General features: G+C 60.8%; 45 protein-coding genes (2 of these 45 only partly in view). 26 read left to right on the top strand and 19 right to left on the bottom strand.

The features are described from left to right. The 7 genes from D8767_RS15205 to tssF form a co-directional block, all read right to left on the bottom strand. A protein-coding gene (locus D8767_RS15205) for an RHS repeat protein (RefSeq protein WP_177412725.1) crosses the window boundary here: on the bottom strand, positions 1-1,884 show its 5' portion. Its footprint begins 1,536 nt before the window's first position; the window shows 1,884 of its 3,420 coding nt (coding positions 1-1,884); the start codon lies at positions 1,882-1,884; the stop codon falls past the left edge of the window. Then, positions 1,865-2,128 (bottom strand): PAAR domain-containing protein, encoded by a 264-nt coding sequence (locus D8767_RS15200; protein WP_029380352.1) that lies wholly within the window; start codon positions 2,126-2,128, stop codon positions 1,865-1,867. Before D8767_RS15200 ends, D8767_RS15205 begins: the two co-directional genes overlap by 20 nt. Before the next feature lie 21 nt (positions 2,129-2,149). Then, a complete protein-coding gene (locus D8767_RS15195) occupies positions 2,150-2,734 on the bottom strand; it encodes a hypothetical protein (protein WP_016715576.1) in 585 nt (194 codons plus the stop codon). Positions 2,735-2,747: 13 nt separating this feature from the next. Further along, entirely contained in the window at positions 2,748-7,346 is a 4,599-nt protein-coding gene (locus D8767_RS15190; protein ID WP_177412724.1) for an RHS repeat-associated core domain-containing protein, read from the bottom strand. Next, the gene (locus D8767_RS15185; RefSeq protein WP_122048338.1) at positions 7,339-10,074 is read right to left on the bottom strand and encodes a type VI secretion system Vgr family protein; all 2,736 of its coding nucleotides are present in this window, start codon (positions 10,072-10,074) and stop codon (positions 7,339-7,341) included. Before D8767_RS15185 ends, D8767_RS15190 begins: the two co-directional genes overlap by 8 nt. Before the next feature lie 140 nt (positions 10,075-10,214). Then, a complete protein-coding gene (icmH, locus tag D8767_RS15180; protein ID WP_121757662.1) occupies positions 10,215-11,018 on the bottom strand; it encodes a type IVB secretion system protein IcmH/DotU in 804 nt (267 codons plus the stop codon). A gap of 16 nt (positions 11,019-11,034) precedes the next feature. After that, positions 11,035-12,798 (bottom strand): type VI secretion system baseplate subunit TssF, encoded by a 1,764-nt coding sequence (gene tssF, locus D8767_RS15175; RefSeq protein WP_028699153.1) that lies wholly within the window; start codon positions 12,796-12,798, stop codon positions 11,035-11,037. 291 nt (positions 12,799-13,089) lie between these two features. Between tssF and tssM the strand changes: the two genes are divergently transcribed. Further along, the gene (gene tssM / locus D8767_RS15170) at positions 13,090-16,764 is read left to right on the top strand and encodes a type VI secretion system membrane subunit TssM (RefSeq protein ID WP_016715316.1); all 3,675 of its coding nucleotides are present in this window, start codon (positions 13,090-13,092) and stop codon (positions 16,762-16,764) included. 69 nt (positions 16,765-16,833) lie between these two features. Here tssM and tssK read toward each other — a convergent pair whose 3' ends face one another. From tssK to D8767_RS15155, 3 genes are read right to left on the bottom strand one after another with little or no spacing between them, the layout of a single operon-like run. Further along, positions 16,834-18,171: a type VI secretion system baseplate subunit TssK gene (gene tssK, locus D8767_RS15165; protein WP_016715315.1), complete on the bottom strand. Its 1,338-nt coding sequence runs from the start codon at positions 18,169-18,171 to the stop codon at positions 16,834-16,836. Between the two features lie 28 nt (positions 18,172-18,199). Continuing rightward, positions 18,200-18,949 carry a type VI secretion system lipoprotein TssJ gene (gene tssJ / locus D8767_RS15160; protein ID WP_016715314.1) on the bottom strand — a complete coding sequence of 250 codons (750 nt, stop codon included), beginning with the start codon at positions 18,947-18,949 and terminating at the stop codon, positions 18,200-18,202. Next, positions 18,946-19,509, bottom strand: coding sequence for an FHA domain-containing protein (locus D8767_RS15155; RefSeq protein WP_122048337.1), 564 nt, complete (start codon positions 19,507-19,509; stop codon positions 18,946-18,948). The genes tssJ and D8767_RS15155 overlap by 4 nt, the downstream gene beginning before the upstream one ends. Between D8767_RS15155 and D8767_RS15150 the strand changes: the two genes are divergently transcribed. Beyond that, positions 19,508-20,664, top strand: a protein-coding gene (locus tag D8767_RS15150; protein ID WP_122048320.1) for an IS3 family transposase whose coding sequence is annotated in 2 segments (ribosomal slippage) — positions 19,508-19,766 and positions 19,766-20,664 — 1,158 coding nt in all. Because the reading frame shifts where the segments join, the coding sequence is not laid out codon by codon here. The two genes, D8767_RS15155 and D8767_RS15150, sit on opposite strands and share 2 nt — an antisense overlap. Before the next feature lie 68 nt (positions 20,665-20,732). Here D8767_RS15150 and tssG read toward each other — a convergent pair. The 3 genes from tssG to D8767_RS15135 all read right to left on the bottom strand — a co-directional run bounded on the left by tssG (position 20,733) and on the right by D8767_RS15135 (position 23,692). Next, positions 20,733-21,743, bottom strand: coding sequence for a type VI secretion system baseplate subunit TssG (gene tssG / locus D8767_RS15145; RefSeq protein ID WP_016715312.1), 1,011 nt, complete (start codon positions 21,741-21,743; stop codon positions 20,733-20,735). Between the two features lie 364 nt (positions 21,744-22,107). Beyond that, positions 22,108-23,019, bottom strand: coding sequence for a LysR substrate-binding domain-containing protein (locus tag D8767_RS15140; RefSeq protein WP_016715311.1), 912 nt, complete (start codon positions 23,017-23,019; stop codon positions 22,108-22,110). Between the two features lie 16 nt (positions 23,020-23,035). Continuing rightward, a complete protein-coding gene (locus D8767_RS15135) occupies positions 23,036-23,692 on the bottom strand; it encodes an HAD family phosphatase (protein ID WP_016715310.1) in 657 nt (218 codons plus the stop codon). Positions 23,693-23,783: 91 nt separating this feature from the next. Between D8767_RS15135 and lexA the strand changes: the two genes are divergently transcribed. The 4 genes from lexA to D8767_RS15115 are packed head-to-tail and all read left to right on the top strand — an operon-like array spanning position 23,784 to position 29,523. Continuing rightward, complete coding sequence (lexA, locus tag D8767_RS15130) at positions 23,784-24,401, top strand: transcriptional repressor LexA (protein WP_016715309.1); 618 nt, start codon at positions 23,784-23,786, stop codon at positions 24,399-24,401. Continuing rightward, entirely contained in the window at positions 24,401-25,021 is a 621-nt protein-coding gene (imuA, locus tag D8767_RS15125; protein ID WP_016715308.1) for a translesion DNA synthesis-associated protein ImuA, read from the top strand. Before lexA ends, imuA begins: the two co-directional genes overlap by 1 nt. Positions 25,022-25,027: 6 nt before the next feature. Next, positions 25,028-26,446 carry a DNA polymerase Y family protein gene (locus tag D8767_RS15120; protein WP_028699158.1) on the top strand — a complete coding sequence of 473 codons (1,419 nt, stop codon included), beginning with the start codon at positions 25,028-25,030 and terminating at the stop codon, positions 26,444-26,446. Next, positions 26,443-29,523: an error-prone DNA polymerase gene (locus tag D8767_RS15115; protein WP_016715306.1), complete on the top strand. Its 3,081-nt coding sequence runs from the start codon at positions 26,443-26,445 to the stop codon at positions 29,521-29,523. Before D8767_RS15120 ends, D8767_RS15115 begins: the two co-directional genes overlap by 4 nt. 46 nt (positions 29,524-29,569) lie before the next feature. Here D8767_RS15115 and D8767_RS15110 read toward each other — a convergent pair whose 3' ends face one another. Both D8767_RS15110 and D8767_RS15105 read right to left on the bottom strand, forming a co-directional pair. Next, on the bottom strand, positions 29,570-30,391 hold the full coding sequence (locus D8767_RS15110) for an aldo/keto reductase (protein ID WP_016715305.1): 822 nt from the start codon (positions 30,389-30,391) through the stop codon (positions 29,570-29,572). After that, positions 30,379-31,284, bottom strand: a complete 906-nt coding sequence (locus D8767_RS15105; protein ID WP_016715304.1) for a LysR family transcriptional regulator — start codon at positions 31,282-31,284, stop codon at positions 30,379-30,381. Before D8767_RS15105 ends, D8767_RS15110 begins: the two co-directional genes overlap by 13 nt. 138 nt (positions 31,285-31,422) lie before the next feature. Between D8767_RS15105 and D8767_RS15100 the strand changes: the two genes are divergently transcribed. From D8767_RS15100 to D8767_RS15065, 9 genes are all read left to right on the top strand, one after another. Further along, positions 31,423-32,121, top strand: coding sequence for a CoA transferase subunit A (locus tag D8767_RS15100; protein ID WP_016715303.1), 699 nt, complete (start codon positions 31,423-31,425; stop codon positions 32,119-32,121). Positions 32,122-32,156: 35 nt separating this feature from the next. Further along, positions 32,157-32,813: a CoA transferase subunit B gene (locus D8767_RS15095; RefSeq protein ID WP_012272371.1), complete on the top strand. Its 657-nt coding sequence runs from the start codon at positions 32,157-32,159 to the stop codon at positions 32,811-32,813. A 192-nt stretch (positions 32,814-33,005) separates the two neighbouring features. Continuing rightward, positions 33,006-34,424: a short-chain fatty acid transporter gene (locus D8767_RS15090; protein ID WP_016715302.1), complete on the top strand. Its 1,419-nt coding sequence runs from the start codon at positions 33,006-33,008 to the stop codon at positions 34,422-34,424. A gap of 76 nt (positions 34,425-34,500) precedes the next feature. Further along, positions 34,501-35,043 carry a helix-turn-helix domain-containing protein gene (locus D8767_RS15085; protein WP_016715301.1) on the top strand — a complete coding sequence of 181 codons (543 nt, stop codon included), beginning with the start codon at positions 34,501-34,503 and terminating at the stop codon, positions 35,041-35,043. A gap of 250 nt (positions 35,044-35,293) precedes the next feature. Then, positions 35,294-35,470 (top strand): EPS-associated small membrane protein EppA, encoded by a 177-nt coding sequence (gene eppA, locus D8767_RS28760; RefSeq protein ID WP_016487266.1) that lies wholly within the window; start codon positions 35,294-35,296, stop codon positions 35,468-35,470. A gap of 264 nt (positions 35,471-35,734) precedes the next feature. Further along, complete coding sequence (locus tag D8767_RS15080) at positions 35,735-36,292, top strand: polysaccharide biosynthesis/export family protein (RefSeq protein WP_016715299.1); 558 nt, start codon at positions 35,735-35,737, stop codon at positions 36,290-36,292. 24 nt (positions 36,293-36,316) lie between these two features. Then, positions 36,317-37,432 carry a hypothetical protein gene (locus D8767_RS15075; protein WP_016715298.1) on the top strand — a complete coding sequence of 372 codons (1,116 nt, stop codon included), beginning with the start codon at positions 36,317-36,319 and terminating at the stop codon, positions 37,430-37,432. 19 nt (positions 37,433-37,451) lie between these two features. Beyond that, the gene (locus D8767_RS15070) at positions 37,452-39,014 is read left to right on the top strand and encodes a Wzz/FepE/Etk N-terminal domain-containing protein (RefSeq protein WP_016715297.1); all 1,563 of its coding nucleotides are present in this window, start codon (positions 37,452-37,454) and stop codon (positions 39,012-39,014) included. A gap of 11 nt (positions 39,015-39,025) precedes the next feature. Then, positions 39,026-39,832 (top strand): CpsD/CapB family tyrosine-protein kinase, encoded by an 807-nt coding sequence (locus D8767_RS15065; RefSeq protein WP_016715296.1) that lies wholly within the window; start codon positions 39,026-39,028, stop codon positions 39,830-39,832. A gap of 46 nt (positions 39,833-39,878) precedes the next feature. Here D8767_RS15065 and galE read toward each other — a convergent pair whose 3' ends face one another. From galE to D8767_RS15050, 3 genes are all read right to left on the bottom strand, one after another. After that, the gene (gene galE / locus D8767_RS15060; protein ID WP_016715295.1) at positions 39,879-40,853 is read right to left on the bottom strand and encodes a UDP-glucose 4-epimerase GalE; all 975 of its coding nucleotides are present in this window, start codon (positions 40,851-40,853) and stop codon (positions 39,879-39,881) included. A 106-nt stretch (positions 40,854-40,959) separates the two neighbouring features. After that, a complete protein-coding gene (locus D8767_RS15055) occupies positions 40,960-43,560 on the bottom strand; it encodes a cellulase family glycosylhydrolase (RefSeq protein ID WP_029380343.1) in 2,601 nt (866 codons plus the stop codon). 5 nt (positions 43,561-43,565) lie between these two features. Then, a complete protein-coding gene (locus tag D8767_RS15050; protein ID WP_016715293.1) occupies positions 43,566-45,092 on the bottom strand; it encodes an O-antigen ligase in 1,527 nt (508 codons plus the stop codon). Between the two features lie 95 nt (positions 45,093-45,187). Here D8767_RS15050 and D8767_RS15045 point away from each other — a divergent pair, with 95 nt between their 5' ends. The 11 genes from D8767_RS15045 (at position 45,188) to D8767_RS14990 (ending at position 57,241) form a co-directional block, all read left to right on the top strand. Continuing rightward, positions 45,188-46,564 (top strand): oligosaccharide flippase family protein, encoded by a 1,377-nt coding sequence (locus D8767_RS15045; RefSeq protein WP_016715292.1) that lies wholly within the window; start codon positions 45,188-45,190, stop codon positions 46,562-46,564. Between the two features lie 236 nt (positions 46,565-46,800). Then, positions 46,801-48,267 (top strand): FAD-dependent oxidoreductase, encoded by a 1,467-nt coding sequence (locus tag D8767_RS15035; RefSeq protein WP_016715290.1) that lies wholly within the window; start codon positions 46,801-46,803, stop codon positions 48,265-48,267. A 105-nt stretch (positions 48,268-48,372) separates the two neighbouring features. Further along, positions 48,373-48,990, top strand: coding sequence for an acyltransferase (locus D8767_RS15030; protein WP_016715289.1), 618 nt, complete (start codon positions 48,373-48,375; stop codon positions 48,988-48,990). Continuing rightward, positions 48,983-49,939, top strand: a complete 957-nt coding sequence (locus D8767_RS15025) for a glycosyltransferase family 2 protein (RefSeq protein WP_016715288.1) — start codon at positions 48,983-48,985, stop codon at positions 49,937-49,939. The genes D8767_RS15030 and D8767_RS15025 overlap by 8 nt, the downstream gene beginning before the upstream one ends. Positions 49,940-49,947: 8 nt before the next feature. Further along, entirely contained in the window at positions 49,948-50,472 is a 525-nt protein-coding gene (locus tag D8767_RS15020) for a serine O-acetyltransferase (protein ID WP_016715287.1), read from the top strand. Positions 50,473-50,477: 5 nt separating this feature from the next. After that, a complete protein-coding gene (locus D8767_RS15015) occupies positions 50,478-51,455 on the top strand; it encodes a glycosyltransferase family 2 protein (protein WP_016715286.1) in 978 nt (325 codons plus the stop codon). Positions 51,456-51,464: 9 nt separating this feature from the next. Next, on the top strand, positions 51,465-52,469 hold the full coding sequence (locus tag D8767_RS15010) for a VirK/YbjX family protein (RefSeq protein ID WP_016715285.1): 1,005 nt from the start codon (positions 51,465-51,467) through the stop codon (positions 52,467-52,469). Positions 52,470-52,518: 49 nt separating this feature from the next. Continuing rightward, positions 52,519-53,721 carry a glycosyltransferase gene (locus tag D8767_RS15005; RefSeq protein WP_016715284.1) on the top strand — a complete coding sequence of 401 codons (1,203 nt, stop codon included), beginning with the start codon at positions 52,519-52,521 and terminating at the stop codon, positions 53,719-53,721. Continuing rightward, positions 53,718-54,905, top strand: a complete 1,188-nt coding sequence (locus tag D8767_RS15000) for a glycosyltransferase family 2 protein (protein ID WP_016715283.1) — start codon at positions 53,718-53,720, stop codon at positions 54,903-54,905. Before D8767_RS15005 ends, D8767_RS15000 begins: the two co-directional genes overlap by 4 nt. Then, complete coding sequence (locus tag D8767_RS14995; protein WP_016715282.1) at positions 54,905-55,663, top strand: WecB/TagA/CpsF family glycosyltransferase; 759 nt, start codon at positions 54,905-54,907, stop codon at positions 55,661-55,663. The genes D8767_RS15000 and D8767_RS14995 overlap by 1 nt, the downstream gene beginning before the upstream one ends. Before the next feature lie 156 nt (positions 55,664-55,819). Then, entirely contained in the window at positions 55,820-57,241 is a 1,422-nt protein-coding gene (locus tag D8767_RS14990; protein WP_016715281.1) for an undecaprenyl-phosphate glucose phosphotransferase, read from the top strand. A gap of 41 nt (positions 57,242-57,282) precedes the next feature. Here the strand turns inward: D8767_RS14990 and D8767_RS14985 are convergent, their stop codons facing one another. Next, a protein-coding gene (locus D8767_RS14985) for a LysR substrate-binding domain-containing protein (RefSeq protein ID WP_016715280.1) crosses the window boundary here: on the bottom strand, positions 57,283-57,671 show its final stretch. It continues 553 nt past the right edge of the window; only the last 389 of its 942 coding nucleotides appear in the window; its start codon lies beyond the right edge, outside the window; it ends in the stop codon at positions 57,283-57,285.

Here is a 57,671-nt window from a genome sequence, read left to right as displayed (position 1 = left end):
CACGCGGCCGATCTCCCGATGCAGGTCATCACGCTCGTAGCTGATCAGTTCCTGGTCATCAAGTTTTAGCGCGAGCAGGTGGCCACTGCCGTAGGTCAGCCAGCTGACCCGGTGGCCATCGGGGCGGGTGGTGGCGATGCGTTGGTTGAGGGCATCGTACTCATGCTTGAACACGGCAACCTGTGGCTTGACCAGGTAATCCAGCCACTGATGCTCACGGGTGTTGTTGCCTGCCGCATCGTAGAACCAGTGCAGCCTGCAGGCGCCGTTGTTGGCCGCCAGCAGGTTGCCATTGCCATCGTAGGCGAACGTTTCAACCTCCCACTTCTCACCGCCACGCCGTCCAGCCTTGCGCTGGATGAGTCGGCCCATGGGGTCGTATTCGAAGTGGGTGGTTCTGTCGCCATCCACACGGCGGGTGGGCAGGTTGCTGCCGTTGTCGTAGAGGTAGTGGGTGGTTTCCTTGTCGAAGCCGGTTTCCTTCAGCAGGCGACCTGCGGGGTCGTACTTGAAACTGGCCTCGCTGTTGTTCTCGTTGCGCAGGCGCACGAGCTGGCCGAGCTTGTCCCAATGGTAGGTGAGCGTGGTGCTGTTGGCGTTGAGGCGCTGATGGATCAATCCCGCTTCGTCGTAGGTCCATGAAGTGCGACGGTGCAGCGCATCGGTGTGGCTGAGCAGGCGGCCTTCGGCATCACGCTCGAAGCGTTCTGTGGTTTTGTCTGGATGGATGAGCGACACCAGCTGACCCGCTTCGTACTGGTATTCGGTCACCTCGCCGGCGGCGTTGATGAGCTTGGCCAGTTGCCCAAGCGCGTCGTACTTCCACCGTGTGGTCTTGCCTGAGCAATCGGTGTAACTCGTCAGCTGCCCATCGCGGTTATACGCCAGCTTCTTTTCACCGCCGTTGGCATCGATGATGGCGATGGGCAGGTTGTCGCTGTTGTAGGTGTAGAGGGTCTTGTTCTCCAGCGGGTCCTGGGTTTCGATGATGTTGCCGCGCTGGTCGTAGTCGTACCGCCACAAGCCGCCCTCGGCATCGCGGGTCTTGAAACGCTGGTCCAGGTCGTCATAGGCATGGTGGACCGATGAGCCGTCCGGGCGGGTGTGTTGCAGCAGGTTGCCGCGCTCGTCGTAGGCATAGACATCGCTGCTGCCATCGGTATGGATGTGCTGGGTGACGTTCTTGGCGGCATCCCGGTAAAGCCATTCTTCGTTCTTGTCGGGATGGATGATGCGATAGGGGTAGCCGAGAATGTCGCAGAAGTGCTGGGTTTCATGGCCGTTGGCATCCACGATGCGGGTCAGGCGAATGTTCGGGTCCCAGCTCAGTCGGGTGTCCAGGCTGCCATCGTCGCCCCACTCGCGAACGGCTTTGGCATCGGCGCCTTCGCCGAGCCATTCCAGGTTCATGCCCCGGCCGGTGCGGTCGGTGTAGCGGGGTACCAGGTGGTGCTGGTACTGGTAGGTCCATTCGGCGCCATGTTCGTCCCTCGCGCTGCACAGGTCGCCATGCGCATCGTAGGTGTAGGACGCCAGTTGGCGTTCCGGCTGGCCTTCGTGCATCAGCCAAAGCGCGATGATGCGGCCCTGGTCATCAATCTGCGTGTGAATATGCTGGTGCGGTGTGTCGTGCTGGTAGGTCACCAGATCGGAGAGGACGGCAGTGTCGGCTACGCGATGTTCGTAGTGCAGGGCTATGCTGGAACCGCCCTTGTGCTTGATGGTGCTCAGGCGGAACTGGTTGCCGTAGCGCTGGTAGATTTCCTGGCTTTCATGGCCGCGAAGCAGAGCACGCTTGGAGCGGCGGCAACAGACATACTGCTTGGATGTCTGTTGTTCACCTACTTCACTTGGCCTAGTTGGCTCAGCTATGGACGCTGCCATGCGATGCACTGGCGATCAGGCTAGCGCCGCATGCGGTCTTCATGCCGTCGAGGGCGACGGGGATGCCGTTGACGCGGTAGGTGTCGCTGCCTTCGATGATTGGGAACTCGCCCTTGCAGAGTGGGCAGAACACCATGCTGCCTTTGCCCGCCATGGGTTTGCCGTTGAGATTTGTATTGGGTATGGCCGTAATAACCGTACCGCCATGATCTGACACGTCCCCTAGTCTAATGATAGATTTCATTATAACTCCTCAAGTGGTATTTTAAGTGGTTTGAATTACGAATGATCCGGCTGCTTGGTCTTGGTTCATGATCTCTTTTTTCAGCAGTAGATAGCCTATACCACCCACAAGTATTCCTTTGTGGCTTGACGCTGATTTATTCAGTCTTGAGCTGTTAATTTGGAGGATAAATATTTGGTTCGTCTCATATTCTTCTTGGAGCCAAGACGGAGTGCCGCCTAATTTTGCGATTCCGTTATCTGGGCTATCATCTTCGGGGTTTTCCTTTATTGATATCAAGTAGCTATCAAGCACTGGGCTAAAGGTGTTTGAGTGTGTTTTGCAAGGTGTATAGGCAATTACTTTTCCGCCTTCATTTAACGCGACGTCAATATATTCATCTGACTCGGAGTATGGTGTGAATATTGAGATCAATAGATTTGGCTTTATGGCTATTCCGCTTATGTGCTTTGTGATGAACGTGGCGGGCAGGCTTGCCAAGTGCAGAAGTGGATTTCCGAGTTTGTCTATTGGCCACGGCATGCTTTTGGGGATGTATGGTTCGCCACCGATGAACGGCAACTCAGCTGATTGAGGGTGTTTGGTAAAAATCAATTCTTTGAACATGTTATTCATCCTTCTACGGGCAGGGGCAATTACAATCTAGAAATTGCTGTGCATTATTGCGTAACGCTCTGGCACGGGAGGCCGGCACTCCGGATGTTCTTAATGCTCCTTGCCATATATCCATTTGCCGCTTACTCGGCTTTCCATTGGAGCCGATTTGGAATTCCTCGCGCCCTAAGCCTAAGTGTAACGACGCCAGTCGATTTTCTGTTCTATGAGCATCGACGTGCATTGGGCGCGGTATGGCTATGGAAGGATTGTTCTTGTTGCGCTTCCCCTCTGGAGTTAGTCCTATTTGCTCAAGTGCTTCGTGTCTTATAAATTCGTGTGCATCCAGTTGATCTCCTCTGTTAGTCTCTAAACTTGTTAAGCTTTCGTACGTGCCCAATTGGCATTTTCGCGCTAGACCTAACGGATCTATCCACTCCGTCGGGTTGGGGGCGAACATATATATATTTATGCCGCCTAAGAAACCAATCGGGTCCTTTCCAATGAAGCGCCCAAGGCGCGAATCATAGTAGCGGTGTCGAGTATAGTGTAGTCCTATTTCAGTATCAAAATATTGGCCTTGGAAACGCAGCAAATTAAAATTTTGTGCTGGCTCGGTGTCGAGCTGTTTCTGTCTAACATGTCCCCAAGCACTATATTCCCCGCTCCACTGAATTTTTCCATCACTGGAGGTGAGTTCCGTCGCTGTACCCAAGTGATCACATTGATACCAGCAGAGAGCGTCTAATGGCTTCGGAGTCGGCTTGTGTTGCCAAACCGGATCTCGGTCGACGTCATACGGAAACGCATATCTCGGCTGATGCAGCATTTCTTCAATATGATTCATCACCCCTTGCGCCACAGGGATGAAACTCCCCGGCTCAAACACATAGTGCGTAGTCCGCCCCTTGCCCTCCCGACCGCGCTGCTCAAACGCCAGCGTGTCGCCGTCCCAGATAAACAGCGTCAGATCGCAGCCCAGCTTTTCATCCAGCGCACGCCGTGCGTTCTCGTTCCAGACCGGCCCAGCCTGTACCTGGTTGCGGTACTTCGAGCGAGAATCTTTGTACACACGGCGACCTAACGCGTCGTAGCCAAACTCGACAACCAGCCGGTCATCTTCGTAGCGCCGCAGCCGGTCATAGAGGTCCCAGGTGAATTTGCCGGTCTTGCCGTTTTCAATGCGCTCCAGCAGGTTGCCGCGCTCGTCATACCGATACTGCGTGCCGCAGTAGCTGCGCAGCACGTTGTCCATCAGCTTGCGTGGCGAGTGCGGATTGGGGCCCGGTGGTGCCTCTGGGTCCAGCAGGTTGCTCGCCGGGTCGAAGGCGAACGTCTCTTTCTCGTAGTTGTGCCTGGCCTCCAGCAAGCGACCTACCGGGTCATAGCGATAGCGCAGATCGCCACGGTTCAGGTCTTTGATGTGGTGTAACTGGCCCGCTTCGTCGTAGCGATAGCTGCGCGCCGCGATGCGTTTGGACTCTCCCTGGCGGGCCAGTGTCTGTTCCAGCAACTGGCCATTCGGGCTCCAGGTTTGTCGCTGGACCAGGCCATTGCCTTGCACGCGGCCGATTTCCCGGTGCAGGTCATCACGCTCGTAGCTGATCAGTTCCTGGTCATCAAGTTTTAGCGCGAGCAGGTGGCCACTGCCGTAGGTCAGCCAGCTGACCCGGTGGCCATCGGGGCGGGTGGTGGCGATGCGTTGGTTGAGGGCATCGTACTCATGCTTGAACACGGCAACCTGTGGCTTGACCAGGTAATCCAGCCACTGATGCTCACGGGTGTTGTTGCCTGCCGCATCGTAGAACCAGTGCAGCCTGCAGGCGCCGTTGTTGGCCGCCAGCAGGTTGCCATTGCCATCGTAGGCGAACGTTTCAACCTCCCACTTCTCACCGCCACGCCGTCCAGCCTTGCGCTGGATGAGTCGGCCCATGGGGTCGTATTCGAAGTGGGTGGTTCTGTCGCCATCCACACGGCGGGTGGGCAGGTTGCTGCCGTTGTCGTAGAGGTAGTGGGTGGTTTCCTTGTCGAAGCCGGTTTCCTTCAGCAGGCGACCTGCGGGGTCGTACTTGAAACTGGCCTCGCTGTTGTTCTCGTTGCGCAGGCGCACGAGCTGGCCGAGCTTGTCCCAATGGTAGGTGAGCGTGGTGCTGTTGGCGTTGAGGCGCTGATGGATCAATCCCGCTTCGTCGTAGGTCCATGAAGTGCGACGGTGCAGCGCATCGGTGTGGCTGAGCAGGCGGCCTTCGGCATCACGCTCGAAGCGTTCTGTGGTTTTGTCTGGATGGATGAGCGACACCAGCTGACCCGCTTCGTACTGGTATTCGGTCACCTCGCCGGCGGCGTTGATGAGCTTGGCCAGTTGCCCAAGCGCGTCGTACTTCCACCGTGTGGTCTTGCCTGAGCAATCGGTGTAACTCGTCAGCTGCCCATCGCGGTTATACGCCAGCTTCTTTTCACCGCCGTTGGCATCGATGATGGCGATGGGCAGGTTGTCGCTGTTGTAGGTGTAGAGGGTCTTGTTCTCCAGCGGGTCCTGGGTTTCGATGATGTTGCCGCGCTGGTCGTAGTCGTACCGCCACAAGCCGCCCTCGGCATCGCGGGTCTTGAAACGCTGGTCCAGGTCGTCATAGGCATGGTGGACCGATGAGCCGTCCGGGCGGGTGTGTTGCAGCAGGTTGCCGCGCTCGTCGTAGGCATAGACATCGCTGCTGCCATCGGTATGGATGTGCTGGGTGACGTTCTTGGCGGCATCCCGGTAAAGCCATTCTTCGTTCTTGTCGGGATGGATGATGCGATAGGGGTAGCCGAGAATGTCGCAGAAGTGCTGGGTTTCATGGCCGTTGGCATCCACGATGCGGGTCAGGCGAATGTTCGGGTCCCAGCTCAGTCGGGTGTCCAGGCTGCCATCGTCGCCCCACTCGCGAACGGCTTTGGCATCGGCGCCTTCGCCGAGCCATTCCAGGTTCATGCCCCGGCCGGTGCGGTCGGTGTAGCGGGGTACCAGGTGGTGCTGGTACTGGTAGGTCCATTCGGCGCCATGTTCGTCCCTCGCGCTGCACAGGTCGCCATGCGCATCGTAGGTGTAGGACGCCAGTTGGCGTTCCGGCTGGCCTTCGTGCATCAGCCAAAGCGCGATGATGCGGCCCTGGTCATCAATCTGCGTGTGAATATGCTGGTGTGGTGTGTCGTGCTGGTAGGTCACCAGATCGGAGAGGACGGCAGTGTCGGCCACGCGGTGTTCGTAGTGCAGGGCAATGCTGGAACCGCCCTTGTTTTTGATGGTGCTCAAGCGGAACTGGTTGCCGTGGCGCTGGTAGATCTCTTGGCTTTCATGACCGCGAAGCAGGGCAAGGGTGTCTATGGCGGTGCGAGCGATAACCACATTCTCGATCGCATCGTAGTGGCTGCCGTTGAGCTTCGGCAGGGAGTACTTTTGACTGCGGCCGTCAGTGCCATGGTAGGTGAGTTGGTCGTCGTTCAGATCGAAGCGAGTGGCGAACGGCGTGATCCAGCGCGCTCCATAGGGCCCGCTGTCAAATGCTGAAAGCGAAGAGCGGTAGGTGCGGTTCCACTCGATGGGGAAGACGCCAGGCAGTTGGAAATCGGTATGCACGATCGTTTCACTGCCCGTGGCGAAGCTGATGCTGCAGTTGGTACCCGCTTTTGCCCCACGCTTCTTGCAGTTTGGGTCTGCCTTTGTTGCCCGCTGCCCAGGGGCCGCCTCGGTGGCCTGTCGCCCCTGCACATTACGACTTTGGCTGGTTGAACCAGGTGCGATGTTGCTTCGTCTTGGGGTGTTTGCTCTTCTACTCAATGCCAGGCGGAGTACGCCGAGGATAGAGGCGATGCTGCCTGAGTCCGCCTTGTTACCGATGGCAACGACCTTGTCACCGGCCATCCGGCCGATGCTTTCGAGGCTTTGCGCGATAGGTTCAAGCAGGGCTTTTAGCTTCTCGCTTTCTCCGAAGCCCAGTTCATTTTTGCTGAAGCCAAAGCCGGTCTTACGTTTGAAGAAGTCAGAGGCTTCTGCCACCAACCGCATTCCTGGGAACAGGGCTGTCAGGGCAACATCCTTCACCGTTCCATCTGCCACCGAGCGGATCAAGTCGGCAAGGAACCTGCACACCTCGACAATCTTCTCGGCAAAGCTGGCCAGAATGCTTTGCAATCTGGCTTCGATCTCGGCGATGAACGCTTCAAGCTCGCCGGGGCAAACATGGGCGAGTGCGCCTTCAATGGCTTTGAGAAGCGCTTGAGGAATGCCGTCCCTGGATGCGGTTCTCAGCGATTTCAGCGCTGGGCGCATGACCTTCCGTGCAGGCCCGACACCCGGTAGGGGGGCGATCGCAAACAGATTGATACCCAACCCTACCCAGTTGAACGGGTCAGCTCTATAGGCATTGTCTCCCTTGGCCAGTTCGATGATGTCGCCAATGGCATCTGTTGCGGCAAAGATGGACCCGGCCACAGGCAGCATCTCGCCTACAGAAATAACAGTCCTCCAGTTGACGGCGTCTCCCGTGAGATCTGTTAGCCATTTGGCCAGCATCTCTGCCCCGACTTTTACGTCTTCTTCATCGAACGTCTCTTTAGGGGCAACCACCCCGCTGCACCTATCCATGTTGGTTTGTCCTTGCAGTGGGGAGCGGGAGCTCTTTAGACAGGGCGACAGTCGTGAGCGGTGCCTTCAGGGCGGATTGGAAGACTCGCTTGGCATCGTGAGCGTCCATCTCGCCAGATTTGATGAGTTGGCTCACGGCTTCCTGCATCGCCGCTGCGGGGCTGAGGGGCGTGCTTTGATCGGAAGGCTGTTGCGCAAAGGGTGCTGCGGAAACGGCTTTGGTCTGATCACGGCCAAACCGGACTTTTACTGGCCCCGATGCGAGTCCGGATATGGCAGCAAAGCCGTTCTCGTCCAATGTGCCTTTGACGATCTGGCCAAGTGCATCCTCGACCTCGTACTTGGCCCCCTTGAATGCATGGTTGTTCGCGTAGTGCTGGAACAGCTCCAGGTTGCCATTGCCCGCTTTGACGTCTTCGGGAAACGCCGCCGCCTGACTCTTCGAGCCCTTGTAGATGAAGTCAGTCGCATGCCCGGTGTATTGCCCAGCGGTGGCGTGCAGTATCCCGCTGGCGTTGTAGGTGGTACTGCTGCCACCGGCCTGGATCACCAACTCCTCCTTGGCACTGAGGGTGATGCGCTCTGCCGTGACGCTGACCTTGAGCTTGGCCAGCAGATTGATGTTGTCCTTCAGCGCCTTCAGGTCGATATCGCCCGTAGCCGCGACCAGCCGCCAGCCCATGCTCTGCACGAACTGCCGAACCCCGCGGCTGGCACTGATCAGCAAGCGCTTGCCGATGGCCATGCTGGTGTGGCCCCCGGTGCTCAGCCCCAGGTGCTCGCCACTGGCGATGTGGGTGGACTCCGGCGTGGTGGCGGCGATGCCGGTGGGGCTGGCCAGCACCAGCTGCGGGTCGACCAGTTCCGGAAAGTGGTTGCTTTGCGGGTTGCCACGATGCCCGCAGATGGCGTCGTGCTGCGCTTTCAGCGCTTCGCCCACTTCATCCTGATCGCCGCTTTCCTGGGCCTGGTGATCGCGGGCGACCCTGGCGAAGGTGGTGTGGTATTCCTGTGCGGTTTTCAGGCGTTCGGCGGTTTCGCCCAGGTCGGTGTGGTGCTGCACGGCGCGGGCGCGCAGTTCGGTGGTCAGCAGCAGGCCGCCACCGGCGCGGACCACGCCGTGGGTGTCGGTGCGCAGCTCGAAGCCTTGGCCACGGGGCTGGCCGCCGAAGTGGCGGGGGTGGGTGAGGTAGCCCAGGTGCAGCGCGGTGTGGTCATGGTCGCTCATCAGCGCCGCGCTGATCTGCCCGGTGGTGTCGTCCAGGCGCAGCTCGTTGTGGCGTTTACCGTGGTGCTCCTTGCTGCGGATCGGGCTGACTGCCTTGAACTCGGGCAGGCGATACGGCGTGCGGTTGACGATGTGGTAGCTGCGCCCGGTGATCATCGGCTGGTCGGGGTCGCCGTTGAGAAAGCTGACCACCACTTCCTGGCCGATGCGCGGAATGGCCACATGGCCCCAGCTGGCGCCGGCCCAGGCCTGCGTCACGCGTACCCAGCATGAACTTTTGTCGTCGTCCTGGCCCAGTCGGTCCCAGGGGAACTGCACGCGCACGCGGCCGTGCTCGTCGCAGTAGATTTCCTCGCCGGGCGGCCCGACCACCTTGGCCATCTGCGGGCCTTCGATCACCGGTTTGCGGCAGGCCGGTGCATGCCACTCGACCTCGGCGGGAATCAAGGTGGCGGTGAGCGTGTAGGAGGTGCCTGTTTCGGCCTCGGCGGCATCCTCTTCCAGCGCAGTGAACTGGCGCCCCACATGCTTGATGTGCAGCGGCCGCCAGAGGGTGTTCATGTCCTCGTGGGCATGGCCCGTCAGCTCGAAGGCAATGCCTGGCTGCAGCCGCGCATCGTCACCTTCGACTTCCGCCACGCGGGCATCCGCGAACAGGGCGTCGACGCGGGTCTGGGTGAACGGCTTGCCGGCGTTGTCGTGCTTGTAGCGGCCGGGGTAGTGGTAGCGCTCGTAGTCGTTACCCTGGTTGCCCATACGCTTGGGGTACATCGTGTGTTCAAGGTTGTAGCGCGGGTGGGTGAAGGTGTAGTCGCGCTGCACCTGCACGCTGGTGCGAACCTGCTCTCGGTAGGTGAACTGGTGCAGGCAGGGTTGCGGGGCCATGCCACCGCGGTTGGCGACGTACAGCACCGGCTCGCCGTCCAGGGCGCCGAACTGATTGACCTTGTCGGCTTGCACCACGGCATGGCTGCCTTCGCTGTGCTCGAAAATCGACACCAGGCCTTCCTCGGCGGACAGGCGCCAGAAGAAGTCCAGGTCCAGATCACCGGCCTGCACACAGTATTCGCGGCTTTGATGCGGATTCACCAGGTACTGGGTCAGGGTGCCCCACTGGCGTTCGCGGAACAGTTCCTCCAACAGTTGCGGGACCGGGCGGTGCTGGAAGATGCGCCAGTCCGATTGCAGCCCGGCGCGGGCCAGTTGCGGTTCGATCACGGCGCGGTAGCGGGTACGGCGGTGGCCGGTCTTGCCTTGTTCGAAGCTGCTGATCAGGCCGTGTACGTGACGCACCGGTTGTTCCTGTTGCCAGATCGTCAGCACGGCGGGCTGGTCGAGCAGGTTGGCGAAGTCGGCATTGTCGAAATCGCTGACCAGTTCAACTTTCAGGCAGTACAACTGGCAAATCCCTTCGGTCAGTTCGAATGACACCACATCGAACGGGGTTGTTTCGTCTGCCGGTGTACTGAAGGTAAAACGCACAGCGTTCAAGTTGCTCATGCGAACTCCTGTAAAGGCCTCCTAAGAACTTGTAGGAAGTTTCCGAAGATTCAGTTCCATGGCTTTAATGTGCAAAGCCGTACTTGCCGCGCTATTGAGCGCGGTGACTGTTGAGTCATATCAAAACAGCGTCGATTGATTTATTGCTGGAGCATGGTTTGCAGTGATGCCAATACCTGCTGGGTCATGCCGTTGAGTTTGGTGGCGAAGTACAGATAGATGCCCGTGCAGCAGACGCCCATGATCGCCCAGGGCGTCCACCAGGGCAGTTGACGGTTCATGCGGTAGTGCCGGGGCGCCACGTTGGTAAACGGATCGGTCAACCGTTCGGAGGTGGGCCGGGTGCCGCGCAGCTCAACGATGCGGTCGCGCAGGCGCTTGATCCAGATCTCCAACTCCTGATCGCCGTTGGTCTGGTTGGCGTACTTGCCGCGGTAGCCCAATGCCAGGCACCAGAACAGGAACACGAACAGGTCGTAGCGGTTCTCGGGTGCCGCCAGCAGCCGCTCCAGCACGCTGAAGAACTTCTCGCCGCCCCAGGTTTCCTGGTGGATGGCACTGAGCAGCGACTCTGCCTTCCACGATGAGTCGCGGCCCCACGGCGTGGCCATCACGGCTTCGTCGACCACGCAGCACAGGCAGTAGGAGAACACCACACGGTCGCCTTCGTCGCAGTGCTCAATTTGGCGCACTTCCTCGACCATCCCATGGATCATGGCCTTGACGTGGGCGTACAGCTGCTCCACGTGGTCATACTGCTCGGTGCCCTCCAGGCGAATGACGAGACCGAGTAGCGGTGAGGCGATGTCGTGGAGGGGATTGCCTGTATTTGAGCGGGTGTCGAAGCCCAGGGCATCAACCCGTGGGAATAGCTCGCTCAATGAAGGGGATTCGCGCGTGTCTTTCTGGTCCTTGTCATACGATTGAGAGGTTGTAACGGTCATAGGATGGACCTCCTGGTCACATTACCGGTTGCCGCCCGGTCCGGGCGGGCCATAGCTGGCGGGTTGCGTTGGCGGTGTTGACGATCTGCAGTTGATGAAAGGAGTTACTGCTCGCATATAGCGTCATGAAGTGAGAGAGCACGTTGCCGAACAGCTGTACCTCGCCCTCGCACTCGAAGCCCTCAGGGTCGATGTGCAGGGTGGTGCGCATGCCGCGCACGGGCAGGCCTTTGACCAGCCAGTCGTAGGGCTCGCTGCGCACTTCCTTGATGGCGTTGAGACGTTGGGAGGTCCTGCGTGCCTGCTGCAGGTCATGCGTACCGATCAAGTCGTAGGCCCGCAGCACCGAGGCGAGGGCGGCCGGGGAGGACAACGACAGGTTGTTCAAAGCCAGGTTGGAGATCAGCGCCCAGTGGCACTCATCGTGGCCGCCGCTTTGCAGCATGGGCGGGTAGCTGCGCGTGGGCGGGGTCAAGTTGCGATAGGTGACGTAGGAGGGGGTGTCCTGGGTCGTCAGGTCGATCTCGCCCGCCTTCAGTTGTTGGGGCCGGGCGCCGTTGCTGCACGTCAGGTCGATGCTCAACTCTTCTTGTTGGCCCTGGTAGGGCGACAGGTTGTGGTGCACCAGGCGAATAAGGTGTTGCACCTTGTCGTTGATCGGTTCCTGCTCGATATCCAGCTTGTAATAGCGGGTAGGTATCGGCTCGCCCAGCGGGAAATCACGGTGCAATGCCTCGAAGGGCTTGAAGTCCTGCACATGATCGTTCGACTTCAGGCGCTGGCTGCTGACCCGATCGATGCTGAAGATCTCGTCCTTTTGGCTACCCTGGCGGCCTACGCGTATGGGGGCACGAATCGCCTGTCCATTCAGCGGGATGGGCTCGGCCGGGCAGCTGAACAGGTTGATGGCGGGGATGCAGTTGAGCAGGACCGTCGTTTGATCGATCTGGATGCCGGGCGGCAAGGGCGCGTTGAAGCGCAACTCCAACTGGATGTGCTCGGCGGCTTCATCGGGCCAGTAGCCCGTCAGGCCTTCAATGCGAAAGCCATGAAAGCGTTCAGGGAAGCAGAAGAACTCCTGCAGGATGCGGTAGCCGTCCATGTGCTCGCCCGGGCTTGGCAGCAGGGCTTCATCGACTTGAAATCCTACGAAGGTCACGGAAGGCGGCAGAACAAAGCGGTGCTGGCCGATGTGCAGGTAGAGTTTGTCCAGGTGCTGTGACAGCCACTGGTAGAGGTTCAGCGCATTGCGGTTGCCCCCGGCCAGATGAAACTGCAGGTGGTCGCATTTCATACGCCGCAGCGGTTGTTCGGACAAGGCAGCGAGGCGGATGCGCACCACGGGCGCTTCGGCACTGGGCTGGGTTGTAATGCTGCGGATCTCCAGCGGTGCTATGGCCAGCGCAGCACAGGTACGGAATTCGCAGCTGACGCCATCAATGGGACGGGAAAAAACAGGTGTGCCCTTGGGCAGCACCTGGGTTTCACTCAGTGCGTGATCGACTGGCTGGAACTGCATCAGGGTCAGGCTCGGCAGTGGGCGCAGCGCGTTGGGGTAGAGCTGCTGCAGCAATGGGTGCGTCAGTTCGGGCAGATGGTCTTCGATCTTCATGGCCAGGCGGGCGGTCAGAAAGGCGAAGTGCTCTATCAGGTGCGCACTGCCCGGGTCTGAAGCGGTGCTGCCGAGGAAAGGCGCCAGGCGCGGATCATCCTCGACAAAGTCGTCACCCAGCTCTCGGAGCGTCTGCAGTTCTTGCATGAACCAGTCTTTAAACGTCATGTTTATTGTTTCGAGCGCTCTACTTAAGGATGTTGGTCCGATTCAATGAAACTTGATCGGTTTAATGTGTAGGAATGTTCCTACAGTCTCGCGAATTAGTTGCTATGGTGTGATGCGTGCCTATTTATTATTTATTGCAGGTCGTTGCGCCTCGTCTCCAGAAAAAGTGTTAGCACTTATTTCTTTTGGTGAACATTGATAATTAATTTCGGGTGCTGCTACTGTCGTCTGTAATTCGTGCCCTGAGCGTGCGTCAATTAATCGAAAATGCAGTCGGTAAGGTTTGCCGCTATGAAAGTGAAAAAGGACAATCTGCTGCGTGGTTTATCGCTGTTGCAGCGCCAGGCAAGGCCCATAGTTGTTTTCACCCTATTGCTCTGTGTTGCAGTCGCAATGGTCGGGCTATGGTGGTGGGGGCCTCAGTGGCAATGGCGTGGCCTGCAGCCGCTGGCAGAGCTGCCAGTGCGCATTGCCGTCACGGTGCTGCTCTTGGTGCTGCCCTTGCTGGTGTGGAGCGCGCTGGTGCACCGACGCCATCGCTCGATCGTGCGTGAGCAGCAGCGGCAGCGTAGTGAGGTGGAAGACCCCTGTCTGGTTTACCTGCAGGCACAACAGCGAGCCCTCGATAGCAGCCTGGACCGCCTGCGCGATAGCCAGGGCGGTCGCGGGCATCGCTACGATGTGCCGTGGTACCTCATTCTGGGGGAAGAAAACACGGGTAAGTCGAGTTTCGTCAGCCGCTCGGACCAGCGCTTTGCCTTGGCCCGTACCGAGCATGGCTCGGCTCAACGGGCGAGCATCGATCCCGAGCTGGTGTTCGATGTTGGCTGGTGGCTGGGCGACGATGCGGTGCTGATTGATCCGCCTGGCGAGTTCATCAGCCAGCCGGAGCGCTCTGTGCTTGCACCTGCCACCGTGCAGCCTCAGTCAGAGCCAGAAGAAGGCCGGGACGAGTCGTCCGTGCCTGCGGAATCAGCTGCGCCCCTGGCGCTTAAACCAGCCGATTCACCAGGGCTTCCGGTAGGCATTGAACGCCGGTTGTGGCGGCACTTGATCGGCTGGTTGGGGCAAAACCGCAGTCGACGGCCGCTCAATGGGGTTGTGCTGTTGGTGGATATGAGCAAGCTGTTTACACGGGCCGAAAAGGAGCGGCGTGACCTGGCCTTTGTGTTGCGTGCCCGCCTGACGGAATTGGGTGGCGAGCTGGGCACTCGCTTGCCGCTGTACGTGGTGATGAGCAAGTTCGACCTGCTGGAGGGGTTCGAGGAGTTGTTTGCCAAGCTCCCTGCGCGTGAGCGAGAACAGGTGCAGGGCTTTACCTTCACGTTGGCATCGGTGAAGAACTTCGACGCCTGGATGGACGAGCTTGGCAAGGCTTACCAACGTTTCATCGAGCACCTTGGGGATACGCTGGTGTCCGCCATCGAGGCGATGCCGCCTGCGGCTCGCAAGCGCGTTTACGCGTTGCTCAGGGAACTGAGCGGTGGCCATAAGATGTTGCTGCGTTTCCTTGGCGACGTGCTGGGCAGTGATCGTTACACCACACCAGCGCTGGTACGGGGGCTTTATTTTTCCTCGGTCTATCAGCGTGGCGAGGTACGTAATTTGCTCGCGGATGCCTCTGCTCGCGCTTTCGCTTTCAGTGCGCCAGCGCTGACGACCAAGCCCCAGGGGGCTTCTGTGGTTTACTTCGCACAGCAACTGTTGCAGCGTGTGGTTTACCCCGAGGCTGGCTTGGCCGGTGATAACCAGAGGGTCGTTGAGCGCAAAGCCCGGCTACTCAGAGGAGGCTCCGTCGCCGCGGGTGTATGTGGGGTGGTCATGGCCGGTGGCTGGTTGTACTTCTATAGCGTCAACCGTGACAAGGCAGAGCATGTGTTGGAGAAAAGCCATGCGTTTACCACCAGCACCGATGCCAAGAGTGACCTGACCGGGCGCAAACTACTGGCCCCGCTGGATGAAATCCGGGATGCCGTGAGCCTGTACGGCGATTACCGCTCAGGTTGGACGGTTCTCACAGACATGGGGTTGTACCAAGGTAAAGCCATCGGACCACAGGTGGATCAGGCGTACCTGAATGCACTGGCCCGACGCTTTCTGCCGGCGATTGCAGGCGGTCTGGTTGTGACCATCAAGCAGGCGGATCCCGGTAGCGACGAGCAACTGGCTGCTTTGCGCGTGTATCGTATGATTGAGGACCGCGACAATCGCCGGCCAGAACTGGTTGAGCAATGGATGGCCCGTGAGTGGCAAAAGGCCTATCCGGGTCAGGGCCAGTTGCAAGCCGCACTGATGCGCCATCTTCAATACGGCCTGGCTTACGCCGATGTCGAGTTGCCAGGCTACCAAGGTGTGGTGACCGAGGCGCAACAGCAGTTGCGCAAGCTGCCCTTGGCCCAACGTGTTTACATCGGCCTGAAGCAGCAGGCCCAGGAGCAATTGCACGGTGAGCTGGATCTGCGTAATGAGATCGGACCAGCCTTCGATATCGTCTATGAGCCGTTAGCCGAGCGAAACCACCAGGCGGCGGTCGATGGCAGCTTGTCGCTACCGCCATTGCTCACGGCGAGTGGCTACCGTGATTACTTCGACCCGCACAGCCAGAACGTGGCCGACCTTGCCCTGATTGATCAATGGGTGCTGGGCGAACGGCGTACCCTCGACTATTCCGACGTGGACCGACAGGCGCTGACCGAGCGCCTGCGCGCCTTGTACAGCGCCGACTACATTGACAGCTGGCGGCGAGTGTTGAACCAGTTTTCGGTCACCGAATTCACCGACCTGCCCCATGCTTTAAGTGTTTTGGAACAGATCACCGGCCCGGCCGCGCCGATGCGCCGATTGCTGGAAACCGTGCGCGGCAACACGTTGATTTACCCTCTGCCCGGGGATAACGAGCAGGAGCCGCAAGCCAATCAGCAGGGCCGCGCGCAGGCCATGGGGATTTACCGCTCATTTGCAGGGCTTTCGGGGATGCTCGATGTACAGGGTGACAAGCCTTCGTACTACGACGAAACCCTTCAGGCGGTCAGTGCTGTCTACGATTATGTGAAAGCAGTGCAGGATAATCCGAATCAGGGCAAGGCTGCGCTGGCAGTGGCCCTGAGTCGCTTCTCTGAGAAAGAACCTGACCCCATCCGCAACCTGCAGCGCATCGCCAGGGGTTTGCCGGAACCTGTGAACCGGCATGTTCGCCAACTGGCGGATCAGACTTCTCAGGTGTTGATGGTCGTGGCCCTGCGTGAACTGGAGCAGCGCTGGGACGCGGAGGTCTACAGCGTCTACCAGGAGCGGTTGGCTTCACGCTACCCCATCGACCCAACCGGGTCGGATGTTTCGCTCAAGGATTTCGAGGCGTTCTTCAGCCCTCAAGGTCAGCTCAAGCGCTTCCAGGATCAGTACCTCACGGTGCTTCTCAAAGACAACCTCAGTGCGCTGTACTCCAGTGCGGATGAAGGCTATCTGGTTCGGCCCGAGGTTATGCAGCAGCTCAAGCAAGCGGAAGCAATCCGCAATGCGTTCTTCGACAATCGTGGCGAATTGAACGTGAGCTTTGGCCTGGAGCCAGTGGCCATCAGCAGCGGATTGCGTGGCAGCGTCTTTGGTGTGGATGGGCAGTTGCAGGCATTTGCCGACAAGGGTAAAGCCCCTATCGGAATGACCTGGCCAGGCCTTGTCGGGGAGGGCGGGCATAGCCGGGTCAGCCTGGTGCAGGCTGTCGGCACCACGGTCAGCCTGGGCTACCAGGGGCCGTGGTCGTTCTATCGTCTGCTCAGCCGCGGTGAGCTGAATGCACGCACTCAGACCAGCGTCGATTTGAGCTTCAGGATTGCCGGTGATTCGGCGCGGTACAAGTTCCATGCTACAGATGCGAACAACCCCTTCACGCGTCGGCTGTTCGCCGGGTTCGCATTGCCGCAGCGGCTTTTGCGCGAAGAGGTTGGCAGCGAAGTGGCGCAGCGGTAACAGCCCCAGCAATGAAAAATCCCGATGCCAGTACGGGATCGGGATTTTTCATTTGGCTGCTCCGAGGGTTTAATCCGGCCTGATCGCCCAGAACTGCATCTCAAGGTTCGGGAACTCCCCCGCGACGTGGAAACCAAAGCCGCTCGCGTGCTTGTACTGCTGCCAGGATTCATGCTGACGGTCGAGCTCGAAGTATACAAAGCCGGAGTGATGCGGCAGGTAGCGGGGTGTTACCAGCTGGGGGATGAGCGGTAAGCCGGGCATCTGCAGCTGCACGAAGTTGTGCAGCTGCTCAAGCGGGGTGACTTTGCCCTGCTGCTGGAACCGCTTGCGCAGATCGTCACCGGGCAAGTCGGCCCGCACAGCCAGGATGAACGTCGCCTCTTCCAGTAGCTTACGCTCATGCAGGGTTGCGGTTAGCTCACCGTACCTTTGCTCCTGGATCGGCAGCGAAACGGCCCGTGGCTGCAGGATCGTGCTCAGTGACCGACGCAGGGTTTCTTCCAGTACATGGAAAGAATCTGCGAGATTGTCGTGCTGGTAGGCGGGGTAGTCTATGGGTAGGCGGCCATCATCGGTGAACGTCACCAGCTCACCACAGGCCTGACCTAACGCAATATGCAGCTGCTCGGGGTGTACATGACGGCGACGTGCGAGGTGGTGGAAATAGGGGTGCAGGCGATTCAGCACCTGTAGCAATGCGAAATCGGTGACATCGGCGATGCCGGACTGGCCGGGTGAACAGATTCGTTCGGAAAGGTTGCGTGCTCGTTCGCGTATGAGCCCTGTGGCTTCCTCGAGGAACCTCAGCAGGGCGGGGGCGCCTTTGAGAGAGAGGCTGGTGGGGTAGAAGTGCTGATCGAGCATCACACTACCGTCGGGACGTTTGTCCAGGACCTTGGCCAGGGCCAGGCAACTGTAGTTACTGTTGTCGTCATCCTGAAGTTTGAGCTGCAGGTTCGGAATCGCGACATCCAGGATCATCGAGTCGCCGCTGCCGCCGTGGTTGTCCATGACGGGAACACCTTTGGCGATGAAGCGGCCGTCCAAACCCTCGCTGTCGGGCCAGCGCACTTCGGTCGCGCCTGGGGCATGTAAGGGAAGGCTCAGGTAGACTTCCTTGTTTGCGGCGCCTGAGGGGATTTCCAGCGGTGCAGGTGCTGGCAGGTCGCCGGGGATGTCGAAGACGGTGCCGTCGGGCATCACGCCACGGGCGCGGATGATGGCGATTTTGCCGAAACTCAGGTACTCGGCATTCAACTCCAGCTCGCTAAACCCATAGAATGCGTCGTTCAAACTGGAAATACGTTGCTGCAGTGCCGATTCGGCGGCGAAGGCCATCTGCTGGAAGTGCTGGGGTTTGACGAACAGGCCTTCCTTCCACAGTACAGCGTTACGTGAACTCATCGGGTACTCCTTCTTTGATTGGGCGTGGTCACTGGCTTCGGCGAAGTTCGCTGTCCTTACGCAATTCAACGCTGTTGTTTTCGAAATAGATGTGCACCGTGTGGTTGTACCCGCGGGGTTTGATACGTATCGCATCCTTCCACTTGCTCTGTGGAGCATCCAGACGCGCCACTACCGCGATATAGCGGGTGCGTTCGTTTATTTCTTCAGGCTCGATGAACTTGAAATGGCCCGGCACCAGACGGTAATCGTCAACACGGATCAAAGTGGTACCCAGCGCCTTCTCCAAGTCCTTTTCGACCTGCTCGTAAGTGGCATCCAACAACAAAGAATCATCCCTGAGCTGAAGCACTTTGAACGCAATGGAAGCGGGTGACTGCTGCTGAGGTTGGTCAGGGGTTTCGGGCATCACAGTTTGCACTGCCATGTAGCTGGCCAACTGCGCAGGCGCATTGGGTGATGTGTGAGGGTTGTGGTGCAGTTGTTCAGCCAGCGCACTAACGTTGTCGGTCAACTCAATGGCATCCGAGGCATTGAGAGTGACCCCCAACCGGGAGGAATGATCGGGTTGCGGTAATGGCTCGCCCAAGGCCCCATGCGCTGAACTGACTGCAGCGGGTGGATCAGCCGCATTGAGGCTCAGCGCGACATGGCTGATTTCATTGTTGGGGCCGCCGATAGAGAGCGTCGGATCCACCAGCACCTGGTACGCCCTACTCATTGACGTGCAGCCGCTAAGTGCCAGGCAGGCCAGTAATGCACCTATGTGCTTGCTCATCGCCTCTCCTTGCCGAAAATTTCAGCAATGGAAGGGTCAACCCGGGCCTGCGCAACACGGTCCAGATAGGCCTGTGGATCGAGTTCGTCCATTGGCACGGGCTTCAAGGCTTGAAACATGGCCAACTCGTCGGTAGCCGGTGTGCCGAGTACCTGCAATGGACACAGGCGTTGTGTGGCCTGAAGAGCCGAGAGCGGGTTGTTGGCAGAGAGAGGCTCAGGCTTTTCCTCATCCTCGCTGCACAAGCGAATGGCAATTCGGTAATCCCCGATTTGAAGCTTGTCGTTGTGCCTGAGACGGACAGGCGTGTCCGATAGCAGTGCGGTACCACAGCCGTTCATGTAGCTGTTGCCGCTGTGGTCAATGATGCAGAAGTGGCCTTCATGCCAGCTGATCTCGCAATGCACCGGCAGGATGCGTGCGTCGCGATCGTGCAGCCGCCAGGTAGCCTCAGTGCCGAGCGTGCCACCCGCTTTGTCGAAACGATGCTGTGGCTCGCTGATCTTGCCCAGTCCCAGTGGACACCCCGTTAAGCGATAAACTGCAACGAGGTGAATCATGGCAAGACAAGCAACCCCAATGAAACAGACCCGCACCCGCCATTCCCAAGCCTACAAGGACGAAGCGCTGGCTTTGGCCGAGCGCATTGGCGTCAGCAAGGCTGCCGAACAGCTCGGCCTGCATGCTTCCCAGCTCTACGGCTGGCGGAGCAAGAAGCACCAGACTCAGGCCGGCAGCGAGCGCGAGCAGTCGCTGGCCGACGAGAATGCCCGACTCAAGCGGCTGTTGGCCGAGCACGCCGAGGAGCTGGCCATCGTAAAAAAGGCCGCCGCGTACTTTGCCAAGAGCCTCAAGTGAAGTACGCCTTCATGAGGACTCATACCGCGCATTTCTCGATCCAGGCCATGTGTCGCGTGTTGGGCGTTGCCCGCAGCGGTTACTACGCTTGGTGCTCTCGCAGGCCGTCAATCCGCCAGCGGCGAAGAGCCGAACTGGATCGGCAGGTCGCTCAGGCATACAGCGCACGCAAGGGCCGCAGCGGGGCTCCACGGCTGTGCCACGACCTGCGGGAAGCCGGCCTACCCTGCAATCGCAAGACGGTAGCCGCCTCGATGCAACGGCAAGGACTGCGTGCCAAGGCCGCCAAGAAGTTCAAGGCCACGACCAATTCTCAGCACTCCCTGCCAGTGGCAGAGAACTTGCTCAAGCAGGATTTCAAGGCATCTGCGCCAAATCAGAAATGGGTGGGTGACATCACCTACCTGCATACGGAGGAAGGCTGGCTGTATCTGGCAGTGGTCATCGATCTGTATTCACGGATGGTGATCGGCTGGGCCATGAACGAGCGCATGACGGCCGACTTGGTTTGCGATGCCTTGCACATGGCGCTGTGGCGACGTAGGCAGCCTAATGACGTGATCGTGCATAGCGACCGCGGCAGCCAGTACTGCTCAGCGGCTTACCAGGAGCTGATCCGCGCCCATCACTTGCGATGCAGCATGAGCGCCAAAGGCAACTGCTACGACAATGCCTGTGCAGAGAGCTTCTTCCACAGCCTGAAGGTCGAGTGCATCCACGGCGAGCGCTTCACGAGCCGCGCCCAGATGCGTGAAACCGTGTTTGAATACGTCGAAACCGATTACAACCGCCAGCGGCGACACAGCACGCTGGGGCACATCAGCCCAGAGACCTTCGAGGCCAGGATGTGTGCTTAAACCCGTGTCCACGGCTGCTGGGCAAGATCAAACGGCCAGAGTGAGATTAGGTGAGGGGACGTGTGGGCTCATGCGCGTACCGTGATGCGAACAGGGGGAGGGGTGGGGTCATTGCGGTCAGCAATGAAGCTGGTCCAACCCAGGTGAGAGCCATGCTCTGCCCGGAGGCTGAAGGGTGGTGCTTCCTCGGCGCGCATGCGCAACTCCAGGTCATACGCCCCGACATCCCGAAGCAGAAAATCCACCAGCCGGGTCAGACGGTGGAAGTTGTCACCGCTGGGGAGGAACTTGCGAAACTGCTGCTGATCCAGACCCGCGACCACAAGGGTGAATTTGCTGCTGCGTGACTCGGTGCTGCCGCCCAACAGGAAGTTATTGTTGAGCGAGCAGTTGCGTGAGCCCAGGCCATTGCGCTGGGCGTGAGGAATCAGCACCGTGCGCTTCTCGAACTCACGAATGCTGACCTGCTTGAGGTCAAAACAGTGCGCGATCATGCCGGCCACCATGCCCGGTGAGCGGCTACGGCTGGCGATCATCCCTGCAAAGCCAAGCAGGCGGCTCCAGGGCAGGGGGGTAGCGCCGCGCAGGGCTGAATCCTCCAGGCCGATCAAGGCAAAGATATAGCGGGAGAAACCGTCCTTCGCACCCGGCTGGAAGCGCCGGTAGTAGCGGTATTTGCGCCAGCCCTGATGCAGCAGGGTATGCAGGCGATGGTTGAAGAAGTTGAGGTACGCCGGGCGTAAACCGATACCCTGTGCGTGCTCATAGGCGATGGCATCAAGGTAATAGGTGGGCAGCGGCGAGTCGGTGCCATGCAGGCCCAGAAAGCTGGCCTGGATGCGGTAGCGATCAGCCTTCAGGTGGTCGGCGCTCAGCACATCGGCAACGGGGAAGGACAGTTTCGGTGAAACTTCCAGTCGTAACCGTCGGCGTGTTTCATGGGACAACGGACGCTGTTCCAGATCGTCACCGTACAGCTGGTGTACCAGTTCAAGAAGCTGAAAGTAAGAATATTGATGAGCATTGCGTAGAATGATGTCGGCTTGTGACCGGCGTATTTCTTCTTCAGAGTTATCCATTGGGTACTGCTCATTGAGAAAAAACCAATGCCTTCCGTGGCGTTAGTTGTCACGTATTGCAGCGCGTTCCAGGGCTATGCGTTTACTCGCTATGGTTAAATAGAGTAAGTTCGTTTTGTAGGAAAATTCCTCTGGGTGATGATTTTGATAATCTTGTTGATTGTCTTCTGAGTTTCAGTGTGCTTCAGGAACATGCACTTTTAACTGTTTCTCTGTCGACACTGGAAGTGTAAGGAAATGTGTGAAGTCGGCTGTAGAGCACATGCTTCGAGAGAAGCTCTGGCTGAGTGGGATGTGCGAGAGATCGCACAGGTGCATGTGACGGTTATTTCGAGTTGGTTGGTATGCCAGTGCTCAGTGCGTTTTAGCGCTCCAGGCTGTACATCCGGCACTCCGCCAGCAACGCCAGCAGGTTCGGCTCCCGCTCCCGGGCTTTCAGAAACACCACACCGATATGCTGCTGCAAGCGATATTGCGGCTTCAAGGCAATCAACCTGACGCGGTTCTCGTATACCGCGGCGATGCGCCCGGGCAGCAGGGCAAAGCCCACCCCCGAGCTGACCATGCTCAGCAATGTGAAGATATCGTTCACTTGCATGGCCACCTTCGGTTCAAAGCCGGCCTGCTGGAATACCCGTGCGCCATCGCGGTGGGTGGCGAAGCCCTGGGTCAGGGTAATGAACGTGGAGTCGGCCAGGTCGGCCAGGTCCACCTCGGCCTGCTCGGCGAAAGGCGAGTCGGTGGGGACCGCGAGGAAGATGTCATCGGAGAACAGCGGCAATTGCTCGCAGGCCGGGTCGCTGACGCTTTCGTCAAGGGAGACCAGAATGGCCTCCAGTTCGTGGTTCTTCAGGCGCTGCAGCAAGTCGATGTTGGAGCCCAGGGTGAGGTCGATGTTCAGTTCGCTGCGGCGCAGTTTCAGGCCCATGACCAGCTTGGGCACAGTCTTCACGGTTAGCGAATAGAGTGCGCCCAGGCGGAAGCGCTCAGCATAGAAGCCGGCGGCCTCACGGGTCTGGCGCACCATCTGCTCAGCGTCCTGGATCAGCTGTCGGGCCTTCTTTTCCAGCACGTAAGCACTTTCCAGCGGGATCAGCTGGCGGCCTTCGTGCTTGAACAACGGACAGCGCAGGGCGCTTTCCAGTGAGTGGATGGCGCGATGCACACTGACCGCACTGGTGGACAGCTCGGCAGCGGCGCGGCCGAGGTTGCCGGTGCGCATGAAGGCGAGGAAGGTTTCTAGCTTTTTGAGGGTGAGTTCTTCGTCGATCAGCATAGGCGGCCTTGGGCGGTCATTGCATGGATTCGATCAATGCCCACAACGCCGGGTCATCGAAGTCATTCACAACCAGCCTGGCCCCCGCCGCCAGCAATCGCTCCGGCGTCTGCGTCGTGGCCACGCCTACGGTGAAGATTCCTGCGCCACTGGCCGCAGCCACGCCTGGTAATGAATCCTCGAAGGCCAGCGCTTGCGCGGCTTCGGCGCCCAGCCGCTGCAACCCGGTGAGGTAGGGCAGCGGGTCTGGCTTGGGCCGTGCCAGTTCCTCGGCCACCAGCACATGCGCGAAGCGCTGGCCAAGGCCCATGGCATTCAACATGTGCTCGGCATTCAGCCGTGGTGCGTTGGTGACCACGCACATGCCGATGCTGCGCGCCTGGGCATGTGCCAGCAAGCGCAGCAGGCCTGGCATTGGTTCAAGGGAAGGCGACATGTCGCGGAACAGCGCTTCCTTGCGGTCGGCCAGCGCCTTGCACTGTTCGGCGCTGGCGTCGCTGAACAGCTCGGCGAACAGCTCGCCGTTGGCGCGGCCGCTGACCTGGGCATCGAACTGCGCCTGGCTAAGCTCGCGGCCATCGTGCTCACGCAGCAGCTGGCGAAAGGCTTGCAGGTGCAGGGTATCGGTGTCGGTGAGGGTTCCGTCGAGGTCGAACAGCAGGGCGGTCAGCATGAGATATCCAGATCAAAAAACACAAGCCAGGGGATCATAACCAAAGCTTGCGACAAAGGGGGCTGTTCAGCGCGCCCCGAAAAGAGTACAAATGTGCTCCATGGACAATCTAACCCCCAAACGCCGCGCCATTTTCGAATTCATTCGTGAGCGCATTGCCGACCATGGCCAGCCGCCAAGCCTGGCTGATATCGCCACGCGCTTCGGTTTTGCCTCGCGCAGCGTCGCGCGCAAGCACATCACTGCCCTGTGCCAGGCCGGCTACATTGATGTCACGCCGAACCAGGCGCGGGGCATCCGCCTGGCTGAACCGTTGCGCCGGCCAGAAATCCTCGAAGTACCGGTGCTGGGCCAGGTGGCGGCAGGTGCCCCCATCGGCCCAGACCTGGGCATTCACGAACAATTGCTGCTCGACCCCAGCCTGTTCCGCCGTACACCGGATTACCTGCTGAAGGTGCGTGGCGACTCAATGATCGACGACGGCATTTTCGACGGTGATCTGGTCGGCATTCTTCAGCAGGCCGACGCCCGCGATGGCCAGATCGTGGTTGCGCGCCTTGACGGTGAAGTCACCATCAAGCGCCTGCAACGCAAAGGCAGCCATTACCGGCTGTTGCCGCGCAACCCGGCCTACGCGCCCATCGATGTGAAGCCTGACCAGGAGTTCTTCATCGAAGGCGTGTTCTGCGGCTTGCTGAGGCGTGACTGATGGGCGCGGTGGTCGACCTCGACAGGCTGCTCGACCAGCGCCGGGTATGGCGCGGGCGGCAGGCTCAGGCGCGGCCACTCGGGTTGCAGCCCACCGGCCATACGGCCCTTGACGAGCGCTTGCCGGAAGGCGGCTGGCCAGTGGCCGCACTTAGCGAGCTGTTGCTGGCCAGCCCCGGTTGTGGCGAATTGCAGTTGCTGTGGCCAACCCTGGCCCGGCTAAGCGCTGACGCCAGCCGCGTGGTGCTGGTGGCACCGCCGTTCATTCCGTATGCACCGGCCTGGCAGGCGGCGGGGGTGGACTTGCGCTGGCTGGTACAGGTGGATGCCGAACCCGCCGATGCCCTGTGGGCCGCCGAACAGTGCCTACGCTCGGGCAGTTGTGCGGCGGTGCTATGCTGGCCGGAACGTGCCGATGACCGCGCCCTGAGGCGCTTGCAGGTGGCCGCCGAAACCGGTCAGGCACTGGCATTCGCCTGCAGGCCGCAGCAGGCGGCGCACAACCCTTCACCTGCAGCGCTACGCATTGCCGTTGACACGCGCCCGGCGCAATGGCGTGTGCTGAAGAGCCGTGGCGGCATACCGCCAGCGCTGCCCATCGCCTGCCCGGGCCGGGGCTGATGCACCATGCTCTGGGCCTGCATCCTGCTGCCGCAGCTGGCGCTGGACACCGTCCTGCGTGAGCGTGACGACCCTGATACGCCTCTGGTGCTTGTTGGCGGGCCTACCCAGCGGCGTGTGGTGCAGGCCGTCAATCCGGCGGCCGCTGCACTTGGCTTGCGGGCCGGGCAAACCCTGACCGCAGCGCGTGCCCTGGCGGATGGCTTCATCTGTGTCGAAAGCGACCCCAAGCGCATCGAGCAGGTGCAGCAGTTGCTGGCGGCCTGGGCCTACCGTTTCAGCGCCCAGGTCAGCGTGCATTACCCTCGGGCGCTGTTGTTGGAAGTAGGCTCCAGCCTGCAACTGTTCGGCCCGTGGCCCTTGTTCGAGGCGCGTCTGCGCCAGGAGCTGGTAGACCTGGGCTTGCGCCAACGCATCGTCCTGGCCAGCAACCCGGTGGCGGCACGTATGCTCGCCAATGGCCACGACGGTTTGGCGGTGAGCGATGCTCAAGCAACTCGCGCAGCGTTGCTGGCCATGCCCATCACGCGAATCGGCTTGCCGGCAGAGGCTGCCGAAGCCTTTGCCCGCATGGGCTTGCGTCAGCTGGGCCAGGTACTGGCCTTGCCGCGCGATACCTTGGCCAGGCGCTTTCCGGCCCAGGTACAGCTGCACCTCGACCAGTTGCTCGGCCTGCGCAACCTGGGGCTGGACTTCTACCAGCCACCGGACCGTTTCGAAACCCGGCTGGAACTGAATTTCGACGTTGAATCACACCAGGCGCTGCTGTTCCCGCTGCGGCGCATGCTCAACGATCTGGCGGCATTTCTCGCCGGGCGCGACTGTGGCGTACAGCGCTTTTGCCTGCATCTGGAGCATGCCGAAGGGCCGGATACCCTGCTCAAGGTGGGCCTGCTGGCGGCTGAGCGCGATGCTGCGATGCTGTTCGAGCTGGCCCGTGGGCGCCTGGAGCCACTGCGTATACCTGCACCGGTGCGCAACCTGCGGTTGGTCGCCGAAGACCTGCCGCCCTTCGTGCCGCAGCATCAGCCGTTGTTCGACCCGCGTGCTCAACAGGCGCAGCCCTGGGCGCAATTGCGTGAGCGGCTGCGCGCCCGCCTGGGTGATGAGGCCGTCAAGGGGCTGAGCGCGGCTGCAGATCACCGTCCTGAATGCGCCTGGCAACTGGCAGAGCAGGGCGTACAAGGCAACATGCCGGTTGCCCCGGGCAGCCGCCCAGGTTGGCTACTGCCTGCACCGATGGCGCTGGATGATGCCGGCTATCGGTTGCAGGGCCATGCCGAACGCATCGAATCGGGCTGGTGGGATGGCGGCGATGTGCGCCGCGACTACTACCGCATCGAAACCCGTGAGGGCCTGCGTGGCTGGGCCTACCGCGACCTGGGCCAGGCCGGCCCGCTGTGGTTGCAGGGCTGGTTTGCATGAGCACGCCGGGTTATGCCGAGCTGCATTGCTTGTCCAACTTCAGCTTCCAGCGCGGAGCATCGAGTGCCGAGGAGCTGTTCCGCCGTGCAGCTGAACAGGGTTACCAGGCGTTGGCGATCACGGACGAATGTACCCTGGCCGGTATCGTGCGCGCCTGGCAGGCCGCCAAGGCGCATGGGTTGCGGCTGATCGTCGGCAGCGAGGTGCAGTTGCACGACGGCCCCAAACTGGTGCTGCTGGTCGAAAACCTGGCCGGCTACCAGAACCTGTGCGCACTGATCACCCGTGCCCGTCGGCGGGCAGAAAAGGGTGAATACCAGCTTTTTCGTGACGACCTGCAGCTGCACGGTCAGGGCCTGCTGGCCTTGTGGGTGGCCGATGACAGTGACGATACGGCCACCGGCGAGTGGCTGCGCGGTGTGTTCGATGAGCGCCTGTGGCTGGCGGTGCACCTGCACCGTGGCCACGACGATGCCATGCGCCTGCAACGCTTGCGGGCACTGGCGGCCGATGTGGGGATCCGCGCCGTGGCATGTGGCGACGTGCACATGCATGTGCGCGGCCGCCGTGCCTTGCAGGACTGCATGACTGCCATCCGCCAGCATTGCCAGGTGGCCGAAGCCGGGCGTTTTCTGTTTGCCAATGGCGAGCGGCACTTGCGTAGCCTGGCGCAACTGGGCGAGCTGTACCCGTTCGACCTGTTGGCCGAAACCCTGGCCATTGCCCAGCGCTGCCAATTCGACCTCAGCGAGTTGAAGTACCAGTACCCCCGCGAATTAGTGCCCCAGGGCCACACCCCGGCAAGCTGGTTGCACGCGCTGTGCGAGCAGGGCCTGCCGTTGCGCTGGCCGCAGGGGCCCAGTGACAAGGTACGTGATGTGCTGGCCAAGGAACTGGCGCTGATCGAAGCGCTGGGTTACGAGAGTTACTTCCTGACCGTGCACGACATCGTCGCCTTCGCCCGCAGCCAGCGCATTTTGTGCCAAGGGCGTGGCTCTGCTGCCAACTCGGTGGTGTGTTTCGTGCTGGGCATTACCGAGCTCGACCCCATGGAGCACCACCTGTTGTTCGAGCGTTTTCTGTCGCGCGAGCGCAACGAGCCACCCGATATCGACGTGGACTTCGAGCACGACCGGCGCGAAGAAGTGATCCAGTATGTGTTCCGCCGCTATGGCCGGCACCGTGCCGCGCTGACTGCGGTGGTCAACACTTATCATGCAGCGGGTGCGGTACGGGATGTGGCGCGGGTGCTGGGTTTGCCAATGGATCAGGTGGATGCCCTGGCCAAATGCTGTGGCCGCTGGAGCGACCGCATACCCGACGACCAGCGACTGGCAGAAGCCGGCTTCGAGGCCGGCAGCCCTTCGTTGCGCCGGGTGCTGGTGCTGGCGGGTGAGCTGATCGGCTTCCCTCGGCACCTGTCGCAGCACCCGGGTGGTTTCGTCATTTCCCAGCAGCCGCTCGACCAGCTGGTGCCGGTGGAGAATGCGGCAATGGCGGAACGCACGGTGATCCAGTGGGACAAGGACGACCTGGACATGGTCGGCTTGCTCAAAGTCGACGTGCTGGCGCTGGGTATGCTCAGTGCCTTGCGCCGTTGCTTCGACCTGCTGCAACGCCACCGTGGCCGGCAGCTGACCTTGGCGACCATCCCCAGCGAATGCCCGGCCACCTACGCGATGATCAGCCGCGCCGAGACCATGGGTGTGTTCCAGATCGAGTCGCGTGCGCAGATGGCCATGCTGCCTCGGCTGCGGCCCCGAACGTTCTATGACCTGGTCATCGAAGTGGCCATTGTCCGCCCCGGGCCGATCCAGGGTGACATGGTGCACCCCTACTTGCGCCGGCGCCTGAAGCAGGAGCCCGTGACCTACCCGTCGCCGCAGCTCAAGGCAGTCTTCGCACGGACCTTGGGCGTGCCATTGTTTCAGGAGCAGGTGATGGAACTGGCCATGGTCGCAGCCGACTACACGCCGGGCGAGGCCGACCAGCTACGTCGCAGCATGGCGGCATGGAAACGCCACGGTGGCCTGGAGCCGCACCGCGAACGGCTGGTGCAAGGCATGCTGCGCAATGGTTACGAACTGGCGTTCGCTGAGCGCATCTTCGAGCAGATCAAGGGCTTTGGCAGTTATGGTTTCCCGGAGTCGCACGCGGCCAGTTTTGCCTTGCTGTGTTATGCCAGCAGCTGGCTGAAGTGCCACGAGCCGGCAATCTTCACCTGCGCGCTGGTCAACAGCTGGCCCATGGGCTTCTACAGCCCGGACCAGTTGCTGCAGGAGGCGCGCCGCCAAGGTATCGAGGTGCGCCCCGTCGACGTTTGCCACAGCGACTGGGACTGCACCCTCGAACCTGATGCTCAAGGTGCGTTGGCCATTCGCATGGGCTTGCGGCTGGTGCGTGGCCTGGCCGAAGCCGATGCCAGGCGCGTGCAGCAGGCGAGGGCGCAACGGCCGTGGCGCGACGTCGAAGACCTTTGCCTGCGTGCTGGCCTCGACCAACGCGCCCGTGCCCGTCTGGCTGATGGCGGGGCGTTGCGTACCTTGGCCAGCGACCGCCATCAGGCACGCTGGCAGGTGGCGGCGGTGCAGCCGCAGTTGCCCTTGTTCGCAGAGGTGGAAGCGGCGCCTGAAGCCGCAGTTGATTTGCCTGTGCCAAGCGTGGGTGAGGACCTGATGGCCGATTACCAAACCTTGGGCACCACGCTCGGGCCGCATCCGCTGGCCTTGTTACGTTCACGCCTGAGGGCGTTGGGGTGTCGCAGTTCGAGTGAGCTGCAAGGTGTCGCGCATGGCGACACGATTGCCGTAGCCGGGTTGGTAGTCGGCCGCCAGCGGCCGCAGACTGCCAGTGGCGTCACCTTCGTCACACTGGAGGATGAGCACGGGATGGTCAACGTGGTCGTGTGGCGGGAGCTTGCCGAGCGGCAACGGCGGGCGCTGGTGGGGTCGCAGCTACTGAAGGTCAGTGGGCGGCTGGAGCAGGAGGAGGGCGTGAGGCACCTGATTGCGCGGCGACTGGAGGATGTGAGCCCATTGTTGCAGGGGCTGGATGTGCGCAGCCGCGACTTCCATTAAATGATTGGGGCCGCAAAGCAACCCCAAGATGCTCAAGACTGGGTGCTTATACCATCGCCAACCGCTGCTTGCGCGTCGGTGCCGGGAACGCCCGGTCTATCGCTCGCAGGTCTTCACTGTTCAAGGTCAATAAACCCGCAGCAGCATTCAGCCGCACATGCTCAGGTGTCACGGCTTTGGGGATGGCGATCACCCCGTCGTTGCGGGTCACCCAGGCCAGGCTGACCTGGGCCGGTGTAGCACCATGGCGCTCGGCGATTTCTGCCAGCACGGGGTGCTGCAACAAGCGCCCGGCCTGAGCCAGCGGGCAGTAGGCCATGATCGGCAGCGCACGTTTTTCGCACCACGGCAGCAGGTCGAACTCGATGCCACGCTGAGCCGGGTTGTACAGCACCTGGTTGGTGGTACAGTCAGGGCTGTGCAGTTCGCGCAGGTCGTCTACGTCGAAATTGGACACGCCCCAGCGCTTGATCTTGCCTTGCTCGCGCAAGCGCTCGAATGCATCGACCGTTTCTTCCAGCGGGTGCTGGCCACGCCAGTGCAGCAGGTACAGGTCAATGCAGTCGGTCCCCAAACGCGTGAGGCTGCGCTCGCAGGCAGCTGCCATGCCGCGTGAGCTGGCATTGTGCGGGTACACCTTGCTGACCAGAAACACCTGGTCGCGGCGCCCCGCAATGGCCTGGCCAACCACTGTTTCTGCACCGCCTTCGGCATACATCTCTGCCGTGTCGAGCAGGGTCAGGCCCAGCTCGATGCCCTGTTGCAAGGCCGCCACTTCTGCAGCTTTGCGGCCAGGGTCTTCCCCCATATACCAGGTGCCTTGGCCAATGGCCGGAACGCTCGAACCTGCCAGTTTCACGTAACGCATTTCACCTCCGGGATTCGGGTATTGGAATGCAGAACCTCAAGCAGCGCCTGCGCTGCGGTGGAAAGCTTGTGTTCGCTAAGGGCAATCACGCCGATGCGCCGCTCGACCGTGGGCTCAACCAAGGTCACGCAACGGGCGCCCAGCTCCTGCATCTGGTTGATGCACAGCGCCGGTACGGCACTGACCCCCAGGCCGCTGGCGACCATGCGGCCGATGGTCGCCAACTGGTGGCTTTCGAAGGCCACGGCCAGTTTGCCGTGCTGGGGGGCCACATTCTGCTCCATCAGCAGGCGCACTGCCGAAGGACGTTGCAGGGCGACGAAGTCTTCGGCCATCAGCTGTGCCCAGCTCACCTCGGGCAGCAGTGCCAGGGGCGAGTCGGCAGGCACCACCGCGACGAAACGGTCCATGTATAACGGGTGGAAGTCCAGCCCGTCGATGTTGTCCGGCTCGAAGCCGATGCCCAGTTCGACGCGGCGATGGCGCACCAGTTCCTGCACCTGTTCATTGATCACGTCATGCACGGTGACGTTGACCTTGGGGTAGCGTTGGCGAAACACCTTGAGCGAGTGGGGCAGCAGGTTGCCGGCGAAGGCCGGCATGGCTGCCACCGCCACGCGGCCGAGTTGCAAGGTGAAGCGCTGGCGCAGCATCTCCTCGGTGTCGTCCCAATCGGCCAGAAGCCGCCGTGCCAGTGGCAGCAGCACTTCGCCTTCGGCGGTCAGGCTGACGCTGCGCGTGGTGCGGCTGAGCAGGGCACCGCCGAGGTTTTCTTCCAGCGCCTTGATGGTCAGGCTGAGAGCGGGCTGTGACACATGCAAGTGCTCTCCGGCCTGGGCAAAGCTCTGATACTTGGCCACGGCGACAAAAGCACGCAGTTGCTTGACGTTCATGACGGGCCTTTTTTGTTTTGTAAAAGTTATCAATCGATGACGAAAACAAAATTAACAAATCAGTCGCTTACGGTGAAGATGTCTGCACACGCTCACCGACAGCTTCGTCGGTTCAACAACTACAAAAGGCGGATCAGCATGGCCGGACTGGACAAGCGCGTTGCAACCTATGAACAGGCCCTTGAAGGCCTGACCGACAACATGACGGTACTGGCCGGTGGTTTCGGCCTGTGCGGCATCCCGGAAAACCTCATTGGCGAAATCAAGCGGCGCGGCGTCAAGGGCCTGACCGTGGTTTCCAACAACTGCGGCGTCGACGGCTTTGGCCTGGGCGTACTGCTGGAAGACCGGCAGATCCGCAAGATGGTCGCTTCCTACGTGGGCGAAAACGCCGAGTTCGAACGCCAGCTGCTCAGCGGCGAGCTGGAGGTGGAGCTGACTCCGCAGGGCACCCTCGCCGAGAAAATGCGCGCAGGAGGTGCCGGTATTCCGGCGTTCTACACCGCCACCGGGTACGGCACCCCGGTTGCCGACGGCAAGGAGGTGCGCGAGTTCAAGGGCCGCAAGTACATCCTTGAAGAGTCCATCACAGGCGACTTCGCCATCGTCAAGGGCTGGAAGGCTGACCACTACGGCAACGTGGTGTACCGCAACACTGCGCAAAACTTCAACCCGCTGGCAGCCACCGCCGGCAAGATCACTGTGGTCGAAGTGGAAGAAATCGTCGAGCCAGGCGTGCTGTTGCCCAGCGAAATCCACACCCCGGGCATCTATGTGGACCGCGTTATCGTCGGCACCTTCGAAAAGCGTATCGAAAAGCGCACTGTCAAGGCCTGAGCGCCATCCACCAGAACAACAAAGAGATCCTGACCATGGCACTGACCCGCGAACAGATGGCGCAACGCGTCGCCCGTGAACTGAAGGACGGCTACTACGTGAACCTGGGTATCGGCATTCCGACCCTGGTAGCCAACTACGTACCCGCCGACATGGATGTGATGCTGCAGTCGGAAAACGGCCTGCTCGGCATGGGCGAATTCCCGACCGAAAGTACGATTGATGCCGACATGATCAACGCCGGCAAGCAAACCGTCACCGCCCGCCGCGGTGCCTCGATCTTCGATTCGGCGCAGTCGTTCGCCATGATACGAGGTGGCCACGTCGACCTGACCGTACTGGGCGCCTTCGAGGTGGACGTGCAGGGCAACATCGCCTCGTGGATGATCCCGGGCAAACTGGTCAAGGGCATGGGCGGTGCCATGGACCTGGTGGCTGGCGCCGATAACATCATCGTCACCATGACCCACGCCTCCAAGGACGGCGAGTCCAAGCTGCTGCCGCAGTGCAGCCTGCCACTCACCGGTGCTGGCTGCATCCGCAAGGTGCTGACCGACCTGGCCTACCTGGAAATCGAAGACGGCGCCTTCATCCTGCGCGAGACCGCACCAGGGGTAAGCGTTGAGGAAATCATCGAGAAAACCGCCGGCAAGCTGATCGTGCCGGATGATGTGAAGGAAATGACCTTCTAATCACTCGCTATACACCGCCCCCTGTAGGAGCGGCCTTGTGTCGCCAAAGGGCTGCAAAGCAGCCCCGCGATTTCGGCCTCGACGCTGAGATCAGGGGCCGCTTTGCAGCCCTTTGGCGACACAAGGCTGCTCCTGCGGGGGTTTTGTGTTTTTGCTGATTTATCCGATAAAACCAATAAAAGGAATTCAACTGTGGCCGCTGAAATCCAAGACAGCCGCTCCGCCCGCTTTGCCTTGCGTTGTTCCAACTGGGCGGAACGCTGGTTCCCCGATTCCTGGGTGTTCGCCGCGCTGGCGGTGCTGCTGGTGTGCATCGGCGCGCTGGCCATGGGGGCCAAGCCGACCGACACCGCCAAAGCCTTTGGCGATGGCTTCTGGAGCCTGATTCCGTTCACCATGCAGATGGCCTTCGTGGTTATCGGCGGTTATGTGGTGGCCAGCTCGCCGCCTGCTGCACGGCTGATCGACCGCCTGGCGCGCATCCCTGGCAATGGTCGCTCGGCAGTGTGCTGGGTGGCGCTGATCTCGATGTTGGCCTCTTTGCTCAACTGGGGCCTGTCGCTGGTATTCGGTGGGCTCCTGGTACGCGCCCTGGCACGGCGCACCGAGCTGAAAATGGACTACCGTGCCGCAGGTGCTGCTGCCTACCTGGGCCTGGGCGCGGTATGGGCACTGGGCCTGTCGTCATCGGCGGCTCAACTGCAAGCCAACCCGGCCAGCCTGCCCCCTTCGATCCTGTCGATTACCGGGGTCATCCCGTTCACCGAAACCATTTTCCTCTGGCAATCCGGCGTAATGCTGGCGGCGCTGGTGGTGGTGTCGCTGGTGATTGCCTACGCCACGGCCCCTGGGCCAAACAGTGCACGCAGCGCCGAAGACTGCGGTGTCGACCCCAGTTTCACCGCGCCACCGGCACCGCAACGTACCCGCCCGGGTGAGTGGCTGGAGCACAGCCCGATCCTGATTCTGCTGCTGGTGGCCCTGGCTGCTGGCTGGCTGTACCAGGAGTTCGCCACTAAACCTGCGATCACGGCGATTTCCGGGCTGAACACCTACAACCTGTTGTTCATCATGCTGGGTGCCTTGTTGCACTGGCGCCCACGCAGCTTTCTTGACGCCGTAGCGAGAGCGGTGCCGACTACCACCGGAGTGTTGATCCAGTTCCCGCTGTATGGCTCGATTGCTGCCATCCTTACCCAGGTCAAAGGTGTGGATGAGCAGACCCTTGCGCATCACATCTCGCTGTTCTTCACCCAGATCGCCACCCATGACACCTATGCCGTGCTGATGGGCGTGTATTCGGCGGTGCTGGGCTTCTTCATCCCTTCGGGCGGTGGCAAGTGGATCATCGAAGCGCCTTACGTGATGCTGGTGGCCAACGACCTGCAGTACCATCTGGGCTGGGCGGTACAGATCTACAATGCTGCCGAAGCCCTGCCGAACCTGATCAACCCGTTCTACATGCTGCCGCTGCTGGGCGTGCTAGGGCTCAAGGCGCGCGACCTGATCGGTTTTTCCTTCGTCCAGTTGCTGGTGCATGTGCCGTTGGTGCTGGTGTTGCTGTGGGCACTAGGTACGACGCTGCAGTATGTGCCGCCGGTAATGCCGTAGCTAACGGGGCTCTCAGGCTTGGCGTCAGCTTTCAGACGCGTATCATGGCTGCCTCAGCCTGGGAAACCCGCGTCACATGTCTATCCGATTGAAACTGCTGCGTAAGAAACTGGGGATGACTCTGGAAGTGCTGGCCGAAAAGACCGGCATGACCAAGAGCTACCTGTCCAAGGTCGAGCGTGGCCTCAACACACCTTCGATCGCAGCCGCGCTGAAGCTGGCGCGGGCGCTGAACGTCAATGTTGAAGAGCTGTTCGCCGAAGAACAGACAGGGGCGAGCCGCTACAGCCTGGTGCGCCATGGCGAACGCCAGGCGTTGGTCGGCGATGGGCAAGGGCCGGGGTATGCGGCCCTCACCAGCCAAGTGGGGCAGCGCAGCCTGTTGCCGTTCCTGATCCAGCCGCCTTCCGAATTCACTGACCCCACGTTCAAGGAGCACCAGGGCGAGGAGTTCCTGTTCGTGCATGCTGGCCAGGTCGAGGTGGATTTCATGAACGAGCGGGTGCTGCTGGAACAGGGCGATGCCCTGCATTTCAACGCCCAGACACCCCACCGGCTGCGCTCGGTGGGTGCGCAGCCGGCGCAGCTGTTGGTCGTGGTTCACCACGCGGACGAATGAAAAGCCAGGGGCGTGCGGCACGGCCCCATGCCTTCTCGACCGTGATGCACAGCGTCCATTCCGACAGCGTACGGTTGCACATTCTGCATGTCGGTATTTTGACGATACCGCCCATCGCCCATTGAATTTTATTATGGTGTCGGATCATTGACGCAGTGTCATTGTGCCCATAAGCTCAATTCAACAGCGAAACAACTCCCGCCACACCACGCCAATAACTAATTGATTTTCCTGTTTTTTGGAGGGGCGTATGCGCACGACTCTGATTATCAAATCGATGTTTTTGCTGGTGTTGCTGAGTGGTGCCGCTCGCGCAGCAGATTCGTATGTAAATCAAAACAGTATCATTCCTGTTTCAACCGCAGGCTGGTTGTTGGCTTTTGCTGTTGTGGGTTTTGTGCTGGTGGCTAACAGAAGAAAGATCTGAACCTGCTCGGCACGTTTATAAAGTACAACGCGTTGCCCCAAGCCTTGGGCCTGGCTTGTGAATTCCCCAACCGTTGCTATATTCCCATTAGCCCATGAGGCCCACGGTTGCAGCATGTTGCAGCCCTCGTATACAGCGTCAAGGTAAAGGCCTCCAGGAAGGTAGGGGCCATCGCGGCGGATGTCGGTCGCGAAGCGGAGCGAGAGTTGGTGTGCTGTTCTCATTCAGTGCTCTTTGTCGGGCCATTTGGCCGGAGGGACCCTCATGAAGCGTTCGTTGATTGCCGCATTCTGCATGCTGACGGTATGGTCTGGCGTGGGCAACGCCGACCAGAGCAGTGCGACTTACCTGCTCAGCCCCGGCGATGTCGTCATGGTTTCGGTGTGGCAGGAAGACAGCCTGCGTCAAGAAGCCACCGTACTTCCCGATGGCAGTATTACCTTCCCCCTGGCCGGGCGCATCGATGTTGCCGGGCTGGATGTCACGGCGGTTGAAAAGCAAGTCGCTGCCAAACTCGAAAAGTTCCTCCCCGACCCGAACGTCAGCGTTGTCGTCAAGAGCATCGCCGGCAACCTGGTCTATGTCCAAGGCAAAGTGATCAAGCCGGGCCCGGTACAAATGGCAGGCCCTACGGCGGTGCTTCAGGCCCTGAGCATGTCGGGCGGCCTGGACAAGTTTGCGGACGAAAGCGAAATCAAGGTGGTCCGTGGCACTGGCGCTTCCCAAAAGATCCTGCCCGTGCGATATAAGGACCTGGTGTCTGGGCGGGACATGTCCACCAACATCCAACTTCAGGCTGGCGACACGCTGGTCGTTCCTTGATCTTGCCTTTAATAAGAACATTTAATGCCTCTTCTTAAAACAACACGCATTGCAACGGCAATTCTGGTGTTGCCGTTCACGGACGCGGTCCTGGCGGCAAATTGGCAGTCCACGGTGGTGGTACCGACATCCGTCGAATACGACAGCAACCCTTTGTTGCTGACGTCGGGGGAAAAGGGCATAACGCGCACGATCATTGCGCCGGACTACACCCTGATCGGTACCTTCGACCGTGACGAACTGAGGTTGGGGTTGGGTATGCATGTGTTGCGCTCATCCGACACGGACATAGTCGATGACCGGGAAGACCCTGACCTGAGCCTGGGCTGGCAGCGCACGACCGAGCGTGGTCGTTTTGGCCTGGTGGCACGCTATAACGAAAGCTCGACCCTGTCGGGAACCGTGCTGGACACTGGCGTGATCACCACCGACGGTACGCAAAAGCTGTATACGCTGACCGGCAACTGGAGCCAGGCGGTTACCGAACGCAGCACCCTGAGTAACGAGACCACATACAGCCGCGCCCGTTATGACATCAGTACGCTGACGGGGTACGACGAATTGGCGAACGTCTTTACCTGGACCTACGCCTGGAGCGAGCGGGCCGACCTGTACACCCGTTTCGGCGCGCGGCGGTATGAGCCCGAGCAAGACCTTACCGCGACAGCCTCCAACAGCTACACCCCGGCGGTGGGGATCAAGTACCAGCTTTCGGATCGCCTGAGCGCCGACGCTCACGTAGGCGTCAACGAAGTATCCGGTGATGAAGGCGGCCGGCGCGGGGAGGGCGGCGTATCGCTGCTGTACACCGGTGTGCGCGCAGATGCCAGTTTTACTGCCGAACGCAGCACGGTGGCCAGCGCCGAAGGTGGCTTCGCCGAGCTGGACCAGGTACGCGGTGTGTGGAGTTACGCGGTCAGCGAGCTGAACCGGGTAGGCGCGGACGCGGCCTGGCAAGACAGCAAGGGGCAGAGCCCCAACACGTTACAGACTTACAGCGTATGGGCCAGCCGCCAGTTTTCGCCGTACTGGGACCTGCGCCTGTCGCTGATGTACAAGGAACGGCAGCAGGACCATGTAGCGGATGCAACCGCGACAATCGTTGGTTTGACGTTGACGTACAGGTACCCCGACATCTGAACTTCAGGCAGGTGGCCCCATGAAGTCTGACTACGAACTCTCCCTCAGGGATTACATCGCCATTATCAAGGACAGGGCCCTGGTGTTAGGGGTGAGTGCCGCAGTCATTCTTGCCGCGACCGTGGCCGTCGCGTTGATGGTGCCGCCGATCTACCAGTCGACTGGCACTATCCTGGTGGAGTCGCAGCAGATTTCGCCCGAGCTGGTGTCTACCAACAACACCAGCTTTGCCGATGAGCGCATCGAGGTGATCCGCCAGCGGGTGATGACCCGTGGGAACCTGCTGCGCATCATCGGCAAGTACGACCTGTTCGCCGACAAGCGCCTCAGCGAAAGCGACAAGATCGACCAGATGCGCAATGCCATCGTGGTCGAAACCCTCACCACCTTCGTGCGCGGGCGGGGTGAAGCCACCGTGGCGTTCAATGTGTCCTTCGAGCACAAGCAGGCGCAAGTGGCCAAGGAAGTGGCTGACGAACTGGTGACGCTGTTCCTCAACGAGAACCTCAAGCAGCGCACCGAACGGGCCAACGAAACCACCGAATTTCTCACCCAGGAGGCCAACAAGCTGGGCGCCGAGCTGGCCAGCCTGGAAAACCAGCTGGCCGACTTCAAGCAAGCCCATGCCAACGCTTTGCCCGAGCACCAGACCCTGCGCATGAACATGCTGTCGCGCTCGGAGCTGGAATTCCGTGAAGTCGACCGTGACTACAAGGCTGCCCAGGAAGAGCTGCGCTACCTTGAGCTGGAATTGTCCGCCGCCAATGCTGGCCTGGCCACAAAGGCAATCGAAGGCAGCAAATCAGCGAGCGCCGACCAGCCCGAGGATCTACCGAGCCTGAAGGCTGAATACGCCCGCTTGCTGACTCGCTACAAAGACGCTCACCCGGATGTGGTGGCGATCAAACGCAAGATTCAGGCGCTCGAAGCCACGGGCGGTCGCACGGCAGCGGCTTCCACGGTGGGCCTCGATGTTGCCCGCGTGCGCGCCAAGATGAGTGCAGCCCAGGAACGTATCAGTTCGCTGGCCGAGCAGAAGCGCGAACTGACCAAAAAGATGGAAGGCTACGAGGCCGAGATCCTCGAAGCACCGCAGGTCGAACGTGGCCTGGTGACCTTGATGCGCGACCACGACAACGCGCGCAAGAAGTACGAAGAAATCCGCGCCAAGGAAATGGGCGCGAAGATTACCGAAAGCCTGGAACAGGAAAACAAGGCCGAGCGCTTCGTGTTGCTGGAGCCACCGTTGATGCCAGAGAAGCCGATCAAGCCCAACCGCAAGAAAATCGCGGCTCTGGGGCTGGTGCTGGCGCCGGCAGGCGGTGGTGCACTGGTGATGCTGCTGGAAATGCTCAACCAGCGTGTGCGCGGCGTCGGTGCCCTGGAAAACCTGCTGGGCAAACGCGTGTTGGTGGCGGTGCCGTACATCGATACCAAAGCGGATGTGGCCAGGCGTAAACGCTGGCGGAACGGGTTGATCCTGGCGGCGCTGGTACTGGCGGCTATCATGGTAGTGCTGGTGCACGTGTTCTACATGCCACTGGATGTGCTGTTGTTCAAAGTCATGTCTCGGTTTGCATAGGGAAAGCAGTGATGGACAGGATCAAGCCGGCTATTGGCAATAACGTTCACCCGGTGACACCGGGAACTCCCCAGGCCTTGTCACCTGCCCCGGGGACGGCACTGGCGGAAGTGCCTGGCCAGTTCGACTACGTGAACACCAAGGTAGTGCCGCTTCGCGCGGAGCACCTTGAACGTCACCGCATCGTGGCCTACAACAAGAACTCCAGCATGAACGGGCCGATCGACCTGCTGCGCACGCAGGTACTCAGGCTTATGGACGAAAACGGCTGGCGTACCCTGGCCATCACCTCACCCACACCTGAGGCGGGCAAGACGGTGCTGGCGATCAACCTGGCCATGAGCATCGCCCACCACACCACCAAGACGGCGCTGCTGGTGGACTTCGACTTGCGCCGGCCCAAGGTCGGCAGCAGCCTGGGCCTGCCCATGGAACAGGCGCTGAACGAGTTTTTGACGGACAAGGCCGAACTGCAGGAATGCCTGGTCAACCCGACCCTGCCGCGCTTTGTAGTGCTGCCTACGCGGGTACCTGTGCCGTTGTCGACCGAGATGCTGTCGTCGCCCAAGGTGAACAACCTGATCAGCGATTTGCGCAACCGCTACGAGTCGCGCATCTGTATTTTCGATTTGCCACCGTTACTTAGCTCTGATGATGCGATCACCGTGATACCTAAGTTCGACTGTGTATTGCTGGTGGTGGCCAACGGGATGAACAACAAGAAGGAAATCGAGGATTGCCTGCATCACCTGGGGCAGGTGAACCTGATCGGGACCGTGCTGAACAAGGCCGACGAGCAACCGCGGACCTATTATTGAGGCTTCAAATGCAACCATTGGGGCTGCTACGCAGCCCCCGAAGATGTCAGCCTTGCCGCGTAGTCCAGGGATACTGCAACTCCCACTGCCACGCATGCCGCACAATCTGCTCCAGCGATACAAACTCCGGCCGCCAGCCCAATATTTTCACCGCCTTGCCAGCATCGGCCACCAGCCGGGGCGGGTCGCCGGCGCGACGCGGTGCATCGATTACGTGGATTTCACGCCCAGTCACCGCACGGGCAGTATCGATCACTTCCTGCACTGAAAAACCATGGCCATTGCCGAGGTTGAACGCCGTACGCTCGCCACCCTTCAATAGATAATCCACCGCCAGCGCGTGCGCCGCCGCCAGGTCGGCCACATGGATGTAGTCGCGTATACAGGTGCCATCCGGCGTGTCGTAATCCCGGCCAAACACCGTCACCGCCTCACGTCGGCCCGAGGCAGCCTGCAGGATCAGCGGGATCAGGTGGGTTTCGGGCTCGTGGCGCTCTCCCAGCTGGCCTTCCGGGTCAGCGCCTGCTGCATTGAAATAGCGCAGGCAAACCGATTTCAAGCCATAGGCCCGGTCGAAGTCCTCGAGAATCTGCTCGACCATCCACTTGCTCAGCCCATATGGGTTGATTGGTCCTTTGGCATGCCCTTCATCGATTGGAATATAGAGCGGATTACCGTAAACGGCCGCGCTGGAAGAAAACACCAGATGCTTGATGCCGGCATTCACCATGGCCTGCAGCAGGCTAAGGGTGGCCGCGACATTATTCTGGTAGTACTTGCCAGGCGCGCTGACCGACTCGCCTACCTGAATGAACGAGGCAAAGTGAAAGACGGCATCAAAGCGGCACACGCCAAACAACACATCCAGTGCGGCCTCGTCGGCGATATCCAGCTTGGCCCATTGGACGCCAGGTGCAGGTGCAACCAGGTCAGCCACCACCACCTCGTGGCCAGCAGCGATCAAGTGCTTGACCATATGCGAGCCGATGTAGCCGGCGCCACCGACAACCAGGAACTTCATCCGCACCTCCTGTGACCTGCTGTTTTACAAACGCGGTGAACCGTCCCTGAAAAGTTCAGGTGAATTGGCCAGCTACAGGTGACTTGAGCGTAGATGGCCAGATGCCCTATTTCAAGAACAGCCAGTTGGACATGTAGTTGCCGTCGAACGTAATCACGTAATGCCCGTCCTTGTACGTTGCCGGCAGGGGCTTGAGTTGGAGCTGCGCATCGTGTGCGAACAGCTTCAGCCCGGCAGGTGCCTCGATGGTCAGGCTGCCCTCGAAGGGTTCGACATTGAATGGCGTTTTGTCATCGGCCTTGGGCATGGCGCGGGTACCCAGTGACAGCAACAGCTCCCGTGACTGGCCCAGCGGTTTGCCGTCCAGGCTCTGTACCGCGACGCTGGCGTAAGGCGTTTTCGTTTGCACCTGAATGGCCCCCAGGCTGATCGAACGCCCTCCCAGCCAGCCGGTGGCGGCCTGGCTCAGCGGTGTATCGATGGTGTAGATGCCTTGTTGCCAGTTGCGCTTGAGCTCGCCGGTGTCGGTCACCGATTCGGTAGCATCGGTGGCCAGCAGCGATTGCCCTGGGTCTTGCAGCACTTGCGCACCTGCGGGAATGGCGGCCGGTTTCAACCACGGCAACTCCGGTGTTTGCGGCAGGGCAATTTGCAGTTGGCCCTTCTCCATGGCTGTGCGCAACAAAGGCGAATTTCGTGGGGTGATCTCTTGGTTGTAAAGGGTGGCGGGCGTCGGTGCGAAAACGTAATGGGTGGTTGCAGGCTTCACATCGGCACGTCGATAGAGCAGGGCAGCAGCGGGCAGCGTGGCGATCATCGCGGGGTCGTTGTAGGCGTGCCAGTTGTCCGCCGTGCGCCAGCCAGGGTTGAAGGCCTGTTGGCTGTAGGCATATTGCATGAGCGCGTCCCAGCCCTGGTGGCTGGCAGTGCCGGCCACGTACAGCGGCAGCGAGTGGCGGTCGGGCAATGGGAAAGGCTCGGCGTTCCATTCGGTGACGGTCAGTGGTTTGCCCACGACCTGGGCGGCGGCGATCCAGTCGATCATGCCGTCGCTGGTCAACGGGTTTTTCTCCAGTTGGCCGATGGCGCCGTAACTGTGGGCATCGACGACATCGCCTGCGGTCAGGGCCGGCAATGCGCTCAGACCATTGCCGCCCCAGGTGCTGGTGGTGGCTATTGGCACCTTTACCCCCACGCTGCGCAGGTGAGCGATCATGTCGGCGTTGAAGCGCTGTTCCAGGTCGTTGAGGAGCAGCTTCGACGGGCCGTGCTCCCACGCGCGCCAGGTTTGGTCGACGGGCAGGTTGTACTGCCTGGCGAAGGCTTTGGCCGCTGCCATGTAGCGCTCGCTGTGGCGCGGTACATCCTTGTTCGGCATCAGGGCGTTGCCGTAATGCTGGGTAAGGTCGTTCTCGTTGGTGATCAGCACGGCGGCGATGGCCGGGTCGTCCTTGTAGGCAAGGCCCGTGTACTCGTTCACATGGGTCAGGTACTGCTCGGCAAAGCGCTTCATCGCCGCCTGAATACTGTTGTTCACATAGGCATAGCCCTTCAGGTCGACGCGGTCATCTTTCTTGGGCAGCTCATCGAAATCGTCAATGTTGTCGTTGGCGGTAAGTGCGCGCTGTACGTGCATGTCCAGCCAGATGTAGATGCCTTCGTCCTTGAGCGCCTTGATCCACAGGTCGAGCTTGCGCAGTGACTCGGCACTGAGCTGCTGGGTGTCGCGCACCAGGGTACCGTCGCCGAACACGTTCGGGCTGACCCAGGGCGAGTCGTGGTGGTGCAGGCGCACCAGGTTGAACCCCAGTGCGGACAGGCGCTTGGCCTGTTGGCGAATTTCGTCGTCGGGGCTTTTGAACAGCGAATAGGCAGACAGGTTGGTGCCCCAGAAACGCACGGGGGTGTTGTCCTCGAACATCAGCTGTTCACCGACCGCCTTGACGAACCCACGTTTGCCGGCGGGCTTTTGCGCCGCGTTGAGGAACGACAGGTCCACCGGTGAAGTGCGCCAGTCCAGCTGGTCATCCGGCCAACCGGCAGGGTCGGCCAGGCCGAAGCGCTCAGTGGGCGTGGGCCCCAGCTCGATGTCGCCGGTCACGTTGAGTACAGCCTTGAGTTGTTGCTTGCCGGCGTTGATCGGGTCTTTGTACAGGAACGCACGCAATTCGGACGGGTTGCCACGCTCGAAATACACCTTGGCCAGTGGCGGGTCGAAGCGCATTTCGATGCGCCGGCCTTGGTCAGCCTTGCCCCAGGACCAGCCGCGATTGTCGGCCAGCAGTTGTGGCGCACCCATATCGCCGGCGATTTGCGCCGGGTCGAACTGGAACACCATGCCGCCACCCATCACCCCGGTCTGGCGGCTATGGGCGTCCAGGTCGAAGGCCCAGCTCAGGGTTTGTGCTTGCGCTTTGCGGATATCAGCCGCCAGGTCGAAGTCCAGCTCTTTGTTCTTGCCCCGCAGCGTGTACTGATAGGGGCCATTGACCTTGAAGTCGGTATAGAAGCCGGTCCAGCTCCAGTTGGCGGCCCAGAAGTCGAACTTGGCCTTCATCACCGGGCCACCGCCGTGTGTCACGGTGGGCAGCCCACTCTGTTCATCGACACTGACCTGCCAGCCGGAGCCCCAGCCGGCCAATGGCAGCAAGGCCAGGCCGGCAATGGCCGACAGGCGTACGAAAGGACGCAGGGATAGCACGTTCATGAACATTACCTGGGTTGTAGGCCGGGTTCGGCCAGTTCCATGGCCTGGCTGTCGTGCAGCCGGCGAACCATTTGGATGTAGGCCACACCCAGCCCGGCGATGGACCAGTACACCACCGGGATGAAGGTGATGCTGCTGACGGTGAAGATGATCACCAGAATGCCGATCAGTGTCGCCAGCAACACCCGGCCGAGCTGTCGTCGTTCATCATCCTTGTCAGCGAAACTGAGCATGGACCGGCGGATCCCGCGCAGCACCACGGCAAAGAACGCCACGAACAGACCGAGCCCCACCAGCCCGACCCGCAGTGCCAGGTTGATGTAGGTGTTGACGATGTCGATGATGCCTTCGCCCTGGATCATCGACTGCATTTCCGGGGTGTTGCGGAAGTCGAACGAGCCGAACAGCGGGTTGCGCTGGATGACGATCCAGGCGTTGTCCATCAGGCGCTCGCGGTAGGTGATGTTCTCTTTTTCCAGGTTGCCAATGAAGGGCAGCAGGTCCAGTACTTTTTCACCGCCGGGCACGATGGTGAGCAAGGGCAGGGCCAGCATGCCGGCTGCGCCCAGCAGCGCCAGGCGCTTGACGGCACCTTTGCCCAGGGCAATGAACACCACCACGATGACCACGACGCCGATCCACGGGCCGCGTGACAACGGTGCGAACAGCCCGGCGGCCAGTAGTAGGGCGCCCATGGCTTTGTGCAGCGGGCGTTGCACATAGCCCTGGACGAACAGGAACAGGCCGATGGCTACACTCATCACATAGCCCAGGGCAATTGCCTGGCCGGTGGTGACGCTAGCCCGCAGCGCGCCGCCGCGGCTGAGGTAACCCGACATGCTCCAAGGCACGCCCATGGCATCGACCAGGGCGCTGTACAGCAGCCAGTGGCGTACATACTCGGCCACGGCGATCAGTGCCATGACGAAGGCGGTGAGCACGAAGGCCAGCATGGCGTCCTTGAAGTCGCTTATCTGGCGCAGGCCGCGGCTGGCCACGTAATACGGCAGGAAGACGTCGACATACAAGTACAGCGCCTGGCGCAGGGTGTCGGTGAGGGTGGTTTCGCGCAAGTACAGCACGCTCATCAGCACCAGGCCGGCCGCCAGCAGCTTGTCGGCCCAGGTGCGGCCAAAGCGCAGGGTGCCTGCCTGGCGGCTTAGCTGCAGCGCGGCGGGCAGCAGCACACACAGGGTAAGCAGGCGGATATGGTTCAGGTCGACCAGGTAGTTGACCACACCAAATCCGGGCACCTGCACCGACGCAGGCGGGATGAGGAACAGCAGCATGTAGAACAGTGCCATGGGGTTGTGTTCTCGGCGCCCCGCAATCAGCAGGATGACCGCGCCCGCACCCAGATACAGCCAGAAGCTGTGCGAGACGAAAGCCAGCACAGTCAGCAGGAACCACAAGTTGCGCCGGCGCTTGAAGTCAGCGAGCGGAATCAGGTCGGTGGCAGGGCGCCGCGCAAGCAGGAAGACCACGCTCGCCAAAAACAGGATGACGATCAACGCACGAAAATGTTCAGGCATCGGCTATGTACACCTTTCCCTCGGTGGGCAACGGCTAGCATCGTGGCTAATTGAAACTATAGTGACTTTTAGCCAATCAGTCAGAGATTGAAGTCATGCCGTCGATTGATGTGTCAGCCACCGCAAGCCTGCGCCAGCGGGCCATGAGGGCCGGGTCCTGGAACCTGGTGTCGCAGGTGGCGTCACAGGTCATGCGCCTTGGCGGCAACCTGATCATGGCCCGCTTGCTGCTGCCGGAAATGTTCGGGGTGATGGTCATTGCCACCACCGTTTCGGTACTGCTGCACCTGCTGTCCGATGTCGGCCTGCGCCAGAACATCATCCAGAGCCAACGGGGTGACGACCCGGACTTTCTCAATACCGCTTGGACCGTGCAGATCATCCGCGGCTTCGTGCTGTTCGGCCTGACCCTGTTGCTGGCTTTGTGTGCCTGGGTGGCGCAGTTCGAAGAACTGTGGCCGGCAGACTCCACCTATGCCGCGCCCATATTGCCGATGGTGCTGGCGGTTACCGGGCTGTCGGCGGTCATCTGGGGGTTCCAGTCCACCAAGATAGACGTGGCGGTACGCACTTTCCAACAGAAGCGTGTGGTACTGGTGGACCTGGCGTCACAAGCGGCCGGCTTGGTGGTGATGCTGGTGCTGGGCTTGCTGACCCATTCCATCTGGGCCTTGGTCATTGCCGGCCTGGTGTCTGCCGTGGCCTGGACTGTGCTGGGCCACACGGCGTTGGAGGGGCCGCGCAACCACCTGCGCTGGGACCGTACGGCGCTTACCGAACTGATCGTGTTTGGCCGCTGGATCCTGCTGTCGTCGATGGTGGGCGTACTGGCCATGTACGGCGACCGCATCCTGTTCGGTGCCAGCATGTCGGCGGCGCAGCTGGGGGTGTATTCGATTGCCGTGCTGATCCTGGGCGCGGTGCAGACCGCACTGATGAAGATTGTCGGCGCCGTGGCGCTTCCTGCTTTCAGCGAAGCGGCCCGCGCCGACGACAAGGCGCGGCTGAAAGCGCTGTATCACCGCTTCCGCCTGCTGGTCGACCTGCTGGTGCTGTTTATCTGCGGTGGCTTCCTGACCGCCAGCCCTCTGCTGATCGGCTGGATGTACGACGAGCGATACAGTGAGGCAGGCTCGATGCTGGCGATTCTTTCGCTGTCGTTCATCGTATTGCGCTATACCTTGGCTCATCAGGTGTGGATCGCCTTGGGCCTGACCAAATATCAGGCCATGGACAACATCATCCGCCTGGTCTCGCTGTGGGGGCTGCTACCGCTGCTGTTGGCGATTGGCGGTGTGGAATGGGCCATCTGGGGTGTTGCCCTGCATACCGTGCCCACGCTGGTGCTGGTTGTGTACGTGAACTGCAAGCTAGGTATTTTCAGCCTTAAACGTGAGCTGGTGGTGCTACCGATGCTACTGGTCGGGGCGCTGTGCGGGGCGCTGTTGACGGCCTTTTTCAACTGGCTGTGATGCAGCGTGCTGGGTGTAAATTCAACGGGTACAGGTCACGGGATCATGGGGAAGCTTACTTTTTGTAGTGCGCAGCTGGGGCGTAGGGGCTTTCTCCAGAGTTGTGTCTTGCTGGGCGTCGGTGGCGCCGTATTCGGCGCTTTTGCACCCGTTGCTGGCAAACCTGTCGAAAAGCCGGGGTTCGTGGTGATCAACGGCTGGGTATTGCCGTCCCGTTACTTCCGGAACGAGCCAGCATGATCAAGAACTATCAGCAGCAGAAGGCGCTGCGCGATCATTACGATTTTTGCATCATTGGCGCCGGCCCGGCAGGTATTACCCTAGGCCTGCGCTTGGCCGCTGCGGGCTGGAGCGTGTTGCTCGCCGAGGGCGGCGGGCGTGAGTATGCGCCGCACTCGCAAGGCTTGTATGCCTGCGCGTCCACGGGCCTTGAACTGTACGCCGAGGAAACCCGCCTGCGTTACCTGGGCGGCACTTCCAACCATTGGGCCGGCCGTTGTCGCCCCTTCACGCCCTCCGACTTTTCTATCTCCCCGCCAGGCGACCTGCCTGGCTGGCCCATCGCCTATTCGGAGATCGAGGGTTACCTGCCTGCAGCCATGGAGATCGTAGACCTGCCGGCCGGGTCGGATTTTCGTGCGATGAATACCGGCCTCAACGGCGGCGATTTCGAACCCGATCGTTTCCTGCTAAGCACACCCACGCGCTTTGCGCAGAAATACGCCACGGCCCTCGAACAGACCAAAGGCCTGGACGTGTTCATCAATTGCAACTGCGTGGACCTGGAGTTCGACAAGGCGTCCGGGCACCTGGCCGCCGTGATCCTGTCCGACTACGAACGCAATCGGCAGCGCCTGGTGGCAAGCAACTTCATTCTGGCCACCGGTGCCATCGAGAATGCCCGACAGTTGCTCAACAGTGAGACCTTGGTGGGCGCGGGCGTGGTGAACAAGGACGGGCTGGTTGGCGGGTGCTTCATGGAGCACCTGAATATCGACTTGGGGACCTTCATCCTCAAGTCCGGGCAGAACCCGGAGCCACGCCAGTACTACACCACCGATGCCTTCGTCGATGAGTACAAGGCCGGCAAAGGCAACGTCACGGCCGCCTTGCTGGCCGATGTGCAAACTTATGGTCGTACCGCCGAGGTCAAACATTTTCTCGAAAACCTGGCCTGTGACTGGGGCTTCGCCAGCAAGGTAGCGTTCGTTGCCAAGTTCAGCTGCCCCGGTGATGGCGTGATCAGTACGATGATCGAGCAATTCCCCAACCTGCACAGCCGTATTTCGCTGCTGGACGAGAAGGACGCACTGGGCGTTGCCAAGGTCAATGTCAACTGGGCACTGACTGCCGATGACCGGCACACCATCAAGTGCATTGGCAGCGAGCTGGCCAAGCAGTTCGCCGACATGGACCTGGGCTTCGTCAAGCTCAACGACTTTGTCTACGACACGTCGATCCCGCTGAAAATGGCCCCGCATGCCCATCACATGGGCACCACGCGCATGGCCGCCTCGCCGCAGTACGGCGTGGTCGATACCAACTGCAAGGTGTTTGGTACCGAAAACCTGTACATCGCCGGCAGCAGTATTTTCGCCAAGGGCGGCGCCTCCAACCCGACCATGCCGCTGCTGCAGTTTGCCGTGCGGCTGGCCGACCACCTCAATGCCAAGATGACGGCGGCCAGGGGCGCCGTGGCGTGACGCTTGTTGTACATGGGTTGAGTGCGCTGCGGTCAGCAACCAGAAGAACGAGACCGGAACGCCTCAGGAACATTCCAGACGGATTTGATTGCGAGGCCAGGCAGTATGAAGGGATGGATACGCAAGGCAGTGGCGCATTATGCCCATGCAACCGGGCGGGGCGGCACGTTCTACAGGCGGTTCTGCAGGCCTTCAGGGCTTGAATGGGGCGCCTACCTCACCCGTTGGGGCAACTTTCACTCGGTCGGCACCAACTTCTTTGTCAATACAGGCTGCAAGTTCCTCGACCCGTCGCTGGTGCGCATTGGCAACAGTGTGGGCCTTTCCGACTGCACGCTGATCGGTCATGACGGGGTGGTATTGCTGATCGAGCATCGCTTCGGCAAGCACCTGGATTCAGTCGGGTTCATCGATATCAAGGACAACTGCTTCATCGGCCACGGTGCGATCATCATGCCCCGCGTGACCATCGGGCCAGAGTCGATCGTGGCTGCCGGCGCGGTAGTGACCAAGGATGTACCGCCTGGCACTGTCTACGGTGGCAACCCGGCTGAATTCATCTGTACCACCGAACAGCTGATCAAACGGGTCGAGGCGCGTTGCGAAGCGTACCCGTGGATCGACCTGGTCAAGCAGCGCAATGGCGCCTACGACCCGGAAGTGGAGCCGCTGTTGATGGCGCAAAGGCGTCAGTATTTCTTCGGGGACAGCAAAAATGGCTAGCAAACCTGTGGATGTCATGGTGGTCAACTTCAATACCGCCGGGCTGCTACAGCCGATGTTCGACGCCCTGCGCCGCGCCGACGGCGAACGGCTGGCCAGCTACCTGGTGGTGGACAATGCATCACGCGATGACTCGGTGCAGCGCATGGCCCAGGTGTGTCCCGAAGCACTGCTGTTGAGCAACAAACAGAATGTGGGCTTCGGCCGGGCCAACAACCAGCTGCTGGCACACCTGAAGGGCAAGTACGCCTTGCTACTCAATACCGATGCCTTTGTCGCCGCCGACTCCTTGCAGAAAACCCTCGACTACATGGAGGCCCACCCGGAGTGCGGCGTGCTGGGGGTGCGCCTAGAGGGCCGAGACGGTGACCTGCAGCCCAGTTGCCGCTACTTCCCCACACCGCTCAACGTTTTTGTCGGGCGCACCGGGTTGGGGCGGTTTTTCCCCGGGCTGAAAATGGTCGACGAAATGAACTGGGACCACGCATCGATTCGCGAGTGTGACTGGTTGCCCGGCTGCTTCTACCTGGTACGCCGCGAAGTGCTGGACAAGGTAGGCCTGTTCGACCCTCGCTACTTCCTTTATTACGAAGAGGTGGACCACTGCAAGCGGGTGAAGGAGGCGGGCTGGAAAGTGGTGTTCTATCCGCATACAACCGTGGTGCACATCGGGGGTGAAAGCTCCAAATCGGTGGCCGAGCTGGAGGCTGCAAGCCGGCAGATCTCGGCGTACCAGATCGAAAGCGAGTTGCTGTACTTCCGCAAGCACCACGGGGTGGCGGGGCTGGCCCTGCACATGCTGCTGGTCACCTTGGGTGACCTGGTGCTGGCACTCAAGGCGCTGTTGAAACGACGCGGCTGGGGCGCGATACAGGCCTGCTGGCGTCATTGCCAGACAACCTGGTCATTGTTGTTCAAGACCCGGTACGCCAGCCAGGCGACAAGGTAGGTGGAGCCATGTTCGAGAATATTCGTGCTGACCTGCGGGCCCACGGCGGTGACTGGGCCGCCCAGGGGTTCTGGGTACTGCTGGTGTATCGCTTTGGCCGCTGGCGCTATACCGTGCGCCCGGCGCTGCTGCGCAAGCTGTGCTCGTTGATCTACAAGGTGCTGTTCAAATTCGTGCAAATCATCACCGGCATCGAACTGCCGTGCGAAGTGGTGATTGGCCGCAACTTCGTCATCGACCATTTTGGCGGCATCGTTGTCAGCGGCTATGCCCGCTTTGGCGATGACTGCCGCATCCGCAACGGCGTGGTGGTGGGCTTGAAGAATGTCGACGAGCCAATTGCCCCGGTGTTCGGCAATAACGTCGATATCGGCACCGGCGCCAAGGTGCTGGGCAGTATTCGTATAGGCAACAACGTGATCATCGGCGCCAATGCCGTGGTACTGGTGGATGTGCCGGACAACTCGTTGGCGGTAGGGGTGCCGGCCACCATCAAGACCAGGCAGCCGGCTAGCACCGCGCCCGTTGAGTGAGGCTTATGGCAACGGTAATCGGTGTGGTGGTCATCGGCCGCAATGAAGGCACACGCCTGGAGCGTTGCCTGCGTTCGCTGATGCAGGGTGTGGGCAAGGTCATGTACGTCGACTCGGGCTCCACCGACGGTTCGCCGCAGCTGGCCCGCAGCCTGGGGGTGGAGGTACTGGCGTTGGACATGCGTGTTCCGTTCACTGCCGCGCGCGCCCGCAACGAAGGCTTTAGCGCCTTGCAGCGGCTGTTGCCGTCGATGCAGCTGGTGCAGTTCGTCGATGGTGACTGCGAGGTGGATGCCCGCTGGCTGGCTACGGCGCAGGCATTTCTCGACCAACACCCTGAGGTGGCAGTGGTGTGCGGCCGCCGCCGTGAACGCTTCCCGGAACGATCGGTGTACAACCTGTTGTGCGATCTGGAATGGGACACCCCCATCGGTGAAGCCAAGGCTTGTGGCGGCGATGCGTTGATGCGCGCAGACGCCTTCGCTGCCGCTGGCGGCTTCCGCGCTGACCTGATCGCTGGCGAGGAGCCCGAGCTGTGCGTGCGCTTGCGAGGCAATGGCTGGAAAGTCTGGCGCCTGGACGCCGAGATGACCCTGCACGACGCGGCCATGACCCGCTTCAGCCAATGGTGGCGGCGCAGCCTGCGTGCCGGCCATGCCTATGCCGAGGGGGCTTACCTGCATGGGCAGCCGCCAGAGCAGCACTGGTTACGCGAGTCACGCCGGGCCTGGCTGTGGGGCTTGGGCATTCCTGTGGTGATTGTGCTGGCTTGCCTGCTGCTCGGTGGCTGGGGCCTGCTACTGCTATTGATTTACCCGCTTCAGGCTGTGCGCCTGGCCCGTCGTGGTGGCAAATCGGCGCGCGAGAACTGGCTGCAGGCGGTGTTCCTGGTGCTGGGCAAGTTCCCGGAAATGCTCGGCCAGCTGAAATTCATGCGCCACCGCTTCGCGGCCGGCAAATCGGCTTTGATCGAGTACAAGTGAGAGAGACCCATGATGCTCGGCGCCCTCGTCAAAAGCGTGTTTACCCTGCAACCGGGCTACTCGTTGCGGGCATTGAACAACAAGTACAAGTTGACCCAAGAGATTGTCAGGCAATGGCCTGAGCTGCATGCCTTCATGCAGCGCATGACGGCGGCGCTGGGCCAGCAGGGGCTGCAGCGGCTGGGTGTGGATTGCATCGGCGTGGTGCAGTGGCCTTACCTCAGCAAATGCTGGGAGGCCCCGCAGCGCCTGGAGGTGGTGGCTTCGCACTTTGAAGTGCTGGCCGGGCAGTTTCCGGCGCTGTTGCTACTGGGGCGGGACGAAAGCCTGACGCTGTGCGAGCTGGCCAGTTATTCGCCGGGCTGCCACCTGGTGATGGACCGGCCGATCTGGTTCAAGCGCGAAGGTGAACTGGTGCTGAACCTGTTCCAGGGCGACCTGCGCGTGGCGTCGTTGGCGTTTACCCTGTGCCGTGATCAGGGGGGGCTGTCGATGTTCATCGGTGCCGTCCAGGGCATTCACAAGGGCATCGACAGTGAAACCTCGCTGGCCATCTACCGTGACCTGACCAAGGACTTCGAGGGGCTGCGCCCGCGCAGCCTGCTGCTCGAAGCGTTGAAATGCCTGGCACGCATGCTGGGCGTTGCGCAGCTGTATGCCGTCAGCGATGCCTGCCGGCACCATCGCCACCCGTACTTTGGCAGCGACAAGGCCCAGGATCTGGCGGCCAACTACGACATCATCTGGCAAGAAAATGGCGCTACGGCGTCGAGCCGCGACGACTTCTTCACTATCCCCTTGGCACCGGCACAACGGGCCGAGCAGGACATCCCGGCCAAAAAGCGCGCGATGTACCGCCGCCGCCAGGCGCTGCTCGACGATGTTTTTATTCGCCTGCAGGCCGCATTGCCGGGCAGCGGTCACAACCTTGGACTACAAGGAAAACAGGGGGATGCATTTGCTGTGAGTGCATCGGCAGTAGACAGACCACCCGTAGTCGACAGCCTGAAGTAAAGGTTGCCAGGGGAGGCCGGTCATCAAGCGGGTTGGGATCTGAATTCGTATGCGCATTGCTTACTTCATCAATCAGTACCCGAAGGTCAGCCACAGTTTCATCCGCCGTGAGATCCTGGCGTTGGAGCGTCAGGGCGTAGAGGTGCAACGCATTGCCCTGCGGGGATGGGACGCCGAGTTGCAGGATGCCGAGGATACGGCCGAGCGCGACAAGACCCGCTATGTGCTGCGGGCTGGTGTAAAGGGCTTGCTGAGGCCCACGTTACAGGTGCTGCGAGCACAGCCCGGGCGGTTCTTCCAGGCCCTGTGGCTGGCCATGCGCCTTGGCCTGCGCGCCGACCGCGCCTGGCCCTACCACCTGGTCTACCTGGCCGAAGCTTGCCAGGTGCTGCAGTGGCTGCAGGCCAGTGAGGCGAAACACGTGCATGCCCATTTTGGCACCAACTCCACCGAGGTGGTCATGTTGGCCAACCAACTGGGCGGGCCGGCTTATAGTTTTACCGTGCATGGGCCGGAAGAGTTCGACAAACCGCAGTTCCTGCACATGGGCGAAAAGGTACGGCGAGCCGCCTTTGTCGCAGCGGTCAGTTCTTACGGGCGCAGCCAGCTGTTCCGCTGGGTGGCGCACGAGCATTGGCCCAAGGTAAAGGTTGTGCATTGCGGCCTGGAGCGGGGTTTCCATGAGGTGGCGCCGGTCGATGTACCGTCAGTACCACGGCTTGTTTGCGTGGGGCGCCTGTGTGAGCAGAAAGGCCAGCTGCTGTTGCTTGAGGCGGCGTGTCAGCTTGCTGCGCAGTCGATTGACTTCGAACTGGTGTTGGCCGGAGACGGCGAAATGCGCCAGCAGATCGAGGCCCTGATTGCCCGGCATGGCTTGCAGCGGCGCGTGCGCATCACTGGCTGGATCAGCAGTGCACAGGTGCGCGAAGAAATCCTTGCCGCCCGCGCGCTGGTATTGCCCAGCTTCGCCGAAGGCCTGCCGGTGGTGATCATGGAGGCCATGGCCTTGCGCCGGCCAGTGCTGACCACCTATGTGGCGGGCATCCCCGAGCTGGTGCGCCCGGGCGAGAACGGCTGGCTTTTCCCCGCTGGCGCCGTCGACGAGCTGGCTGAAGCCATGGCGGATTGCCTGTGCCAACCGGCCGACGTATTGCAGCGCATGGGCGAGGCAGCCTACCAGCGTGTGCTGCAGCGGCATGATATCGACACCGAAGCGGCCCGGCTGGCCGCTTATTTCAAGGCATCCGCATGATAAGTGTATTGAGTTGGTCGCTGGGCCTGCTGACGGTCATCGTCCTTGTGCCTGTGTCGATTTTTTTTGTACAGATGCTGCTGGCGTGTCTGCCACCACGCTCGCAGTACCTGGGCCATAGTCTGCGCCCCCGGGTGGCGGTGCTGGTACCTGCCCACGATGAGGCTGCGATCATTCGTGCAACGCTGGCGAGCATTGCCCCGCAATTGCTTGAGGGTGACCGCTTGCTGGTGGTGGCAGACAACTGCTCCGATGATACGGCCCAGCTGGCCCGCGACGCCGGCGCCGAGGTGGTGGAACGCTTCGACTCGGTGTTGCGTGGCAAAGGCTATGCGCTGGACTTCGGCGTGCGTCACCTGGCCGAACAGCCACCCGAGGTGGTGATTGTGGTGGATGCCGATTGCCAGGTGGGCGAGGGGGCGATTGACTGCCTGGCGCGTCGCTATCACCAGACCCAGCGGCCGGTACAGGCGCTGTACCTGATGCGTGCGCCTGTGGGGGCCGGGCTGAAAGTGCAGGTCGCCGAGTTTGCCTGGCGGGTAAAAAACCTGGTGCGCCCGCGTGGCTGGGCGCGGCTGGGCTTGCCCTGCCAACTGATGGGTGCGGGCATGGCATTCGGTTGGCACGACCTGACCTTGATCAATCTTGCCAATGGGCACCTGGTAGAGGACGTGAAACTGGGCCTGGATCTGTGTCAGCAGGGCAAGCCTCCCGTGTTCTGCCCCGAGGCATTGGTCACCAGCCAGTTTCCTGCCAGCCAGCAAGGCCTGAACAGCCAGCGCACCCGCTGGGAGCATGGCCACTTGGGCTTGATGCTGGCCGATGCGCCCAAGCGTGCGTTGGCCGCCGTGACCCAAGGCAATGGTAGCCTGCTGGCGATGACCCTCGACTTGCTGGTACCGCCTTTGGCGTTGTTGGTACTGACCCTGCTGGGGCTCAATCTGGTGGCCTGGCTTGCGTACTTGCTGTTTGATGTTGCCGCGCCAGCGTGGATCGCCCTGATAGCCTTGGCCATGCTCAGCCTTGCGGTTTTGCTGGCCTGGGCGCGCTTCTGCCGTGAGCTGATCCCGTTTTCCGTCTTGCTTTACGCACCGTTCTACGCGGCAAAGAAAATCCCTTTGTACCTAGGGTTCCTGATCAAGCGCCAGGTTGAGTGGGTGCGCTCAAAACGGGATGATGACTGATGGCACTGTGGCAATGGCAGAATCGCTGGCAATGCATAATCGACGCGCTCGAGGTGGTACCCGACAGCGGCGCGGCACAGCGCCTGCTCGACAGGCTGGCAGCCCCGCAAGCCGCGACCGTGCTGGGCTTCGTCAATGCCCATGCGATGAACCTGGTGGTCCGTGACGGCGCCTACTGCCAGGCACTGTCGGCAGCCGACGTGTTGCTGCGCGACGGCTCCGGCATGGCCATCCTGTATCGGCGTCTGGGCCTGGCACCCGGGCTTAACATGAACGGGACTGACTTCATTCCCAGGCTCATGGCCGCATACCGTGGGCGCAAGGTCGCATTCTGGGGCACCCGGCAACCCTACCTGAACCAGGCCGTGCAGCGGTGTGAAACCGAGTTTGGTGTCGTGCCCGTGTCGGTACATGACGGCTTTGCCAGCCTCGAAACCTACCTGCAGCTGGCCCGTGAGCAACAACCCGAGCTGATCGTGCTGGGCATGGGCATGCCCAAACAGGAGGCGGTGGCGGCCAGGCTGGCAGCCGTTGGCGGGCCGTGCCTGATCGTGTGTGGTGGGGCAATTCTGGACTTTCTCGGCGGCAAGGTCAGCCGGGCACCGCCTTGGCTAAGGCGGCTGGGGGGAGAGTGGGCCTACCGGCTGTTGCGCGAGCCAAAACGTCTGTTCATGCGTTATGTGGTGGGCAACCCGCTGTTCTTGCTGCGCACGCTGCTTTACCGCAAGGCAGCCGATTCGGCCAGGGGCACTGTATGAATCGGCCAAAATCCGCGCTGATGGCGGGTGGCTGCTACAGTGATAGCAGTGGCTTGGGGGCTGCACGATATTGCTTATCTGGCGTTGTACACGCTGTTTTCAAGACTTGATGCTTGATGGAAGGCACTGGCTACGCTGACACAGATGAGGTCTGAAATGGTTTTCGAACCCAGAAGCAGTCGTTCCTTACTCCAAAGAAGAAGCAGCGTAAGTAACGCCATTCAGGCAGGGCTCGATGGCATTGCAGTCACCGGTATTGCCTGGTATCTCATCTACGACCAGTTTGGTTACATTACCTCCGATTATGTAATCATGCTGCTGTTGCTGATTGGCGCACTGGCCGTCATTTACGACCATTATGCGATCTACCGCACCAATGTCGGGCTTTCGATCAAAGCCTTCCGCCTTTTCAAGGCCTGGTCGGCAACGTTCTGTTTTCTCGTGGTCATGGCCTTCCTGACCAAGCAGAGTGAAACGTACTCGCGTTTGTTGGTGGTGCAGTTGTTCATCATTGGCTACATCGCGCAGTTATTCCTGCACTTTGCCGTTCGTGAACTGCAAAAGCGTTTTACCGCCCATGCACGCCTGGATAACGCGCTGATTATCGGCGACGGCGACCTGGCGAATTTTCTTTATCAGAAAATCAGCAACAACCCCTGGTTTGGTGAACGGGTATTGGGGTGCGTACTGCTCGACAAGGGCGACGGCCAGGGGCGTGACAACGGCGAGGGAAAGCAGCGCCTGCCTGTGCTGGGGCACATTGCAGACCTGGATGAAATCGTCGCGCAGCATGGCATACGCACCGTTTACCTGGTCACGCCGCTCGGTGGCTCCGAGGTCATCAACGATGTGTACTTCAAGTTGCTCGACAAGTGCATCGCGGTGAACTGGGTGCCGGATATCTTTTCGTTGCGCCTGATCAACCACAGTGTGCGGGAAATTGCCGGGATTCCTGTGCTGACCTTGTCGGAAACGCCCCTGACGGGCATGAGCCTTTTCCTGAAAAACCTAGAGGACAGGGTGCTGGCAGCGGTGATTCTACTGTGCGCTTCGCCCGTGTTGCTGACGGTTGCACTGGCCATCAAACTCACCAGCCCCGGGCCGGTGTTCTTCCGCCAGGAACGCACGGGCTGGACCGGGGAATCGTTCCGGATTTGGAAATTCAGGAGCATGCATGTCCACCAGCCCGAAGGTGGTGTGGTCAAGCAGGCACAGAAGGATGACCCGCGGCTCACCCGGATTGGCGCCTTCATTCGTCGCACCAGCCTGGATGAATTGCCGCAGTTGTTCAATGTACTGACCGGGGAAATGTCGCTGGTCGGGCCGCGACCGCATGCGTTGCAGCATGACACCTTGTATTCGCAGGACATCGTTGATTACTTCGCCCGCCACAACATCAAACCAGGCATGACCGGCTTGGCCCAAGTACGTGGCTTCAGGGGAGAGACCAAGGATATCGAGCAGATGATCCAGCGGGTGGACTCGGACATCGAGTACATCAATAACTGGTCGCTGTGGCTGGACTTCGTGATTCTGGTGCGTACCCTGAACGCCTTTACCGGCAAGCAGGCTTACTAGTCATAAAGCTGGCGAGATCCCTGTAGGAGCGTACAGGCTGGCTATTCCTTGTTCAGCGGGTGCAATTCCCGGAATCCTCGCGCTTCCTCCACCAGCCAGTCATGCACCGCCCGCGCCCCAGGCTGGTTCAGCCCGCCTGGCGGGTAATGCACCACGTAGCGTTTGTGGTTGGCGATCGGAACGCCGAACGGCACGATCAATGCGCCGCGCTCCAGCTCGTCATTCAACAGTGTGCGACGGGCGATCGCTACGCCGATACCGGCGATGGCCGCTTCGATGGTCAGGTGGTTGCGGTTGAAAGTGTGCCCACGCCGCACATCCAGGCCAGCGGCGCCAATACCCTCTAGGTAGAACTCCCACTCCGCATACTCCGAACTGCCACGCCACGCCGTGATGTCGTGCAGCAGTGGGTAGTGCGCCAGGTCCGCCG

The sequence above is a fragment of the Pseudomonas sp. LTGT-11-2Z genome (assembly GCF_003691445.1).
GTDB classification, from domain to species: Bacteria; Pseudomonadota; Gammaproteobacteria; order Pseudomonadales; family Pseudomonadaceae; genus Aquipseudomonas; species Aquipseudomonas monteilii.
The sequence above is the reverse complement of the archived record's forward strand: the minus strand, read 5'-3'. Positions and strand labels throughout refer to the sequence as shown.

Coding starts and splice junctions, on each gene's coding strand:
- D8767_RS15070 (WP_016715297.1), top strand. CDS start 37,452: ATGAAGTCTGACTACGAACTCTCCCTCAGGGATTACATCGCCATTATC.
- D8767_RS15115 (WP_016715306.1), top strand. CDS start 26,443: ATGAGCACGCCGGGTTATGCCGAGCTGCATTGCTTGTCCAACTTCAGC.
- D8767_RS15185 (WP_122048338.1), bottom strand. CDS start 10,074: ATGAGCAACTTGAACGCTGTGCGTTTTACCTTCAGTACACCGGCAGAC.
- D8767_RS15050 (WP_016715293.1), bottom strand. CDS start 45,092: ATGCCTGAACATTTTCGTGCGTTGATCGTCATCCTGTTTTTGGCGAGC.
- D8767_RS15015 (WP_016715286.1), top strand. CDS start 50,478: ATGGCAACGGTAATCGGTGTGGTGGTCATCGGCCGCAATGAAGGCACA.
- eppA (WP_016487266.1), top strand. CDS start 35,294: ATGCGCACGACTCTGATTATCAAATCGATGTTTTTGCTGGTGTTGCTG.
- D8767_RS15075 (WP_016715298.1), top strand. CDS start 36,317: ATGCCTCTTCTTAAAACAACACGCATTGCAACGGCAATTCTGGTGTTG.
- D8767_RS15065 (WP_016715296.1), top strand. CDS start 39,026: ATGGACAGGATCAAGCCGGCTATTGGCAATAACGTTCACCCGGTGACA.
- tssJ (WP_016715314.1), bottom strand. CDS start 18,949: ATGAGCAAGCACATAGGTGCATTACTGGCCTGCCTGGCACTTAGCGGC.
- D8767_RS15200 (WP_029380352.1), bottom strand. CDS start 2,128: ATGAAATCTATCATTAGACTAGGGGACGTGTCAGATCATGGCGGTACG.
- D8767_RS15055 (WP_029380343.1), bottom strand. CDS start 43,560: ATGAACGTGCTATCCCTGCGTCCTTTCGTACGCCTGTCGGCCATTGCC.
- D8767_RS15010 (WP_016715285.1), top strand. CDS start 51,465: ATGATGCTCGGCGCCCTCGTCAAAAGCGTGTTTACCCTGCAACCGGGC.
- tssF (WP_028699153.1), bottom strand. CDS start 12,798: ATGACGTTTAAAGACTGGTTCATGCAAGAACTGCAGACGCTCCGAGAG.
- D8767_RS15135 (WP_016715310.1), bottom strand. CDS start 23,692: ATGCTGACCGCCCTGCTGTTCGACCTCGACGGAACCCTCACCGACACC.
- D8767_RS14990 (WP_016715281.1), top strand. CDS start 55,820: ATGGTTTTCGAACCCAGAAGCAGTCGTTCCTTACTCCAAAGAAGAAGC.
- tssM (WP_016715316.1), top strand. CDS start 13,090: ATGAAAGTGAAAAAGGACAATCTGCTGCGTGGTTTATCGCTGTTGCAG.
- D8767_RS15095 (WP_012272371.1), top strand. CDS start 32,157: ATGGCACTGACCCGCGAACAGATGGCGCAACGCGTCGCCCGTGAACTG.
- tssK (WP_016715315.1), bottom strand. CDS start 18,171: ATGAGTTCACGTAACGCTGTACTGTGGAAGGAAGGCCTGTTCGTCAAA.
- D8767_RS15025 (WP_016715288.1), top strand. CDS start 48,983: ATGGCTAGCAAACCTGTGGATGTCATGGTGGTCAACTTCAATACCGCC.
- D8767_RS15000 (WP_016715283.1), top strand. CDS start 53,718: ATGATAAGTGTATTGAGTTGGTCGCTGGGCCTGCTGACGGTCATCGTC.
- D8767_RS15045 (WP_016715292.1), top strand. CDS start 45,188: ATGCCGTCGATTGATGTGTCAGCCACCGCAAGCCTGCGCCAGCGGGCC.
- D8767_RS15100 (WP_016715303.1), top strand. CDS start 31,423: ATGGCCGGACTGGACAAGCGCGTTGCAACCTATGAACAGGCCCTTGAA.
- D8767_RS15195 (WP_016715576.1), bottom strand. CDS start 2,734: ATGTTCAAAGAATTGATTTTTACCAAACACCCTCAATCAGCTGAGTTG.
- D8767_RS15035 (WP_016715290.1), top strand. CDS start 46,801: ATGATCAAGAACTATCAGCAGCAGAAGGCGCTGCGCGATCATTACGAT.
- tssG (WP_016715312.1), bottom strand. CDS start 21,743: ATGGATAACTCTGAAGAAGAAATACGCCGGTCACAAGCCGACATCATT.
- D8767_RS15110 (WP_016715305.1), bottom strand. CDS start 30,391: ATGCGTTACGTGAAACTGGCAGGTTCGAGCGTTCCGGCCATTGGCCAA.
- D8767_RS15005 (WP_016715284.1), top strand. CDS start 52,519: ATGCGCATTGCTTACTTCATCAATCAGTACCCGAAGGTCAGCCACAGT.
- galE (WP_016715295.1), bottom strand. CDS start 40,853: ATGAAGTTCCTGGTTGTCGGTGGCGCCGGCTACATCGGCTCGCATATG.
- icmH (WP_121757662.1), bottom strand. CDS start 11,018: ATGACCGTTACAACCTCTCAATCGTATGACAAGGACCAGAAAGACACG.
- lexA (WP_016715309.1), top strand. CDS start 23,784: ATGTGCTCCATGGACAATCTAACCCCCAAACGCCGCGCCATTTTCGAA.
- imuA (WP_016715308.1), top strand. CDS start 24,401: ATGGGCGCGGTGGTCGACCTCGACAGGCTGCTCGACCAGCGCCGGGTA.
- D8767_RS14995 (WP_016715282.1), top strand. CDS start 54,905: ATGGCACTGTGGCAATGGCAGAATCGCTGGCAATGCATAATCGACGCG.
- D8767_RS15120 (WP_028699158.1), top strand. CDS start 25,028: ATGCTCTGGGCCTGCATCCTGCTGCCGCAGCTGGCGCTGGACACCGTC.
- D8767_RS15105 (WP_016715304.1), bottom strand. CDS start 31,284: ATGAACGTCAAGCAACTGCGTGCTTTTGTCGCCGTGGCCAAGTATCAG.
- D8767_RS15140 (WP_016715311.1), bottom strand. CDS start 23,019: ATGCTGATCGACGAAGAACTCACCCTCAAAAAGCTAGAAACCTTCCTC.
- D8767_RS15155 (WP_122048337.1), bottom strand. CDS start 19,509: ATGATTCACCTCGTTGCAGTTTATCGCTTAACGGGGTGTCCACTGGGA.
- D8767_RS15080 (WP_016715299.1), top strand. CDS start 35,735: ATGAAGCGTTCGTTGATTGCCGCATTCTGCATGCTGACGGTATGGTCT.
- D8767_RS15030 (WP_016715289.1), top strand. CDS start 48,373: ATGAAGGGATGGATACGCAAGGCAGTGGCGCATTATGCCCATGCAACC.
- D8767_RS15020 (WP_016715287.1), top strand. CDS start 49,948: ATGTTCGAGAATATTCGTGCTGACCTGCGGGCCCACGGCGGTGACTGG.
- D8767_RS15085 (WP_016715301.1), top strand. CDS start 34,501: ATGTCTATCCGATTGAAACTGCTGCGTAAGAAACTGGGGATGACTCTG.
- D8767_RS15190 (WP_177412724.1), bottom strand. CDS start 7,346: ATGGATAGGTGCAGCGGGGTGGTTGCCCCTAAAGAGACGTTCGATGAA.